A 57,671-nucleotide genomic window follows, 5' to 3' on the forward strand; every position below is an offset into this window, starting at 1 on the left:
CAAAAAACCCAGCACATTGTGCTGGGCTTTTAATAATTAACACTATCAACTAGTGCACAACAACCGCTTAATTAAGCGTTAAGAATTGCTTTAAGCGTTGCACTTGGTGACATGGTTGCGAAAAGCTTGTCTTCGTCTGGGTAGTAGTAACCGCCAATTTCTTGTGCGCTGCCCTGCGTTGCATCAATCTCTTTTAAGATGTCATCAATTTTCGCAGATAACTCTTCGTAAACAGGCTTAAATTGCGCAGCTAGATCTGCGTCTTCGGTTTGGTTTGCTACTTCTTCAGCCCAGTATAGACCCAAGTAAACATGGCTACCTCGGTTATCTAACTGACCTGCTTTACGAAGCGGAGACTTACCGTTGTTTAGTAGTTTTTCCGTTGCTTTGTCAAGTGCTGTAGCAATAACTTTCGCTTTTGTATTGCTGTGCTTAATAGCAACATCTTCAAGCGATACGGCTAGAGCCAGGAATTCACCTAGTGAGTCCCAACGCAAGTGACCTTCTTCAACGAACTGTTGCACGTGCTTAGGAGCACTACCGCCTGCGCCCGTCTCATAAAGGCCGCCACCAGCCATTAGTGGAACAATTGATAGCATTTTGGCACTGGTGCCAAGCTCTAGGATTGGGAACAAGTCAGTAAGGTAGTCACGAAGTACGTTACCCGTTACTGAAATAGTGTCTAAGCCGCGAATTGCTCGCTCCATGCTGTAGCGAATAGCGCGCACAGGCGACATAATTTGAATGTCTAGACCGTTTGTATCGTGGTCTTGAAGGTACTTTTCAACTTTCTTGATTAGCTGCGCATCGTGAGCACGCTCATCGTCTAGCCAGAACACCGCAGGCATACCTGATTGACGTGAACGAGTAACCGCTAGCTTAACCCAATCTTGAATAGGTGCGTCTTTCACCTGACACATACGCCAGATATCACCTTCCTCAACATCATGAGAAATAAGAACGTTGCCGTCTTGGTCAACAATCGACACAGTACCGTCTGCTTCTAGTTCAAACGTTTTGTCGTGTGAACCGTACTCTTCTGCTTTTTGCGCCATTAGGCCAACATTTGGCACTGTGCCCATGGTTGTTGGGTCGAATGCACCGTGCGTTTTACAGAAGTTGATAACTTCTTGGTAAATAGTTGCATAGGTACTTTCAGGAATAACCGCTTTGGTGTCGTGTGCCTTTCCATCTGGTCCCCACATTTGACCAGAGTTACGGATCATAGCAGGCATAGAAGCATCCACAATTACGTCACTTGGTACGTGAAGGTTCGAGATGCCTTTGTCAGAGTTAACCATCGCAATTGGCGGACGGTCTGCATAACACGCGTTGATGTCTTTTTGAATTTCAGAACGCTGGCTCTCAGGTAGGCTTGCAATTTTGTCGTAAACGCTACCAAGACCATTGTTAGGATTAACGCCTAACTCTTCAAACAAATCGCCCCACTTGTCGAACAAATCTTTATAGAATACTTTTACACAGTGACCGAATACGATTGGGTGAGACACCTTCATCATGGTCGCTTTTACGTGTAAAGAGAAAAGCACGCCGGTGTTCTTCGCATCTTCAATTTGCTCTTCGAAGAATTCGCAAAGCGCCTTTTTGCTCATGAACATGCCGTCGATAACTTCTCCAGCAAGCAAGTCTACGCGAGGCTTAAGGGTTTTCTTGCTACCGTCTTTGCCAGTGAACTCGATGCTTACGTGACCGTCTTTTTCAACCGTTACTGATTTCTCACCAGAGTAGAAGTCGCCACCGCGCATGTGCGCTACGTGTGAACGAGATGCTTGAGACCACTCACCCATTGAATGCGGGTGTTTGCGTGCGTAGTTTTTAACTGCTGTTGGTGCACGACGGTCAGAGTTACCTTCACGTAAAACCGGGTTTACTGCACTACCTAATACTTTTCCGTAACGCTCACGAATTTCTTCATCTTCAGCAGTTTTTGGTGAATCAGGGAATGCAGGAACATTAAAGCCCTTATCATTTAATTCTTTGATGGTTGCACGAAGCTGTGGAATTGAGGCACTGATATTTGGAAGCTTGATGATGTTAGCGTTAGGGTCTTGTGTCATTTCCCCCAATTCAGCTAGGGCGTCAGGTACTCTTTGCTCTTCAGTTAAAAATTCAGGGAAGTTTGCAAGTACTCGAGCTGCAAGTGATATATCGCTTAATTCAATGTCGATATCAGCTGCAGAAGCAAACTTCTGAATAATAGGAAGGAAAGAATACGTCGCCAGCATTGGCGCTTCATCAGTCTTCGTGTAAATGATCTTAGACTTGGTCATTATATACCTCAATTTTGTCGACAGCGTGCTGCCGTTTTTTAGTCCATTGGGTCGCAACAACCCGCATTACTGGCGTAATGCGCCCAAAGTCATTGCGATACGAAATTTTTGCTTGTTACTAACGATAAGCGCATTATTTTTACGCTACATTATGTATCTTGCCATTATCGTCCTCGTGCTTTGCTGCGCTCCTTTCTATCGCCTTTTAGCCCTCTTAAAGGTTGGTACTACCTACTATTTAAGGGGCTTCCCTACCGATAACTGCACAATAAACGCACGAATGCGCAACCTATAATTGTTGGCTGCGTTGAATAGTATAGGGTCGAAAGTTTTAGTTACAAGTCATACCATTGTCTTAACATATAAGATCAACGATTTTGTCGACAAACTTCATATAGAAACTAACGGATAACCCTTGGCTCAACAGAGAATATGCAACGTGATACCATAATGATGTCCTCAATCTATTTAACACGGAAATACCATGTCCACTGAAACCAAAGTGGTTTTATTCAATAAACCGTTTCAAGTTCTCTCGCAGTTTACTGACGCCGACGGGCGTGAAACCTTGAAAGACTATATCGATATTCCAGAGGTTTATGCGGCAGGAAGACTCGATAGAGATTCAGAAGGCCTATTGGTATTAACCAATGATGGCAAGTTACAGCACAAACTTGCCAATCCAAAAGCTAAAACCAGTAAGACCTACTGGGTACAAGTAGAAGGCATACCCGACGATGCCGCTATCGATGCATTACGCAAAGGGGTTGATTTAAAAGATGGGTTAACGCAGCCCGCTAAAGTGAAGCGCATGGACCCACCACAAGTTTGGGAACGAACGCCCCCCGTTCGATTCAGACAGTCTATTCCCACCAGTTGGCTATCGATTACCATCTCTGAAGGAAAAAACCGCCAGGTTCGTCGCATGACAGCACACGTAGGCTACCCTACGTTGCGACTCATACGCTACCGAGTAGGGAACTGGACAATAGACGGGATTGAAAACGGCCAATACGTTGTATTTTAGTGGGTATATTTTATGCCAGATAACATGTGAATTAACACGTATTATCTGGTAAAATCCGCGACCTCAAAAAGCAGGCCTGTTTACGCTTAACTAATGCATCGATGAAGCAGCATCATTTTAGCTTTCGCAGCAGTACTAACACGTTCGATTGCATAGCAAAACTAGGCGCACAAACACTTAACGGCAACTTTTTAATTCGGGTTAAGTGTATTGCTTTTATAAGATTAAAAATAAGAGCTTGAGAATAGTTGCTTGAAAAACGTTTTTAGGCCCTTACTTTCTTCAATCCTTAAACATTAATTGAGTGTGCAATACGTAGTGAGTGATATTGAATCTAATGCAAGCAAAAAAGTGATCGTTGGTATGTCTGGCGGGGTTGACTCGTCCGTTTCAGCCTATCTGCTACAACAGCAGGGATATCAGGTTGAAGGTCTTTTCATGAAGAACTGGGAAGAAGATGACAACGACGAATACTGCGCCGCTGCAGAAGACTTGAAAGATGCTCAAGCTGTGGCTGATAAGCTCGGCATTGAACTCCACACCATTAATTTCGCCGCAGAATACTGGGACAACGTTTTTGAATATTTCCTAGAGGAATACAAAGCGGGCCGCACGCCAAACCCAGATATTATGTGCAACAAAGAAATTAAGTTTAAAGCGTTTCTTGAGTTTGCCGCTGAAGATTTAGGCGCCGACTACATCGCCACAGGCCATTATGTGCAGCGTCGTGAAGTAGACGGTAAGTGGCAAATGCTACGTGGTCTTGATAACAACAAAGACCAAAGCTATTTCCTGTATACCCTTGGTGAAGAGCACGTTGCAAAAACGCTTTTCCCAGTTGGAGATATTGAGAAACCTCTGGTTCGTAAGATTGCTGAAGAGCAAGGACTTATTACGCACGACAAAAAAGATTCAACCGGCATCTGCTTTATTGGCGAGCGTAAATTTAAAGATTTTCTGGCACGTTATTTACCTGCACAGCCTGGTGTTATTGAAACCGCTGAAGGCGAAGAAATTGGCCAGCACGAAGGGTTGATGTATCACACATTAGGCCAACGTAAAGGCTTACACATCGGTGGCCTTGCAAAGTATGGCGATGATCCATGGTATGTAGTTGACAAAGACGTAGCGCGAAACGTGCTTATTGTTGGTCAAGGCGCAGATCATCCAAGACTCTATTCTAAAGGGCTTATAGCTAAACAGCTGCACTGGGTAGACAGAGAAACTATCACAGAGCCTAAACGTGCTGTGGTTAAAACGCGTTATCGTCAAGCCGATATTCCTTGTACCATCACACCAATAGACACCGACACTATTGAAGTGGTTTTTGACGAGCCTCAAAAAGCCGTTACGCCTGGTCAATCTGCCGTATTTTATATAGATGAAGTATGCCTTGGCGGCGGTATTATTGAGAGTTATATTCGTTAATGTTAGACACAGATATTGAAAACAATCTCGCGTTAGCGGGTGTATGTCAGGCTGCTGCTTTAGTACAGCAGCTTGCGCGACGAGGCAACACAGACGAAGAGGCCCTAGAGGCTAGTTTGTCGAGCATTTTGGTAACAGACGCCGATACGCCACAGCAAGTTTTTGGTAAACTAAGTAACCTTAAACTTGGCTACACCACGCTTGCAACTCAGCTGTCAGACAAACAAGCAACAAAAGATACTGAACTTACCCGCTACGTAGCAAGCATACTTGGGCTTGAGAGAAAACTAGCTAAAAAACCCAAGGCCATGCAAGAGTTGGCAGAGCGCATTTCTCATGTCCAGCGACAACTCGCTCACATCGATTTTCAAAGCCCACAAATTGTGTCGTCTTTAGCTAGTATTTACAGCGACATCATCAGCCCGCTTGCACCTAGAATTCAAGTAGCCGGTAATCCCGACTATTTAAGCCAACCTGCAACCCAGCACAAAGTAAGGGCTATCCTGCTTGCTGGCGTTCGCGCTGCGGTAATGTGGCGTCAAATGGGTGGAAAAAGAAGAAATATTTTATTTAAACGCAAACACATTCTTAACAGTGCTGTTAAAGCACTACGATTAATAAACTAGTGAGGAGCTCAAGGTGGAACTGAGTCAGTTAACTGCAATTTCCCCTGTCGATGGTCGTTATGCCGGTAAAAGCGTAGAATTACGCAGCATTTTTAGCGAATACGGCTTACTAAAATACCGTGTAGAAGTAGAAGTACGTTGGTTACAGATGCTGTCTACAAACCCACAAATTGAAGAAGTTCCTGCCTTCTCAGACTCCTCAAACGCATTGTTAGATAAAATTGTAGCTGAGTTCAGTGTTGACGATGCAATGCGTATCAAAGAAATTGAGCGCACCACAAACCACGATGTAAAAGCGGTTGAATACTTCCTTAAAGAGAAAGTTGCTGATAACAGCGAACTTTCAGCGGTTAACGAGTTTATTCACTTCGCTTGTACATCAGAAGATATCAACAACCTTTCTCACGGCCTAATGCTTAACGAAGCACGTGAAACGGTTATTCTTCCTTATTGCGACAAGCTTGTTGATGCACTAGTTGAGCTTGCAAAACGCTATCAAAACGTTCCTATGATGGCACGTACTCACGGCCAGCCGGCATCACCGACTACAATGGGCAAAGAAATGGCAAACGTTGCCATTCGCTTAAAGCGTCAGCGTAGCCAAATTGCCAACGTGGAACTACTAGGTAAAATTAACGGTGCTGTGGGCAATTACAATGCTCACCTTTCAGCATATAAAGATATTGATTGGCACGCAGTTTCAGAAAGCTTTGTTACATCACTAGGCTTGACGTGGAACCCATTCACTACGCAAATAGAGCCTCATGACTATATTGCGGAAATGTTTGACGCAATCGCTCGATTTAACACCATCCTTATCGACTTCGACCGCGATGTTTGGGGTTATATTGCACTTGGTCATTTCAAGCAAAAAACCGTTGCAGGCGAAATTGGCTCTTCAACCATGCCACATAAAGTGAACCCTATCGACTTCGAAAACTCAGAAGGTAATTTAGGATTAGCGAATGCCATTTTTGACCACCTAGCAGCAAAGCTTCCTATTTCACGCTGGCAGCGTGATCTAACCGACTCGACCGTGCTTCGTAACTTAGGCGTAGGTGTAGGCTATGCAGTTATCGCTTATCAAGCAACGCTTAAAGGCATTAGCAAGTTAGAAGTAAACGAGAAAAGCCTAGCTGATGAGTTAGACAACAACTGGGAACTTCTTGCCGAGCCAATTCAAACGGTAATGCGCCGTTACGGAATTGAAAAACCATATGAAAAGCTAAAAGAGCTGACGCGAGGCAAAAAAGTAAATGCACAGGTTATTGCAGAATTTATCGATAACCTAGACATGCCTGAAAGCGCGAAAACAGAGCTTAAAGCACTTACACCAGCCACTTATATTGGTGATGCAATCAGGCTTGTTGACCAGTTATAATACACGTCAAAAGGTCATATACTGAAAAGCGCGGTCAATTAGACCGCGTTTTTTTGTGCTCAAGGAACGAGGTCATGACTTTTCGCTTGTTAAGCAATAGATTCACACTTCAAACGTGTCCGAGGTTAATAAAAATACGCGACGTTGTGGTTATCTTTATCGACATAACCAACTCGCAGGCGTTAATAAAAGCCTTAGGCGAGTATGCTGCTTATGCCAATACATTTAACCTATTCAAACGGTTACAGGCTTCTGCGGTCTACTTCGGTTTATACACTCTTAAAACGAACGGCGATCAAATCGTTTTTGTAAGCCACAATTACGATACCGCTACTTCCCCTTTTCGCGACAATTATGGAAAAGCAACGTCGGCCTTCAGCTTCGCCCATCGTGCGCATATTGTTGCTAATGAAATAGCGAAACAGAGTACTTCAGACATTAGACTACGCATTGGAATTGCACAGGGAAATGTATTCTTAAGCAACGCAGCTCCCCATTTAAAACACGGTGATATTTGGGGCAAGACGATAAACAAAGCGGCCATGCTAGAACAATACACATTACCAGGTAGTACTGCCCTGTGTACGACTACGTTTAATAATTTGCCGAAAGCTTGCAAGGATGAGTGTAGCAACCATACTTTTAATACAAAAAGTGGAGACTTAGTTGCCAAGGTGGTGGTTAATGCAGCATCAACGCTTACTGATACAAAGCTAAGGGCATTCAACAAAAAATTAAGCCCTCCTTTTTCGTCTCTTGCATCAATTGCACGTGTACAAGGTGGAAAACCACGCCCCTTTCACTGATAATGCCGCGTAATTGAGGACTTATCACAAACTGATGACATTTATGAATAACCTGTATCTAGAACACTTTGATAGAGACACCTTCCTATCTGAGTATTGGCAACAGAAGCCCGTTGTTATAAAGCGCTTTTTTCCAAACTTCGTTGATCCCGTTGATGAAAATGACCTTGCTGGTCTTGCGCAAGAAGCGGAAGTTGATTCACGTATTGTGAGCAATACAAATGGACAATGGGATGTAGCACAAGGGCCAATTGAAGACTTCGACCAAGCTTGCAAGGGCCAATGGACACTACTAGTACAAGGTGTTGATAAGTATATACACGATGTTACGCCCATTATGACACCATTTAATTTTATACCGCACTGGCGACTTGATGATTTGATGGTAAGTTATGCAACCCAAGGGGCTGGCGTTGGCCCACACATCGATCAATACGATGTGTTCCTAGTTCAAGGCAAAGGAAAACGTCGTTGGCGTGTGGGTAAGCCCGATAATTACGCTGAAATACTGCCCCACCCTAAACTTCGTCAAATTGAAGGTTTCGAACCAATAATAGATGTTGTGGTAGAGCCTGGAGATGTGGTGTATGTGCCGCCAGGTTGGCCCCATGATGGAGAAACGATAGCAGATAGCCTTACCTACTCTGTTGGCTATCGTGCACCTGATAACTTACAGCTTGCCGAAAGTTTGGCGATGATGTTAGACAGAGGTGAGGCGCAGCACCGCTATTCTGATCCTAAGCGAGCCCCCCAACGCGCGCCATATCTTGTATCTCAAAACGATGTAACTGCGCTTAAATTACAGCTTATAAACGCAATTAACAGTGATGGTTTTACCCATGCCCTTTTAGAGGCAATGAGTGAGCAGGGTATCCCTGAATATCCACTCGACACTGAAGTAACGCTACAACAAGTTTCTAACGAGTTTGCTGCAGGCATAAGCTTTGCGCCTGCACCCGGCGTCCGTGCCTTAATCACTGAAGGAAAACACGGACTCCCTAGAGCAATGTTTGTAAACGGAACACAATTTAACTTTGCAAAAACTGACAGTGAATGGTTTGAAGCATTAGCCTCTGGCAATGTTTTAAACGCAACATGTTGTCAAGATGCCCCTTCTTTTACATTTTTAGAAACCTTAACTACACTTTTAAACAATGGTTATTGGGAATGGTATGAGGGGTAGCAAGGCGTCATGGCGTTTAAGATTGAAAACGTCGAATGGGAGAAGGATAAACATCGACTAAAAGCATTGAGGGAACACGTATTTGTGTTGGAGTGGCGAGTGCCTGAGACGAGTGAGTTTGATAGCGAAGACTCATCGGCAAGTCACGTACTTATTGTCTCAGATAATGATGAGCCCATTGCTACCGGACGTTTAACACAACAAGGCGAGCTTGGCCGTATTGCGGTCAAGCGTTGTCACAGAACGCTCGATGTTTATCGCGCTTTATTTGCCGCTTTAATCGACGCGGCAAAGGAAAAACACGTACCTATGGTTAAGGTTGTGTGTAATCTAGAAAGCGTTTCTTATCACCAATCTATTGGTTTTAAACCCGACGGGCAGGTATTTATGGACGCAGGCGTACCACGACAACGTTTAGCTTGTCCTGCAGAACGCTTTCCATTGCCCGACGTAACTCAACTTCACTAATTATCATTACTGGCACCATTAAGTATGCCTAAAACACTTAATGGTGCGAGAATTTAACTCCAAAGCTGCGCTGCGTTTTGCATTGTGAATAGGCTTTCTGCACGGTTTTCCAGTAACTCAGCAAACTCAATTTGCTTCTCGTCTGCGCCTTCAGCGTTTTTCAAGTTTTCGGCTTTAAGCTGCCATGTCATCGCAAAGTGTCTTAACACTGTTTTTGCGTCTGACGCATTCTCCACTGATGTAAAATCTGTTGGCAAGTCGCCACTAATCACCCAAAACAGTTTTCCGTCCATTGCACGCACTTTCCATACCGCAAGATAAGGCAACAGATAACGGCTTTCTTCGGTGATAACGGTATCGAAAAGAACCCCGTTTTCGGCTAAATGTTTGTTTGCTTTTTGGAACTGTGCTCGCACCCACTCCGCGCGCTGCTCTTCTGTTATTGGTTGCTGTTGGTCTGCCATTTTTTCTCTCTTCTACTTATTCAGGCTTGAATGGTCGCAGTGACTTTTTATACATGCGATTCCAAAACACATCTTCATGTTGTACTGTATTTCGAGCGCGCTTTCCATATCAAACCGCTATATCCCTCGTTTACTCTTATTGAACGCTGATATTTTGTTCAAATTAGATAGGTAACGCCGAATTTACCCGCAAAATAGACAAACATTTACATTTTAGTCATTGGCAATCTGGCAAGTTTGCATCATTATTAGTGAAGTAAAGGCCTGCCGTGTTTGTTAGGGCGAAGCTAAGAGAGAATGAAAAATGAAAATTTTAAGACTGACATTAGGTGCGCTACTTTTCATTAGCGGCATTGTTCTTACCTTACTGCCCGGCTCTATCTTGTTGGTGATAGGCGGATTGGTAATGCTTAGCTACGATTGGCCTAGAGCGCGCGGTTGGCTTAAGCACAGTCAACGTTCGATGACCTTAGGTGCGCGTAAACTAGACAGATTTTTGCTCCAAAGAAAGCTAAGATAAGCAGGCTATCTTCGTCTGCTTAAACCAAAGCGCCTTTTTACACCTTATTTTTACACCCAATCAATAAAGTCGCTTTTCACTCACCTTTTCTGCTTACACCTTCGGTCGATTTTTACTTAACTCTACTGTTTGCTGTTTCTCCCATACGCCTGTTTGCTTGTTTACTCTCTTTCTCTCTTTCTTTTTATTCAATGTGTTTTCTCACTAAAATCTGGGCCATTTTGTCGCATCAGCCAAACGCTTAATCTAAAGTCTATACCTTAGTTGCACCAGCGTGTTACCGTAGAAAAAGTATGGCTAACAATAAAATCAATATAGCCCTTCCGAAAAAAGTACTATCAATCAGGCAATGTAATCGCTTCGCTATGTTCTTCGTTGTTTAACGTAGGCTTGGGTAGAGCATAGGTGCGTTTTACATATGGAGACAAGACCATGATTACGTTTACCGTTAACGGCAAGAAACATGAATTTGAAGGCGATCCGTCAACGCCAGTACTGTGGTATCTGCGCGACGAACTTAATTTAACAGGGCCAAAGTTTGGGTGCGGCATGGCACAATGCGGCGCCTGCACAGTGCACATTGACGGCATGGCTCAGCGTTCATGTGTTCTACCTCTTTCCGCTGTGGAAAATCGAAAAATCACAACTATTGAAGGGCTTAGTGAAGACGGCAGCCACCCAGTTCAGCAGGCGTGGGTAGAACATAAAGTGCCTCAATGCGGATTCTGTCAATGTGGGCAAATTATGCAAGCAGCGAGTTTGCTGGCAACCAACCCAACGCCAACTGATGATGAAATTGTACAGAACATGTCGGGCAATATTTGTCGTTGTGGTACCTACCCCCGAATACACAAAGCCATTAAAAGTGCATCGAAATCCATTGCCGCATCAGCAGGCGTGAATATCTTCAACCCTAAAACGATGGGAGAAGAAGCATGAGCAAGAATACTTATTTCGACATGAACCGCCGAAGCTTTTTAAAGTCTACAGCTGCGGCTGGCGCACTTGTTCTAGGCACTTACTTCGTTGGCGGTGCACCGCGGGCAATGGCGGGTGTACTTACAAAACCTGCAGAAGACGCCAAACGTGCGAACTTATTTATTGCATTACGTCCTGATGGCATGGTTGAAATTACGTGTCATCGCTCAGAAATGGGACAGCAAATTCGTACTGCCATAGCGCAAATAGTTGCAGACGAAATGGAAGCCAAGTGGGATAACATTATCGTTATCCAAGGCAAAGGCGACCCTAAATACGGCGACCAAAATACCGATGGGTCGCGCAGTATTCGATTTAACATGCAACGCCTACGCGAAATGGGTGCCAGCGTGCGCTATATGATGCAACACGCAGCCGCGAACCGCTGGGGTGTTGAGCCCAATACCTGTAAGGCAGAGCAGCATCAAGTTACCCATACGTCAGGCAAAGTTATTGCCTATAAAGATTTAATTGATGATGCATTAAACATAACGCCACCTGAACCAGAAAAACTAACACTTAAAAGCCGTAAAGAATGGCGATATATAAACACCGGTATGGCGCACATCGACCTGAACGACATCGTTACGGGTAAAGCCACCTTTGCGGCCGACGTTAGAGAGCCTAGCGCGCTTGTCGCAATAATTGAGCGGCCTCCAGTGGTGGGCGGCAAGGTGAAATCGTTTGATGCAGATACCGTAAAAGCGATGCCCGGTGTAGTGGACGTTATCGAAATTCCGGCTCCTAAAGGTGCACCGCAGTTCCAACCCAAAGGTGGTGTAGCGGTAATTGCAAAAAACACATGGTCAGCATGGCAAGGCCGTACAGCACTTAACGCGCAATGGAACGACGGTGCGAATGCTGATTACAACTCAGATGCATTCAAAGCGTCATTGCTAAACACCGTAAACGGCCCTCAAGCCCATGTGCGTGAAAAAGGTGATGCCATGAGCGTATTGGCATCTGCCAGCGATAAGTTAATTGCAGACTACTATATGCCGCACCTTGCTCAAGCGCCTATGGAGCCACCGTGTGCCACCGCGATGTATTATAAAGACCATGTAGATGTATGGGCAGCAACGCAAAACCCACAAGCCGATATGGAAACGGTAGGTGCAATGGTTGGCATGGAAAAAGAGAAGATTAACGTGCATGTAACTATGCTCGGCGGCGCGTTCGGTCGTAAATCAAAGCCAGACTTCTCTGCCGAAGCTGCTTATTTGTCGATGAAAACAGGAAAAGCCATACGCGTTCAGTGGACACGAGAAGACGACATTCAGCATGGCTTCTACCACGCTGTTTCAGCACAACATGTTGAGGCCGCACTGGACGATGACGGAAAAATTGATGCCTATCTCCATAGAACAGCGTTTTCGCCCATTGCATCAACCTTTCAGGAAGGCGCCAATGCACCCTTTAGCTTCGAATTAGACTTAGGCTTTACAGACAACCCTATTTTAACGCCTAATATGAAACTAGAGCGAGGCGAAGCGCCGGCAAAAGCTCGTATAGGCTGGATGCGTTCGGTTTCAAATATCTTTCACGCATTTGCCGTGCAGTCTTTTATTAATGAAGCCGCTCATAAGGCAGGAAAAGACAGTAAAGATTACCTGCTAGAAGCCATTGGTCCTGACCGAATAATTGACGTTACCAAGCAAGATGCTGAGTACATGAACTACTGGGGCGACAAAGCGGTTTACCCTCTTGACACCAGTCGTTTACGCCATGTTATTGAAAAAGCAGCTGATATGGCGGGCTGGGGACGCAAAGTTCCAAAAGGCCGTGGATTGGGCATTGCAGCACACAGGAGCTTCTTAACCTATGTAGCTACGGTAGTAGAAGTTGAAGTGTCGGATGCTGGCGATCTGAAAGTTATAAAGTCTTGGGTTGCCATTGACGCAGGTACGGTAGTAAATACTGATACAGTGAAAAACCAAACTCAAGGCGGCTCTGTGTATGGCATCACCACAGCCATCAGCGAAGGGATCACCTTTGATAAAGGAAGAGTTCAGCAAAGTAACTTCCACAACTATCGTGTTCCACGCATGAGTGACTCACCGCTAGATATTGAAGTTGAAGTGGTACAGAGCGATGCACCTCCCGCAGGTGTTGGTGAGCCTGCAACCCCGGTTTATGCGCCAGCTTTGTGTAACGCAATATTCGCAGCGTGTGGAAAACGCATAAGACAACTGCCTATTGGCTCTCAGCTGAAGGCATAACGAAAAAGGGCTAGCACGTGCTAGCCCTTTTCAATTATACCGCTTTCAAGCGCTGTTATTCGTAGGCGCGCTCTAACCATAACAACTGCATTTTTAGCTCATCAATTTCTTTCTGTGCATCAGCTAGCTGCTCGGCTACTGTGCGCTGTTGAACTTGATATTCATCAGTTGGGTTTACTAAACCATTGCTTTCTGTATGTGCCATATCTTTAACCACGCTGCTAGTTTGTTATGGATGGTATTAAATTCTTCTCTTTTCACGGTTACAAAGTGGAAAAAACCAAAACTGTAACCACACCTGTAATGTTACATTTTTGACAACGAAAAGTCATCTAATAATTAGCATAAAGAGTGTTTATTTTTTAAGCCAGAGCCCTTGCAACCCAATAAAAATATAGCGCCAAAGAAATAAAAACAGAAAAGAAGCGGACTAAGACCACAAGGAGAGAAATGTAATTTTATTTCAAATAAAATGAAAAAGGGACCTTAGAAGGTCCCTTTTATAAGTAGTTTGATTGGTAAAACGTGTTAGCCGTGCTTCTCAGCAAGGTATAACCAAGTTTCAACCACTGTATCTGGGTTAAGTGAAACTGAGTCAATACCTTCGGCTACCAACCATGCTGCAAAATCTTCATGGTCAGATGGACCTTGCCCACAAATACCTACGTATTTGCCACGCTTCTTCGCAGCTTGGATAGCCAAAGAAAGTAACGCTTTTACTGCTTCATCACGTTCGTCAAACAAATGCGCGATTAAGCCACTGTCTCTGTCTAAACCTAATGTAAGCTGTGTAAGGTCGTTTGAACCAATTGAGAATCCATCAAAAATGTCTAAGAACTGATCAGCAAGAAGCGCATTTGAAGGTAACTCACACATCATGATAATGCGAAGTCCATTCTCGCCTTTCTTAAGTCCCTGCTCTTCCAGCAGTTCAATGACCTTGCGGCCTTCTTCAAGTGTGCGTACAAATGGGATCATGATTTCAACGTTGGTTAAGCCCATCTTGTTACGAACACGCTTAATAGCTTCACACTCAAGTGCGAAACAATCGCGGAAGTCTTCAGAAATATAACGGCTTGCACCACGGAAACCCAACATTGGGTTTTCTTCATCTGGCTCGTACTGGTAGCCACCAACAAGGTTGAAGTATTCGTTCGACTTAAAGTCAGACATACGAACAATTACCTTCTCTGGTGAGAATGCAGCGCCAATAGTAGAAATACCTTCTACTAATTTTTCAATGTAGTACTCGGTAGGCGATGCGTAACCTGCAATCATATCGCTAATTTCTTCTTTCAACTCTTCAGGTTGACTATCGAAATTAAGCAACGCTTTAGGGTGCACACCAATCATGCGGTTGATAATGAATTCTAGACGAGCTAGGCCAACACCTGCGTTTGGCAAACGCGCAAAGTCGAACGCGCGATCTGGGTTACCCACGTTCATCATCACTTTTAGCGGTAAATCAGGCATTGAATCGATGCGAGATGTTACAACGTCGAACTCAAGTTCGTCACCGTAAATGTAACCGGTGTCGCCTTCAGCACATGAAACCGTTATTTTGTCGCCAGTGTTAATAGTATCCGTTGCGTTACCACAACCTACTACCGCAGGAATACCGAGTTCACGAGCAATTATAGCCGCGTGACATGTACGGCCACCACGATTGGTTACAATCGCAGATGCCTTTTTCATAATAGGTTCCCAGTCTGGGTCAGTCATGTCGGTAACTAGCACATCGCCAGCTTGGATTTTGTCCATCTCTTCAATAGACTCAAGCACTTTTGCTACACCAGCGCCAATTTTGTGCCCAATTGCACGGCCTTCAACAATAATGTTGCTCTGACCTTTTAATTGGAAACGTTCGATACTTTGAGAGTCCTCACGGCTGCGTACCGTTTCAGGGCGCGCTTGCACAATATACAGCTTGCCGTCTGCACCGTCTTTTGCCCACTCAATGTCCATTGGACGCTTGTAGTGGTTTTCAATAATTTGAGCCTGCTTTGCTAATTCTTGCACTTCATCGTCTGAAAGCGAGAACGTTTTGCTGTCTTGCGCGTCAATATCAACAATCGACACTTGCTTGCCGTGTGATTCATCGTCAGAGTAAATCATCTTAGTAAGCTTGCTGCCTAGGTTACGGCGAACGATAGCCGGAAGGCCTTTATCTAGTGTTGGCTTATGAACGTAAAACTCGTCGGGGTTTACCGCACCTTGTACTACCATTTCACCGAGACCGTAAGAACTTGTGATAAACACAACGTCTTCAAAACCAGATTCGGTATCGATGGTAAACATTACACCTGAAGATGCAATGTCGCTTCGCACCATGCGCTGAATACCAGCAGAAAGTGCTACACCTTTGTGGTCGTAACCTTGGTGTACGCGATAAGAAATAGCGCGGTCGTTAAACAATGACGCGAAAACATGTTTAATAGCAACAAGCACCGCGTCGTAGCCTTTCACGTTAAGAAACGTTTCTTGTTGTCCTGCAAATGAGGCATCAGGCATATCTTCTGCTGTCGCCGATGAGCGAACTGCAAACGACGCTTCTTCGCCAGCGTCACCTTGTAGTTTCACGAATGCATCTTTAATAGCATCTTCTAATTGAGGCTGGAATGGCGTATCGATGATCCACTGGCGTATGTTTTTGCCTGCTTCAGTTAACGCGTTTACGTCATCTACGTCTAAAGAATCTAATACTTCGTGGATTCGCGCTTCTAGGCCACTTTGCTCTAAAAACTCGTTAAACGCTTCGGCGGTAGTTGCAAAGCCGCCTGGCACCTGTACGCCGGCATTTGCCAGGTTTGAAATCATCTCGCCTAATGATGCATTTTTGCCGCCTACGCGACCCACATCATGCATGCCCAGTTCTTGATACCACAGTACGTATTCTTGCACAGCCCAAGCCTCCAGCTTTTTTCTTGTGTAGGGTATGAGGTTAGTTTCAAATTGCGTTTTTGTATTCTGAAACTACTAAAAAATTGTGTCGTTAAAGGCAAAATTACCTTTCAGCGTTGTCCATTACGTTTGACAGCTAAGCATAGCTAATTGCTGACAATCACAAGAACCGTATAGCTTTTCGACAAAATCATCTTAGAATGGGGGAAATCAGAATGTAAACTCTTAATTACTTTTGTAATTAAATTACAACAATGTTAAGGATATGTTGTGCGCACAGCTTTTTATATTTCAGATGGTACAGCCATTACAGCAGAGGTGTTTGGCCACGCCCTACTTTCACTTTTCCCCGTTTCTTTCAATCACAACACCATTCCTTTTGTTGAAACTGAGGAACAAGCTCACAGAGTTTTAGAGCAAATTTCTGAAAGTTTTCAAGACACCGGAGAAAGACCGCTCGTTTTTTATACAATTGTGAATGTAGATATTCGCAAAATCATCTCAAAATCAGTGGGTATAAATTACAATTTCCTCGATCAATTTGTTGCACCGTTAGAAAAAGTGCTTGGTGTGCCCTCTAAACCTGAAAAACATCGCACGCACAGCATTCATGAAACAACTTATGATATTCGAATTGAGGCAGTGAATTACGCGCTTGCAAATGACGATGGCTCAAACCTTAAAGACTATGACGAGGCCGATATTATACTTACCGGTGTTTCTCGCTCTGGTAAAACGCCAACAAGCCTATACCTAGCATTACAATACGGTATTAAAGCGGCTAATTATCCTTTTACCGAGGAAGATATGGGCGACATGTTGAAGCTGCCTCCTGCGCTGCGCCGATTCAAACACAAACTTTTCGGTCTCACTATCGCGGCAGACCGTCTTCATCAAATTCGCTCAGAAAGACGAGCAAACAGTAAGTATGCTTCGCTTCCGCAGTGTCGTATGGAGCTTCGCGAAGTTGAGAATTTGTACCGCAAAGAAAAGATACCTTTTTTAAACAGTACCAAGTATTCAATTGAAGAAATATCGGCAAAGATACTAGCCGAGACCGGGCTGAAAAGAAGAAAGTATTAGTTTTGCGGACAATATTTTTAGCGTAGTTTGATTGGCCTGTCTCTCAGATAGGCCACTCCTTTAATGGTGATTGCTTAGTTTATTTATCGTTTACAGTACTAACTCGTCAGCTAGCTGCCTGTAATATCGAATTTGCACTGCAGGTAATTCACTAAGTACTACTTTATTGAACCATTGCTTAGACTTAGCAGTGTTATTTTGAAGCTTAGCCACTTCAGCAATTCTTAAACGAATAGTATTCACCTGCGCAACATCTTTCGCTTGCTCTGCACACACTAAACCGTCTAAAAACGCCGATTCAGCCATGATGAATTTCTGGCTTTCACGTAGCGCGACGCCATAGTTATTGTGGGCTATTGCTTGTTGTTGCATATCGGGCACCTTTTTAGCCCACAGAAGAGACTTTAGGCGATATTCAATGTGAAGTGCTAACGCATTGCGGCGATGCGCAACATGTCCAAGTTCGGCAAACATTTCACGATAAAATATTGGAGCATCGAAATTCTGTAGCTCAAGTTCATTTGCAAAGGCCGAAGCTTCGTCAAATTTATCTAAAACCACCAATAGATTTAAGACACGAATGCCACTTTGTTGAGAAGGCATTGCAGCGTACTGTTGTTGAAAGCCCGACAAGGCCTTATTCAATACCACTTTCGACTCGTCGGCTCTTTCGCTGGCTCTGAGCCATTTTCCTAGGAACAACTGTATCACAGGCTCGTATTCGGCAGGGACAGAGGCATTTCCGACCCATGGCCTTACTGCTGCATAAAGCTCATCATTTTTTTGCAGTTCAAATAATGACTCTAATCGCAGTTCTTCTAGCGCCCACCACTCAAGAGAACCCGCTTGTTGTGATTGCTGCCGATGCACTGTCTCAGATAAACAAGTTAGAGGGTCAAGGTTACAAACATCTTTAATATCATCAGCCAAAGCGGCTGATGCAAAGCAAATAAACACCAAGCGTAACCATTGCTTTTTAACCGTGTACACGAACATCCTTCTTTATTTGGCAATTCGAACAACAGTTAAGTATACGCTTATATTTAGCTTTCAGGCTATGCATCATTTACGCGTATTTCTTTTTAAATACTAAACCGATTATTAATTATGTCCAAGTGCAGTTTTTAGCGCATCTAAATTTTCTTCGAATGGTTTCCACTGTTGCATACCCGTCTTATAAATGGGCTGTCTTACTTGCTCTGAGCTGGGTGTTTTAATTACCCGCTTTGTTTTATGGAATTGTAAACACGCTTCTTCAAACTCAAGTTTGCAGAAAGCAAGAATGCGTTTCACTTGACCTTCCAAGTCATTAAGCACATCTTCGTGCTGCACGGTTAAAACTTGACCGGGCAATACGCTGTGCCAATGAGCCATTAGTTTTTCGTAAGCTTTGTAATAACGGCCAATATCATCTAGCCCATAGCTAAACTCTTGCCCCTCACCAAAAAGCTGTTTGTAGCCACTAAAGCAACAATCCATGGGATGTCGTCTTGCATCAATAATTTTTGCATTGGGTAATATTTTTTTAATTAGACCAACATGAATAAAATTATTTGGCATTTTATCTATGAAAAATGGCGCACCTTTTCTGTAAGCCTTTGTTTGCTCTATATAACGTTGGCCCAGGGTTGATAAGGCATCATCCGCTAACGCATTTACGTTGAACGGATATGGTGTGTTCTGGTGACTTAACGATGAAGCAATTCCCAGGATATCGTGAAGCTCCATGGTGCCGTCTACCTTCGAGTGAGACGCTAAGATTTGCTCTAACAGCGTTGAGCCTGCCCGAGGTAGTCCAACAATAAAGATAGGATCTGGCGATGAATAGCCTGTCTCAGGATTAAAATCACTTTCAGAGAACGCTTTTTGTTGTGCTTCAAGCGCTGCCTCTGTCCGCGCTATATCAAATTGAAGTGTGCGCTTTTTTAGCGTATTACCTTGTTCATAGTGAGAAAACGCGTACTCATATTCGCCGCTATCTTCAAACCCTTTGCCTAACGCAAAATGTAGATGTATTTTATCTTCTAGCTTTGTTTCCGGTTTAGTTACTTCCTCTTGCATGCGTGATAACCACACACTGTCGAATTTGTATGTTTTGGTATTTGCCAAACTCCAATAAGCATCACCAAAGTCTGCTGCGAACTGGGTTGCACGCTCATAGCTTGCAACAGCTTCAGCGGTATCGCCTTTAGCTTTTAGTGCGTGCCCTAGTGCAACCCAAACCGCTGGCCTGTCTTTATTGTCTTCAAGCAGTTCCCGATAAATATCAACCGCTTTATCAATATCTCCCACACCAACTAATGCATGAGCAAGACCTACTTTCACGGTGAAACTGTCGGGCGATTGAGCTAACCGGTGCTCTGCCACTGCCGCTGCATCAGGGAATTTGCCTAGCTTAGACAATAAGCTTTGGTAGGCAGCACTTGCTCTGTCATTGTCAGGGTAAAGCTCACAACAACTTTCTAGTAAGAACTCAGCGTCGCTGTATACTTTTAGCTGAACACCAATTTCAGCTAACAGCATCATAGCTTCTGCGTGATGTTTATTCTCGATTAGAAAACGCCTACATATCTGTTCAGCTTTGTGCAGTTGCCCTTCGTGCATTAGGTCTGTTGCGCCTAAAAGCGGCTTAGGTAAACTTTGCAGGAAGGCAATTTGTTGTTGGCAAAGTGCCAACGCTTGGTGCTGCTTATCAGTTTTATACACTTTTTCTAGCTGCAGCCATGCGGACAATAGCGCCGGATTGAACCGCGTAGCCTGATAGAAGCTGTGTGCTGCTTTTTGCTTATTTGTATTTAAGTAACAATATCCCAACTCTTGATAAGCTCGAGCATAATCAGGGAAAAGCTGCAAAAGGTGGTTCAACACTTCAATGGCAGCGGTAAAATTTTGTAAAAGTCGACATGCTACCGCCTTTAGATACAACAACTCTTTTTGTACATCAGCAGACAACGTGCTGTTACCTTGGCCTGCTTTTTCAAGTAATTGCGTAGTTTCCACTATGACTGCTTGATGCTGAGACTGCATAAGCAACTTTTTAATGGATTGAAGCTGTTCTTGTTGATTCAAATTCATTTAGCGTTGTTCTAGGTTATTGTAATAGATAGTCAAAGTACGAAAAAAAACGGCAAACTCGATGAGTTCGCCGTTTTAATTTATTACTTCATTGTTTTACTTTCACACCTTACTTAGGCTATGCCTGCGTTAAATTCGCTAGCGCTAAGCATTAAGCAATTTAGTAGTAATCGTACGAGAAGCGCAAGCCAATAGTACGTGGTCTGTTAGTTACCACTTTTGGTGTAAATTGCTGCGTATCAATGTTTAATGTAGCGCGCTCGTCGAATACATTATCAATATATAGCTCAGCTTTCCACACATCGTTGGTTACACCAACAGCAAGGTTTGCAAGTACATAAGACTCTTGTACGTATCTACCACCTCTAAACACTTCACCGTTTGAATCGGTATACGTCACGCCTTCGTAAACTGATGCTTCTTCTTCAATTTTAAGACCCGAGGTACGCCCGTAAACTAATGCAGTAGCATCTTCCATTACGTAAGCATCCATGATCATGCCTGCAAAGCGGTCACCGGTATAGGCAACAGATCCGTTAACATAACCACGTTTATCACCCTCTAATTCGAAGAAGTATCGCGCATTAATATTGCCCGAGAACTTTGCGCTGTAAGGTAGTTCAGAACCAACCCCTGCCGCAATGCCTTCAAGCTCTTCATTAATACGTGTTAGCTCAGTGTCTAATATACTAAATGCAGCGTTAATGACTAAGTCATCGGTTGCAAGCCACGTCATATCAGCGTCGATACCTTTAATCTCGGCATCACCCACGTTGTCGGTAAATACCAAAAATGAGATATTGGTAGGGTCGAAGCGCGACGTTTGTAGCTCTTCAATCTCTGAATAGTAAGCCGTTGCATTAACGCGGAACTGCCCGTCAAAGAAATCACCTTTAAGGCCCAATTCGTAGTTATCCAATGTATCGGTAGTTGAATAAACTGGAATTCGGAAGTTTTCAAATTTGCCAGACTGGTTTGTTGCCAAGCCACCGCCTACGCGGTTTGTTACAGGTGGACGGAAACCTTCTGAGTAGTTCGCAAATAACAACACATCGTCATTTACTTTCCAGTCAATGGAGTATTTGAAGATGGTGTCGTCTACCGTTAGTACGCCATTATCATCAAGTAGGTCGACTTCTAGCTGACCACTGTCGATTGCGGCGTTCACGGCAACAGGGTCTAAGCCAACGGCTGCAAGTTCGTCAGGTTCTAACGTGCCAAACGCTCTGATACGGCGGGTTACATCAACCGTTGACGTTGAACCCACATAAATATCGTCAATTTCGTACCAACGAGCACCAATGCTTGCAGTGATAGTGTCAGTTATGTCGTACTCTAACTGACCGAACACAGCGATTTGCTCTATAGTGTGCGTAATATCATTAATGAAGCTCACTTCTGATGGGAAAGGGCCGCCATCGCTGTTAATGCCTTCATTACCCACAAGCGTACGTTGAAGGTTATCAAAACCGAACGTGGTCATTTCAGTGTTAGCAATTTTAAACTGACCCACGGTAGCCACTTCCTGCTCGTCATAGAAAAGGCCAGCAGTAATGCGCCATGGTGTATCCATGGTAGTGTTAAAGCGTAATTCGTGAGTTGTACGCGTAGAAGATGTGTCTTCTTTGTAGAATTTAGTTGGGTCTAAACAACGCTCATCTGCGGCGTTGTCCGGCGTATCATAGTGGTTACACACATAATACGCAGAAAACAAACCGCCGTTTGTGTAGCCGGTATAATCGGCCAAGGTATCAATTTCACGGTCTAGATAGCCACCAGTGTAAACTACGTCTAGCTTTTCTAAACGACCTTCAAGCGTCCAAGTTGTTAACCCAAACTCATCTTTGTTCTCGTCAGGCTGGAAACGCAACGCCGATGTTTCGCCATCGATGGTTGGGTCGTAAGCAAATACACCTTCAGTATCGAGGGCTTGCTGCGTATGTTGAACAAGTAAATCCCAATCTTCATTGATGATGTAAGACAATCCGAAACGCGCACCTGTGTAGGTTGCATCATTAAAGTCTTCTTCCACAAGTGCATCATTTTGTGGCGAAATCACGGCCGCCTCAGAGTTCGAACTAATGTTTGGATTAGTAATGCGATTCGCATCCATTCCAACTGGATCAGCTAGCGGGCCGCCAGAGATACGGTCGATAACTACCGCGCTACCAATGTAGCCACCCTCACCCGGCACATTTCTAACGTTGTCTATCCAGCCACCTTGTTTATCGTTATAAGCCGCCACGCGAACCGCTAAGTTATCGCTTAGCGGCATGTTGAAATACGCTTCTACTGCGTTACTCATTTCACCGTCTTTGGTAAACGCGATATTGGTATCAAAACCGGCTGAGAATACACCATGCTGCGGTTTGTTCGTAATCAAGCGAATTGTACCTGCCTGAGAGCTTGCTCCAAATAGGGTGCCTTGAGGTCCGGGCAACACTTCTACACGCTGAACGTCAGTAGCGTAAACGTCAAGGTTACGACCTGCCATAGACACCGGCATTTCATCTAAATAGAACGCCACTGATGGCTGCAATGCCTGAACGGAAGACAGCATGATATTTGACTGCGTAGTAGCAGCACCGCGGATGTAGATTTCGTTTTGACCTGGGCCTGTACCTTGGAATACGACGTTAGGAAGAAATTCTACGTAATCTTGGAAGTTATCGATACCTAGGTTTTCTAACGCTTTACCGTTTAGTGCTGAAACAGCAACTGGCACGTCTTGTATAGATTCTGTGCGTTTAGTTGCGGTTACTTCTATGGTTTCGAGTTTAGCTGGCGCTTCTGATTCCTGCGCAGCCAGTGAAGTAGATGCCAATGCAGCGACAATGGCACAACTAAGCTGTGTTTTTCGCATGGTTGAGTGTTTCCTTGATAAGGTTTTTATTCTTCGGATTATGTTTACTTCAAACATATATCAAAAAGATCATACACAACGATACACCATCACATAATAATTTCTACTCAAACGGTTAATAATTATACTTTTGTCTTGTTTTAGGCCAATAAATTAATGAATTAACAAAACAAAAGAGAATTTAAAGCACAATAAACAACCAACCATCAAGCCATCTTTAAATACTAATCTAATCATTTCATCTGATATTTATAATTTATGCGCCTTGCTGTATATTTGTGCGTATAAATTACTATTCTAAAGATGGCTTAAGGATTACTACTGCGTGATTGAGAAACAAAATTCATCGCCACTTAACGCACCTGTGTTTTATACATCGTCTGCATTAATACTGCTTTTACTGACTTTTGCAGTAAGCGCGCCGCAGCTCGCCGACAGCTTGTTTAAACAGCTTCAAAGCACAATTGTGACAAACGGCAGCTGGTTTTACGTGCTCACGGTGGCCGTTATTGTTTTGTTTGTCATTTTTTTGGGCGTGTCGCGTTATGGAGAGATAAAGCTAGGCCCGGATCACGCAGCGCCTGAATTTTCGTTTACTACGTGGCTGAGTATGCTGTTCGCAGCGGGTATGGGCATTGGGCTAATGTTTTTTGGTGTTGCCGAACCCTTAATGCACTACCTTGCGCCGCCCACGGCCGAAGCAGGCAGCATAGATGCCGTACGAGAAGCAATGAAAACGACGTTTTTTCATTGGGGCGTCCACGCATGGGGTATATATGCCATAGTGGCACTCATACTTGCGTACTTCTCATATAGGCATAATCTTCCCCTCACTTTGCGCTCTGCACTCTATCCGTTAATAGGCGATAGAATATATGGTTGGTTAGGTCATGTTGTTGATATTTTCGCTGTTACCAGCACTGTTTTTGGTGTCTCAACATCGTTGGGGCTAGGCGCTGCACAGGTCAACGCCGGGTTTAATTACCTTTTTGATTTACCCTCAAACACTACCGTTCAAATTATTATCATGGCCTGTGTTGTAGGCCTTGCGGTGGTGTCTGTTACAACAGGACTTGAAAAGGGAATACGCCGGTTATCGGAAACCAATATGGTTTTAGCGGTATTGTTACTATTAATTGTGCTAGTGCTGGGCCCTACTGTTTTTCTTCTGCAAGCGTTTATGCAGAACACAGGCGCTTATTTGTCTGATATTGTACGCAATACCTTCAACCTTTTTGCTTACGAAAAAACAGATTGGATTGGTGGCTGGACCATTTTCTATTGGGGCTGGTGGTTAGCATGGGCGCCGTTCGTTGGTATCTTTATCGCGCGAATTTCTTACGGTCGAACCATTCGTGAATTCTTACTTGGGGTATTGCTAATACCCAGTGCTTTCACTTTGTTTTGGATGACGGTGTTTGGTAACAGCGCTATTAATCAGGTTGTTACCCAAGGACAACAAGCGTTAGCGACCATGGTAAACGAAGACACAGCAGTTGCCCTGTTTATATTCTTAGAGCAATTCCCCTTTTCTTCTGTTCTGAGTTTTATTGCCGTACTTATGGTAGTTGTGTTCTTTGTCACTTCTTGCGACTCGGGTGCGATGGTTGTAGATATGCTTTGCTCACATGGCAAGAACGATACTCCGCTGTGGCAACGTGTTTATTGGGCCGTAGGGGTAGGCGTTGTAAGCTCTGTGCTGCTTTATGCTGGTGGACTTGGTGCGTTACAAACCATGACCATAGCAGCAGCCTTACCCTTTGCCATCGTGCTTTTAATCGCTCTTTCAGGGTTACTTAAAGCGTTGCGTGTTGAAGCATTTAAGCGAGAAAGTCTTCAAGTTCTTGCCGGTACGCCTCAGCACACCGATGCTGACAAAAACTGGAAAGAACGATTAGAGAATATCGTTACCTTCCCTGATGAAAAAGCAGTAAAGCGATATATAACGAAGGTCGTTGCGCCTTCGCTAAAAGAAGTAGGTAAAGAATTCGAGTTACAACAATTCTCTGTTTCAGTAGATGACAGTAACGACGCGTTGGTGCTGACAGTAAGTATGGGCAATGACCCTGACTTTATTTACGCGGTGTATGCTGTGCCAACTGAACAGCCTGAATTTGGCCCATGTGAAACACAAACTCTAGACGAGAACGAAAAGGCAACGTACTATCGCGCCGAAGTGCACCTCAGTGAAGGTGGTCAGAATTATGATATTATGGGTTGGTCTAAAATATCGGTGATAAACGACGTGATAGACCACTATCACAAACACCAACATTTTATTCATTTGCTAAAGTAGCATTACCGCTACACATTTGTTGGAAGTAACATGCGAAAAGAAGAAGAATTATTAGTAGCACTACGACGTGTGATACGCGCGGTAGACCTACGCAGCAAACAGTTAAGTAAACACGTGGGCCTTACGGGTCCGCAGCTTTTAGTAATGCAAAACATCGAAGAACGCCCAGGTATTATGGTGCGCGAAATTGCTGAGAATATTAACCTTAGTCCAGCCACTATTACCAACATTCTCGATCGTTTAGAATCAAGGGACTTGGCAACACGTATTCGAAGCACGCAAGACAAACGTAAAGTGGGCGTGTTCCTTACTGAAAAAGGCAAAGAAGCCGTTGTTGACGCCCCTCGCCCATTACAAGAACATTTTGTAGAGCGCTTCTCTCAACTTAAAGAGTGGGAACAAAGCCAGATGGTGGCCACGGTTCAACGTATCGCTAGTATGATGGATGCCGAAGATATTGATGCATCACCATTTCTGGAGCTTGGTAGCATATCCGACAAGTCGGTTTAATACAGATGTAAGCATGTTTCAAAGACAGTGACGCAAAACGTCATTACTGAACTACAGAATTGAAAAAGGCCACGTCAACGTGGCCTTTTTTATGACTTCGCTTTAAGCGGATTAGGCTTTCCGCCTGTTACTTTGTCAGCACGCCCCTCTTCCTTTGCTTTTTCAGCACGGCGTTTGCGAATTTCTTTTGGATCGGCAATAAGCGGGCGATAAATTTCTATTCTATCACCATCAATTAACGTGTCGTTTAGTTTTACCACACGACTCCACACACCCACTTTCGTAGCTTTTAAATCGATATCTGGAAACTGTTCAAGAATATTAGACGCTTCAATGGCCTGCTGTACTGTTGTACCTTCTTTCAACGCCACGTCTACAATGGTTTGCTTTGTGGGCAACGCATAGGCAACTTCAATATTAATAAGCTTGCTATTCATGCGTATACGCTCCTTGCGCGGTCGGTAAACGCTGCCACCATACTACTTGCTAAACTATTAAAGACCTTACCAAAAGCCATTTCAGCGAGCTTATTCGTAAATTCAAATTCCAAATTTAGCTCTATTTTGCATGCATCCTCTGACAAGGCTGAGAATGTCCAACCTCCAGATAATGAGCGAAACGGACCATCAACCAATTGCATATCAATGCGCTGGCCAGTAACAAGCTTGTTGTGGGTAGTAAACCACTGCTTAATGCCTGCCTTTGAGACTAGTAACGACGCCTTCATACTTTCGGCCGATTCATCTAGTATTTTGCTGTCGGTGCAGCCGGGCAAAAATTCTGGGTATGAAGCAACATCATTCACTAAGTTAAACATGGCTTCTGCACTGTGAGCCACAAGTGCACTTCTATGAATACTAGGCATTTATTACGCTATAATTCCAGTGTGAAAAATACTATGGTATGCATTGTAACACAGAAAATTTACTGATCTGGTATTCGGTTTTACTCTTAATAACCCCACGTTATGAATACACAACGCGTTATGTTAGCTAAAAGCACTCTAGTGATTTTTGTGCCACACGCATAAAGACATTTCCTCACACAATCAGTATAATAGCGGCCATGAAAAAGAATAAAGCCAACAAAAACACCTCGGGAAATATCGCGCAGAACAAAAAAGCGCGTCATGATTATTTTTTAGAAGATAAATTCGAAGCAGGTTTAGAGCTTCAGGGGTGGGAAATTAAAAGTATTCGTGCCGGTAAAGTGAACATTACCGATGCGTACATTATTATCCAAAATGCAGAAGCCTATTTGGTTGGGTGCAGAATAAGCCCGCTAAACCAAGCGTCTACCCATGTTGTGGCAGCGCCAGAGCGTGCCAGAAAGCTACTGCTCAAAAAACGCGAAATCGACCGTTTGATGGGTGCGCGTGACCGCCAAGGTTACTCTATTGTCGCCACGTCCATGTATTGGAAAAAGTGCTGGGTGAAATTGGAAATTCACCTTGCTAAAGGTAAACATGCACACGACAAGCGCGATACGCTTAAAGATAAAGACTGGCAGCGCCAGAAGGAAAGAATGATGAAACACAGCGTTTAACGCTGTGTTTTTTTATGTGCACCTGGTGTTTATTGACCAACATCACGCTTAGTCATTTTTCTGCGATGCAGCGTATCTAATACAAGGCTCCATAACGGCGATGGGTCGCGAAGCGTTGTTAAATTATTGCCAAGGCGGCGCAATTGCCTTCGAACCATCGACATATTCGCCAAACTGGCTAACGACTTATCACGCCAACGGCAATGTGGAATAGAGCCTGAATACGACCACTGCTGTTGCCATTTCTTTACTAAGTCTGGAGTGATTGCCAGCGCACTGGCTAACCCTACAAGCGCACATCCCTGTTGAATTACTCGCTCGGCTATTTCAGCACGCTTGATACCGCCTGTTGTCATAAGCGGTATGTCTGTTTTGCTCTCTAGTATTTTAGCGAATTCTAGAAAATACGCTTCGCTAGCAAGCGTGGTATTGTCTTTCGTTTGGCCTTGCATAGCCGGCGCTTCGTAACTACCACCGGATAACTCGATAACATCAACGCCAAGCGCCTCAAGCCTGTTCACCACTTCACACGTATCTTCAAAAGAAAATCCGTTTTTCTGAAAGTCAGCCGAATTTAGCTTTACCATTACAATAAAATTATTGGCGCAAACCGCACGAATTTGACTAACGATGTTTATGAGAAGGCGTGCGCGATTAATTATCGACCCACCCCACTCGTCTTGGCGCTGGTTGGTTAGAGGCGATAAAAATTGAGTAAGTAAATATCCATGCGCGGCATGAATTTCTATGCCGTCGAAACCTGCATTTTCAGCTTGTTTTGCAGTTTCAACAAAACGCTTACAAACATGATGAATATCTTGGCAGGTCATTTCACGCGGCTGTGCGAACAATTTAGAGTGTTTGCCCATATCAATAGGCACCGCAGAAGGCGCAATGGCCTTGCTTTGCATGGCTTTGAACACTTGTCGCCCGGGGTGATTAATTTGCATAATGGCAAGCGCACCGTTCGACTTCATAATCTTTGCCCATTTAACAAAGGGCGCAAGGTCTGTGTTTTTATCTAACGCCACACCACCTGGTCCGGTCATGGCTTCTTTGTCTACCATCACGTTACCGGTGATAATCATCCCCAAATTGCCATGTGCCCAATACCTGTACAACGAGAATAACGACTCACCAGGCACATTGCCCAAACTAGACATATTCTCTTCCATGGCTGCTTTTACCAGGCGGTTACGCACAGTTACGCCACATGGCAAGGTATACGGGGAATACAAAATAGAATCTGAAGACATTTACACTACAAGCCTTTTGTTAACGCCTGCGTACTTTAATGGTTATTGTCCATAAATGCATCTTTTGAAAGCAAATTATAAAAGAAACGTTTAACGTGCTCGCAGTTATGTTATAATTCGTCTTCAATCTCGGGGCTGATTAGGATTCGACAGGATCTAGGAAGCCGGAGGTGCATGCAGAGGAGCGGTTGGCCTCTTAAAAAAGCCGCATTTAAATAGTCGCAAACGACGAAACATACGCACTAGCCGCTTAATAACCGGCATAGGCCCTTCCACCCTAGTCTCTTCCTGCTAGCGGGGATTCGGAAGGTCATCCAAGTAGGATAGCGAGGGAACCTTGTCTAAGGGTGAACCGCGAAACAGTATTAGGCCAGCTGCAAGGAAATCCTGTTTGTCGGAGTTCCAAGCAGTTAAATAAATGACAAACTAAGCATGTAGTACCAAAGGTAGACATTTTCTGGACGCGGGTTCAAATCCCGCCAGCTCCACCAAACACGAAGACCACGCATTTGCGTGGTTTTTTTGTTTGTGGTGATTAATGGTGAATGAGACCGCTTCGGGTTCACATAACGTCTGGAACGTTTTGTCCCGCCGCAGGCGCCCGCAGGGTCAAGGCCATGGTTGGCCTTGAGGACAATTCCGCCAGCCCACCAAATTAAAAAGGCTTGCCATTTGGCAAGCCTTTTTTGTTTTTATCCGCAAAAAGCGGTCTATCTTACATACCTTTTTCCACAAACATTAAGATGTTTGCAAAGTTTGAATTGGCTCGATATCCGTTTTATTTTCCATAATGAAGGCTTCGATATCTTCAATTCTTTCTTTACTAAATCCCAGTTGTGCTTCAAGTGCTGTCGTACCGTCCGCATTCTCAACAACAGCAAATTGGTTTACCCCTAAAGCCCGCGAAAAAGCAGTGTGAACTTTGTTGTTGTTTATATCAACAATTTTGACTTTCGTAGAAGTGCGGTAGATAGCAAGAGGGCCAGACTGAGTTTGCACCCAGTTTATTGACCAGTAGTAATGACTGTAGTTTGGTAGACCTATCTTTGTATAAAGTGCTTCTTTGAATTCAACATTATCGCATTCATTGACCAAGGTGCTCTTTTTTCTGCAACCAGAATGCTCCGCAACGTCTTTTCCACCTAAGCTAACGTCCATTGGAACTATAGAGTCACCTTTCAGACTTACTAATACATAATCGTCAACTTTATTTAAACCGAAGGTGTTGCCAAGCTCTTTGAATGAATCAAAAAGGCCGCCTACCTTATCGTTTTTATTTCTGGCATTCTTCTCTAATAATATGAAGCCAGTAGATGCTGCATCGCCATTTTGATATTTAGCAATGTGATAATTATCGAGCAAAGAAATCGATTTAACATGATCACTTCCGATAGTGTACCTAAACGCAGAGCCAGGTCGCCCTACAATGAACCCGTCAGACGTGGGAATAACGGTATCACCAGGAATAGTTTTTCCTGTTACCGTTTTCACTTCGAATTTACCGTTTCTTTTTAGCACTTTAGCAATCTTAATTGGTGCTCCTTCAGAACCAGCTCTGTAATATTTTAAAGTAAATGAGCCATCGAAGTTCTGTACTGCGTAGGTAAATTCCCCTGAAAAACGGTTTCCACCGAAGTTAGCTACCTGCCCCTCGAAGTCGTTAAACATCTGCCCATTAATCATAATACCGTCTTTTTCACGGTAAAAAATTGCAGAGCCGCCTGTAGCATCAACATTTTGCTTTTGCGCCATCAACTCATTTTCTGTAATAAAGCTCTCAGGAACAGCCGGTGTTTGCGGCTGCTGTTGCGCTTGTGCTGCAGGTAAAGTCATACCTTGCATTTTTGAAAGTAGAGCTTGACGCATTTGATTTGCGAACGCCTGTTCTTCAGGCGTTGGTGGAGGGGTGCTACCACACGCGCTGAGCATTGAAACAGCTAAAAGTGATGGGAGAATACGTTTTGCTCTCATTGTTCTTTTCTCTTTTTTATCTGAATTTTTGTGTTTTTTGAGCAAAGGAGGGAGGCTTAAAACGTAGACGTACTCCATTAGAACGTAACATTGAAACGGCAACCATCCTTGGCCACGACAATATTAAAAGAAATTACTAATAATATACAAGCACTTATATCAAATAGATAATAGATAACTAATATTCAGCACACGGAATGAAAACTAAAAAATAGTGTATAGAACTTTAAGTTGGAGCTTACTTAGCACAACCATCATGCCACGACTTGAAACCGCGGAGATATTTGATTTCTTCCCCGCGCTTTCGCGTTGTAAAGCTCGGTATCAGCGGTATTAAAAAGTGAATGCCAGGTATCTTCTAAAGAGTTTGAGAAAATCATGCCAATGCTTATGGTTACCGACACTTCGTCCTTACCGTCTTTTATCGACAGTGTTTCTACTTTTCGTCGTAGTGTATCAGCTAGCTGAAAGGTTTGTAGTTTCGACTCGCCAGACACAAATATAGCGAATTCTTCTCCACCTAGCCTTCCAATAATATGACTATCACTAAGTGCTTCATTCAGCTCTGACGCGATGGTGTTTAACACACGATCGCCTGTTGAATGTCCGTATTTATCATTGATGGTTTTAAAATGATCTATATCTATAACCATTAGCGAGCAATTGTCCCTACCTTGCTCAGACAGCAACTCGTTTACCTTTCCAATGAAAGCCCGTCTTCCGTAGACTCCGGTTAATTCATCCACATTCGCTAGTGTCTGCCATTTTTGTTTTTGCTGGTACACCAATATAAAAGGCAACAATACTGAAGTAATAATACAAAGTGCAATGTGGGCTGCAATGCTTACTGCTGCCCAAGTCTGCACTGCAGAGTTAAGCCCAGCCCATTCACTGTAGCCCAGCATAATTGACTGGCAAATCATTACCGATGCATGGGTAATTAAAACAGCGCGAAAGAAGCTACGAACACCGTTAAGAGAACCTTGTTTGTGCACGCTAAAGGCAAGAAAACAAAGCCCAAAGACAACAGCGATAGCACCGCTTGCTATTGCCTGATAATAAGGAGTAAAAAACGCAGAAACGGCGATAGCCGCTACTCCAGCGGTACACCAAGCAACCTTATGGTTTAGCACACGCGGAACATTCGTACTTGGCTTTTTGTCCTCCAAGCGGTAGAAACCCGCCAGTAATAAGCAGCTAGCAAGGAAATAGCAAATCTGTGGTAAACCTGGTAATGCGCCTGCAACGTTTACCACTAAACCTAAGCAGTAAGTAAAACAAGAAAACGCCCACAAGATAAATACTGGCGTTGATATATCGCGCTTTGCAAGCACGAGAAAATAAATACCCACTGCGATGTTTACACCAAGCGATGCAAACACCAATAACATCATAATTGTAGTCACAGGTGATCCGTCACAAAAAAATGAAGCGGCAGTATGTCACACATCGATGACTAATGCGTGAAGATACAAAAAATAAAGGTATGCAAGATAGACATTCAGTGTGTTCACATATACTCCCTGAATAACGAAAAGCGTGATCCTTTACCATTACATGTGCAGCGTTAACGCGCTATTTCACAGGCATTACATCCAACATATAGGCGCAAGCTAGTCCAATGGCTAGCGTAATGGCAACGCTGGTAAATGTTCCCAGCAATACATACTCGGTTAATTTTCTATCTTGGTGTTTAGTTAGATCGCCAAAACGAAATATCGACTTTGCTGCGATTAAAAAGCCAATGGCTGAAAATTGATTAAGTAGAACAAACGTAAGCATTAACGTGCGTTCAAGGTAGCCAATGCGCTGGCCTGCCAAGGCTAAAGTTTGTTGTGCTTCTAAATTAAGCGATAGCGTATCTTTTATATTATGCCGTTTAGCAGACTTAGACATAACTTCATCAGTCCAGGGAGACAGCAGTTGCTTAATAATAATCGAGCTTGGTTTAAGCACTGCTAAGTACGCTAACAAAACTGCTAATTGGCTACTGTTAAGTGCTTTCAACAATGCCACTGATTCTCCCCACTGCTTAGTAACCGAAAGGAAGGCAATATATATAACCAGTACATGTGCCAACTGATCAATTAAAAATGAGGTAGTGCTGGGTTTACTGTAAGACTTAATTAAATCGATAATAAAATGCGTGAGTGTAATGGAAACGCTGATGTAAAAAGTGTTAACTACGCTAATTTTATCGCCTAACAATAGGGTTACAACTGCCGCTAACAGCCCGTGCAGCAGTGAATGTATATAAAGGTAAGGTGATACCGCATGTTTTGTATTTCTACTTTCTACCCACGAAAAAGGCTGAAGATAAAAATCGGCTATCAGATGTACAAGTAATAAACCTATAAGAAGTACCGTATTATCAAATACTATTTCCTGCATGCCCTTCCCTAAACAATGTTAACTACAACTTACATTTCTCGCACCGAGGCGTTTATCTCTTGCTCCATAAAATGCAGATAGTCGGCAATCAGTTTATAGCGACTTGCATTTAAGATACGCGTTACGTTGCTTCGATTTTTTCCCAATAATGCAGCCACATTATCATGGTTTTTTTCTTCAGACATTAAATAGGCAAGTACGGTTTCAGATTGTGTTTGTGTAAGCCCGGTTAAGTGGTTGTCTGCAAATTGTGTAAGAAGACTAGTACTGCGCATAAGCGACGGACTAGAGCATGTAAAAGCGATGTGCTGTGACTTTAACTCATCTAAGGCGCGACCAGATAATACAAATGCTTGCCCCGTACCCGTTTTAACTTCTGTATTTCTATACGATACCCCCCCTACTGCAGCACTTACTCGAATATCTACACTAGGCGAATGTGCTTTAAGCGCTAAGCGAAGGCCAACTAAAATATTCATAATAAAGTGGGCGTGGTTTGTGACAAACTGAAATGCATCGCCGCGGAAGATGTCGAAATAGCCATCGTATTTAGAGGCGTATTGCACAAGTTCTGTCTTAAGTAACTGTATAACGCTACTAAACTCGCTGTCAGACAAACCTTGCGAATTAACGATATCGCCAGTCAATACCGCAGCAAACTGTTTATTGTATGTATTCAAAGCTGTTTTGGTCATTGGCGCTCGCAGTCATCTGCGTTAATTTTCCAATTCATATTACAAGAATATACACACAAATCGAAATAACACCAAACTTAATCACAATTTAAAATGTGATTGAATTTAATCACATTTAGACGCTTGAGATGAAATGCTAAGGCAGTTTTTAATGAAACTAAAAATGAGCGCAATTTTTTCCGGCACTTTTTGCTCTATACAACGCCTCGTCTGCGCGCTGTACTAATTGCGTTGGGCTATCTTTGCCATCTGACGAGCAGGCCATTCCGATACTTACGGTAAGCACACTTTGATGTGCTGAATATTCATGAAAAATGCCAAGGCGACGGATGTTTCGTAAAATTCGAGTCGCTATTTTATGTACCTCGTCTTTCGATACGCCAGGAAGAATAACCGCAAACTCTTCACCGCCGTAGCGTGCTGCAAGATCATCTTTACCAATGCAGCTATTTGATAAACTTTTAGCTATTTGTTTTAAAGCGTCATCCCCTGCTACATGGCCGTAATTGTCGTTGTACAATTTGAAGGCGTCAGCATCGACAAGCAATAATGCCAAAGGTGTAGATTTCGCTCTACTAAGCTTAATTTGCTCTGAAAGCGTTGTATCAAAAACGCGCCGGTTAGGAATTTCCGTTAAGCCGTCGATATTAGCCAAATGTTCCAGACGTTTGTTTGCATCAAGCAAGGCGTCTTGCATGCTGGCAATGGCCTTTCTATTGACTAAATTCTGTAAGGTATTACCCAGTATTTCGCCAATTCTCTCTAAATACTCAACGTCATAAGACTGCCATTTGTATGGACTTCCTATTATATCGCACCCCACGAAGCCATATAGAGTGCCACCCACCATTATTCGCACGCACAGTATCGAGCAAATGTGTTCTCTCATAAATTCTTCGCGCTCAGCCGCAGCGCAATCAGGTATTTTACTTACATCATCTACTTTAAACATGCCCTCTTGAATATGGTCCATAAAGTAAGGCATATTACTTGTGGGCATATTTTGTAGTTCGTTTATATACGGCGTTACACCAGCTGCAACCCATTCATGAGTATTTGTCATAAAAGTACGATCGTTTGAAAACTCAAACAAATAACACCGATCGATATTACCGAATTCGCCAAAAGCCGCTAGGGTTTGGTCGATAATAGTCTTAACTTCGCATTCACTGGCATTAATTAACTTAGAAGAGCAATTAGTCAGTAACTGGTGAAAAGACAAATGCTTTCCTACCGACGATAGATTAGAACCACCAGATAGTTCGTCCGCATTATTGCGCACATACAGCACTATCCAGTTACCGTCTTCTAGATTTACAACTTTGCTTTCAACTAAACAGTTAAAGGTAAACAAGTTGGTTTTTAGTCTCACCCATAAACACAGTGCACCACCTGTCTCTCCCAAAACAAAGGGGTTGGCGTCGGCTTCTAACGGGGCTTTGGAAATAGGGTCGTAAAACGCAATACTGCTATCATCAAACAGTGACGACGCATTGGCACCAAAAAGCTGCTGAAAGCCATCGCTGGAATAGATGCGATCCTCACCACATTTTTTAAACAGTAAACTGACGGGTAATTGCCTTAATACCGAAGGTACGTCTAACGTTTCCAAAACAGCTCCTTTACTATGCGCTATTTCTAAGCGTAGCAACGTTAATGCTACTGACAAATTTAACTGCGCAGCACATCCCGCCCCCTAATTTACTTATTGGCCTTCAGGTTTGTGGTTAAAAGGCTGTTTAAGCAGAGCCAAAACACTGGCATTCTCTTTTACAGCAGGAATGTCTTTTTGCCCAACCTCAAAGGTTGCATCATCGACACGCGACTGAGATGTAAAACTGTTAAAGAGTTTATCCCACCACGTTACGCTAAAACCGTAATTCGTATTCGAGTATTGTTTCGCCTGACTGTGATGAATACGGTGCAGTCGCTGTGTGACCAAGATAGTGCTTACGCGTTTGTCCCACGTCTCCGGTAATCGAATGTTGGCGTGGTTAAATAAAGAAAACGCATTAAGTGCAACTTCGAAAACAACAATAGCTAACGCCGGTACACCAAAAAGCACTATTACAGCAGCTTTTATGCACAGACTAAGCGCAATTTCTATTGGATGAAACCGAAGCCCTGTGGTGGTATCAACATGGCTGTCAGCGTGATGCATTTTGTGAATGCGCCACAGTACAGGAACGGTATGAAACAATCTGTGTTGCCAATAAATCACTACGTCCTGAATTAAAACACAAAGAATAACCACTACCGCAAATGGTAGTGCGCCTTCAATGCTGTTGAATAGGCCTAAGCCTTCGCTCTCCGCCCAACTTGATACACCCAGAAGTGTTGTTGGAAGGAGTAAACGAGCCACCACGGCACCAAGCATTACCATTGACAAATTGCCCACCCACCGCTGTTTTCGGTTTAACACAGCTTTTCGCGCAGGCTTATAAGCCTCAAGCAACGCCATAAAAGCGAATACGCTCAAAAATATTGTTAGTCGAAGGGCTGAAGCGTTGTCCATTGTGTTACTCATCACCTTTGGTTTTATGCAAACTCTCAACGTGCTTAAGTGTATTGAAGCCACCCACAACACGGGTTGCTATTGTAATGGTACAAGCAGCCGCAAACACGTACGCAATAACAGGGAAATACGTTGGCCAAATACAAAACGCGAGAAACACTAAAATGGTTTCACTACCTTCTGTAAGCCCCTGCATATAGTAAAAACTTTTGTTGGCAAATTGTGGTCGGTCTATTTGATAGCGCTCAGCTGAAATAGCAAACGCTAGAAAACTACTGCCTGTTCCAATAAATGTGGCCAATAACACCAATGCGGGTGCCCCCCATTCATGAGGATTTGCGATTCCAAATGCCAATGGAATAGACGCATAGAACAAAAAATCTAGGCAGATATCTAAAAAACCACCTGCACTGCTGCTGTTTTGTTGAAATCGCGCCAACTCTCCGTCTATTCCATCACAAATTCTGTTGGTAATAATGCAACCTAGCGCGGCGCTCCACCAATTAAGAATAATAAAGGGGACTGCCGTTATCCCTATCAAAAAACCAAATACCGTTACCTGATTTGGCGTTATTCCTGCCCTACTCAACACTTTTATAAAAGGTAGCAGTAATGGCTTTATTAATGGGGTTACTTTGGCGTCTAGCATGGCATCAACTCTATTATTTCACCACCGGCAGCGTTGGCGTCTTCAATATCATGCGTCACCAGCACCGCGGGTATATTTCTTTGTTTTATTTGCTCAAACGTCCACGTACGAATTTGCGATCGAAGCGACGCATCCAATTTGCTGAACGGCTCATCAAGCAACACCACATCAGGCTCTGCGGCCAACGTACGAAGCAGTGACACTCTTGCCTGCTGCCCACCAGACAACGCATCAATTCCTCTCTCACCAAAGCCCTCAAGCGACACTTCCTGCAACATGGTGTCGATAGCCTGTGATTGCGCTTGCTTTGTACTGTGTAACTTTGGCGGCATCGCAAAGGCAATATTTTCCTTTACCGACATATGTTCAAACAACAATGCATCTTGGAACATAATGCCAATATTTCGCTTGTAAGGTTCAAGTGCAGTAACAGAGCGCCCGTTAATACTGATATCACCTGTAAACGTAAAAGGCGCAGCTAACTGACCAAATATAGCGTTAAGCAACGTTGTCTTACCACACCCGCTTGGGCCCATAATGGTTAATACACTTTGCCCTTGCACTTGTGTATTTAGCGTTACTAAAGGCTTACCCTCTTTTTCTACTTGCAGGTGCTGTAAGCTCAGGATTCGTTGGTCTTTCGCACCAGTATCAACGGCCATGATTTACTACCTTTTTTCCTAAGCGTTCTTTTCTACTCATATGACTGCTTATTCGCTTACTTCTATGATTATGTGTTCGCCTACGCTCTCGGTGAAGTGTGATTAACTTGGGTAATGTCCAAGCAATTACAAACCCCAACAAAGGCATTAATGCTTGAATAACCGCATAAACTGCTGTTAGCCGAACACTAGAGCCCGAAACAGAGGCCACTGCCTCTGTTGTAACCGTTGGAATTGCCCCACCAGACGCCAACATGGTTGGTAAGTATTGGCTAAAGCTAATTGCTAATCCGAGCGCCCAGGCCACCAATACAGAATTTTGTAGCGCAGGCAGTTTTACATACCAAAACACCTGAAACGGCGATTTTCCTAGGCTTTGTGCCACCATTACATAGCGATTATCGAAACGCTGATAAGACACCGCAAGCGACAGGTATACGTAGGGCAACACATACACCATGTGTGCAATGTAGGTGTGAAACCCCAACGAGTGCACTGATAAGAGTTGCTGAAACCATACCAACCCATACAAGAAAGCAACACCTGGTACCAACAGCGGTAAGAACAGTGAAAATGAAAATAACGCAGCCGCTTTTCGCGTTGCTGGCACGAGCACTTCACTTTCAAGCGTTAGTAAAACCAGCACCACTGATGAAACGCTTGTTGCTAATCCAAGTAATAAAGTGTTAAGCAAAGGCTGGCCAATTGCACTAAATGCGGTTTTCCAGTGCAGCAGCGTTAGCGCTTCTGGAAACAAGCGAGGAAACACCCAATGCTCAGCAAATGAATAAGAAACTACCGTATACACAACGCCTGCAATTAAAAACGCATATATGCCAACCGTACACGTTCCTAACAACGCAACAGTGCGGTTGAAGAAATTACGACGACCTGTTGAAAGCTGTCTGCGCCCCCACCACGAAATCATTCTCTCTACGGTAAAGAAAACCACGATAGCAAGCACGCACACTACACCTTGTAAAATGGATGCCGCAGAGCCAAGTAAACGCATTGAGAGATCGACATGATTAAACCAATGCAAAATGGCCACAGAAAGCGTGCTTGGATTGTTAAGACCTATAAGTAAAGGAATTTCGACATTAGACGTGGCGAACACCAACACGGCTAAAATGGGTAACTTTATTTGGCGATATATTGATGGCAGCATAAGTTTGAAGAAGGTTCCAGAAGTGCTGTAGCCAAGCGCTGCGCCCGCACGTTGATAGCCTTCTAGTTTTTGTTTGTTGTTTGGCTGTGCCATAACACTCAGCGCCATAAGAAGAATAAAGGGGACTTCTTTAATCACTAACACTAAAAGTACACTAAGCCCCCATTCATCATAGGGAAACAGTCCTACCGTTGTTGAGGGCATTGCGCTATCGGTAATAGTTCCAATAAAGCGTGCAACTAAGCCCGACGGGCTTAGCACAAAAAGAAGCGCAATGGCGGCTGCCGCGTGAGGCAACACTAACAGAGGGCTCAGAAGCGCCTGTACTTTATTAAGTAATGATGATTGATAACAATGTGCTAGTAGCAAAAATGTGATAAACGACGCCAGTATTGTTGATCCAACACCGCTGAACAGCGAGAGCCAAATCATCTTTCCAATGTGTTGAACATTAAAAAGCTCAACAAAAACGCGAAACGAAAAGGAGTGTTCCCCCAACGCGGGAAAATACCCCAAAGCAGGAAATACCACACCAATAACGCCTACGGTTACCGGTACCAAAAGCAACAATAACAGCGCGTATCTTGCGTAAACCGTAACATGCGAGAACATCAGTAGCGCGCTCCGTACCGGCTATACCATGCATCACGCAATGCATCTGTCCAACTTGCATGCGGCTCTCCAAGCAGTGGCACAGCAACCGACTTATCTAGCGCAGAGGGATGCGACAATGGCTCATCGAACATACGTTTTTGCGCCTCGCTTAATCTGCGCATATCAAGTACGGTATCGTCTCCCCACACCGTTAATTTCTGCTTTTCAGCCTGAGCTTGTGGAGACAACATAAAATTCACTACATCCTTGGCAGCCTGCTTATTAGGTGAATTAAAAGTAAGCCCAATAAAATGCACATTCGCCAAACTACCATCTTTCATAGCATAGGTTCGAATGTCGGTAGGTAAGTCAAACCGCTCTACCGCGCTTGGAATTTCGGCAGCCGTGAAGGAAAACGCCATTGATAGCTCACCGCTGCCCATTAACCGCTGCAACTCAGATGCCTGTCTAACCATCATTTTACCCTGACGCCACATATTCGGATGCAATGCATCTAAAAAAGCCCATAAAGACGGTAGCGTTTTAGATAGCGCTTGCTCAGTGACAGGTTGATAAAACAAATCGCGATGCTGCGGGTTAAGTTGTAGAAGCGCATATTTTAGAAAGGAGATACCTAAATAATCGTTTGGCGTGGGGTAAGTAAATCGGCCTGGTGATTGCTGCGTAAATGCTAAAATTTCTTCAAGGTTTGTTGGGGGCGCTAATGCGGCTTGCTGAAAGTGAGATTGGCGAATGTAAAACACCATTGAGGCTTTTCCCCAAGGGGCTTCCATACCCAAGGTAGATTCGCCAAAATCGGTTGTCATTGCGGGGTTTTCATTTGGGCTGGTTAATGCAAACGAAGGTAACTCGTCTACCCAATTGGGCGCTAAAAGCCCATGCTTTTTCATTGTGGCAAAGTTTTCACCGTTTATCCAAATAAGATCGACAGACCCTTCGCTGCTGTTTCCCGCCGCTTTTTCAGCTAATACTCTTGCTACGGCATCGCTCGTATCGGCAAGCTTCACATGCTGCAATGCTATATTGTGTTTCTGTGCCAGCTCTTTTGCCAGCCATCGAATATAACCATTGACCTGAGCGCTTCCGCCCCACGCATGAAAGCGCACTGTGGGCGAAACCGTTGTATCTACGTTTGAAACGTTATTTTGTGACGGCAAAGGCGTAGACAACACCTCTGTATTCACAGTTAAGCAAATAAACGCCCAACTACACCAGGTTAAAAGGCCGCGTCGCAACACTACCCTCTGCGCCATGTGTGGAATTTTTCGACATATTCTAGCAGCTTCTCTGGTGCATTCGCGCGCTTCCAGTTTCCTGCTGCGTACTTAGCACCCTCAGCCCACGTTGGATAAGCGTGAATAGTGCCTAAGATTTTGTTTAAGCCTAAGCCGTGCTTCATAGCAATGACAAACTCGGCTAGCAAATCGCCCGCATGTTCCGACACCACAGTAACACCTAGAATGGTGTCTTTACCTGGTGGCGTAAGCACTTTAATAAACCCCTTGCGTGCACTCTCTGCTACTGCGCGATCAAGCTCAGCAAAATCATAACGGGTAACTTCAACGTCGATATTTTGTTCTTTAGCCTCACGCTCGTTTAAACCCACACGTGCTACTTCAGGGTCGATAAACGTAGTCCACGGAATTACGCGATAGTCCACTTTGAACTTCTTAAACGAGCCAAATAAGGCGTTAACCGCCGCATACCACGCTTGGTGTGCAGCAACATGAGTAAATTGGTACGGCCCTGCTACGTCACCCGCGGCGTAGATGTTTGGCATAAGCGTTTGTAAGTACTCATCGGTTTCAATAGTGCGGTCGAACTGAATGCCAAGCTCTTCAAGACCAAACCCGTTTAAACGTGCCTTTCTTCCTACCGCTACAATTACTTCATCGTATGCAATGGCGTGTTCTTGCCCTTCTTTTTCAACAATAAGCACACGGCCTTCTTGTGTTTGTTCAAAACGAAGCGCTTTGTGCGATGTCATCACATTTACACCGCTGTCTCGCAACACAGATTCAGCGTATTCAGCCACATCGGCGTCTTCCCGCCCCATTAAACGCGGCGCTAATTCAACTTGAGTTACGCTGCTACCTAATCGCGAAAACGCCTGCGCCAACTCACAGCCAATTGGACCGCCGCCAAGCACTATCAGCTTTTTCGGCGCATCTTCAAACGTGGCAAACTTTTCCCACAGTGTATCTGACGTCACATAACTGCTGTCTTCTATGCCAGGTAACTCAGGAACGAACGGAGCAGCACCAGTAGCAACCACAATGTTCTTGGTAGTCAGTGTTTGTACATCGCCCGACTCTGTCTTAATTTCTACTGTCCAAGGGTCAACAATTTTGGCGTACCCTTTTACAACGTCCACTCCCAAACTGGTATAACGCTCTACGCTGTCGTTAGGCGCAATAGCGGCAATCACTTCGTGCACACGAGCCATCACTGTCTTAAACGACATAGTAGGTTCAACCGCATGTAAACCATAGTTTTCTGCGTTTCGCATTTGGTTTGCAACTTTAGCGGTTTTAATAATTGCTTTGCTGGGTACACAACCATAATTCAAGCAATCGCCACCCATCTCGCCCGCTTCAACCAAAGTCACCTTTGCTTTTACTGCCGCGGCTATGTAGCTTGTTACCAATCCACCGGCACCTGCACCAATTACCACTAAATTTCTATCGAAACGCTTAGGTTTGTTGTATCCCTTATACACGCGACGTCTGTTTATTAAGGCCACTATGCCTTTAGCAATCCAAGGGAATATACCTAACAGCACAAATGAAAGAATTAGGCTAGGTGAAACAATACCCGATAAGCTGTCGATTTGGGCCAGCTGGGTACCAGCATTTACATACACAGCGGTACCCGCCAACATGCCCAACTGACTAACCCAATAGAACGTCCAGGTTCTTAATGCGGTAAGCCCCATCAACAGGTTAATTAAAAAGAACGGAAATACCGGCACTAGGCGCAGGGTAAATAGGTAAAACGCACCTTGCTTTTCAACGCCTTCGTCAATCTTCTTAAGCTTTTCTTTAAACTTATTGCGCACAGTATCGCGCAGAATAAAGCGCGACACCAAAAAGGCTAGCGTTGCCCCAATGCTTGAGGCAAACGACACAATAATTAAACCTTGAACTAGTCCAAATAGCGCTCCGGCTGCCAACGTTAAAATGGCTGCCCCAGGCAGTGACAGTGCCGTTACCGCAACATAAATGGCAAAGAACACACCTATGCTAACAAACGGATTTGACTCTATTTCACTTTGAAACGTATTTAACGAGCTTTTCATTCCTTCAAGGGTAAGATAGCTGTTTAACCCAAAGTGAAAAAAGCCAAATATGGCGGCGCCAATTACTGCCAGAAGCGCTATTTTTTTGAACATGTTGTTATCTCCTAGCCTTTAAAACGCGTATTGCATGGTTACTTGTGCATGTCTTGGTAAATTAGGCATTACCAAGGTTGCACCGAAGAAACCACCTTCGAAAAGCGGCTGCCAGTTGTCTTGGTCAGTAACATTAATGATATCTAAACGTAAGCGCAGGTCTTCATTCACATAGTAATCCGCGTTTAAATCAATTGTGTACTGGTCTCGTATCATTACCGTTTGAAGAAAATCAAGCGGGAATGACTTGGTGTAGAGTGCACTTGCGCCCACTTGAACATCGTCAGTTACTTGCCATCCTGCATTGATCGATACAATTTGTGGTGGAATACCTTGTACACGCGAATCAGACGGTGCAAATGCGGTAAAAGACGGCGAGCCAACGCCTGTGCCTTCAATAATATCAGGGCGACTATTATCAAACGCGTCGGTCACTTGAGAGGTACCTTGGAACGCGGCTGAATCATCAAAGCGTGCATCAAGATAACTATACGCCCCATTTACCCACACATTGTCGTTTTGATAAAACAGCTGTAATTCGGCACCTTGTGTTTTAACACCACTGTTGCTGCCATCGCGGTTTCGTAAGCTACGTGTTTGGTCAAATACCGATGCTTCGGCATACCAATTGCTGCTTGGCGCATATTTTACACCAACCTCATACAAGGTATTTTCAGTGGCAAAGTTCAGTGGGTTAATTTCATTACCGCCACCTAACACAGTGCCTCCGCCCATGCTGTTAGATGTAGCATCGTTTTCAGCATACGCAGCATACAGATTGAACTCAGACGTTAATTTATACACTGCACTAAGCTGGTAGCTGCTTAGTGTATCGCTGTAGGTGTCTGACGCTGCCTGTACACCTTCTGGCGCAAGCGGGTCGCGCGCTTCCACATCGTAATAATCTATACGTACACCCGCTATGGTTGAAAATTTATCAGTCCAGTTCGAGCGTTGCTGAAGAGCCAACCCTGTTTGCCATGTGGTTGAGTCTGTGGTGTCAGATAAATTAAAGTCACCTGCGCCATCACCATCAATATCGTATTGCGCACCTGGTGATACAAATACCCCAGGACGAAGCTCTATTAAACGCGCCTTTTGCGCGTCGGTTAATGGAATGACGCGATTTGAAATAGGACCTGTTAAATCAATAGGGTTATCAGCTTCAGTAGTAAATTGGCTGTAGCCTAATACGTCGTTATAGCGCAACGCTAGGCCAACGGTAGTTAGCTGCTTGTCGCTCCACTTGTAATCAAGCTCTGTGCGGTTTTCAAACGTATCGGCACCGTCAATAATTTCAACGAAACTATTTTGTGCAATTTCTTCGCGCTCTAGGTATTGATAATAAGTGACGTTTCGAAGCGTAATATTTTCAGCGTATTTATATTCAACATTACTACGCAAAACCGTAGTTTGTGCGCCGTTTATGTCGTCAGGATTGGTAAAAACGCGATTTCGAGGAATAACAACTTCCCCAGTAGGAGAAATTATAGCGCCAGCGCCAGGAACAGCGCTCCCGTTTGGCTGCACGCCTTGTCCGGTAATATAAACACCGTTGTCTATCAAATCCTGGGTTGGACGGTTGATACCTGCGTTATCTGGGTAATCTGTGTCGTAGTACTCGGCGCTTATGTCCCAAGTTAGTGCTGTCGACGGTGCATAGCGGTAAGCAATAAACAAGTTTGTGCTGTCACGCTCTGCAAAATCATAAAAACTTCCATGATCTAAGTATTCCGCACTAAATCGAATACCGCTTTTGCCTTCCTCAATTACGGTACCATAGTCAACTTGTGCTGAGTATTGGTCCCAACGACCGGCGCGTAATGTTGCGCGACCGCTACTGTCTGTGGTAGGCGCTACTTTTGTTTGTAGGTTTACAAAACCCCCATTGCGCTGGGTACTGCCAAATAATACGGGCGAAGGCCCTTTCACGACATCAACTTGTTCAACACTGTTGAACGATAGCGGTAATCCGAATCCGTTGTTACCCGCTTGTCGACGAACACCGTCTTGGAATAATTCACCTAACTGCCCGCGAATGCTCGGCAAACTTGGCGTGCCAAAGCCGCTTGAAGCATAGGCATTAGGCGCTGCTTTCACGATATCATGTAGGTCATCAATATTAAGGGCTTGCATGGCTTCGGCCGACAATGACGTTACCGCGCGCGGCGTTTCTGCAGCGCTTAAACCTTCGCCGAATATGCCTTTTAGCGTGTTATCGCCTGGGTTTAGCGTATCAAGAGATTGCTTATTGCCTGTCACCTCTACCACTTCTATCTCTGAAAGCTGCTGTGCGGCAATTCCTTGACTGACTGCAAGGGCGAGTGTGCTAATGGCTAGGCTAATTACTTTTTTCATTAAAAGATCCGTATTTTTATTTCTTGTTCGACAAGACCGATACGCATACCAAAAAATTTCAGAACATAATTATTTTAAAAATAAAAACTTTTTTGAAATTTTTCTTTGGAACGACCGTTCTATTGGGTTCACATGTATCAACATCGGAGCACACATGCAAAACTCAACTTCTGACATTAACAACCGACTTAGCTGGGCGCTGCTTGCGCTTCGCATTACCGTTTTTATCGTAATGTTCGCTTGGACCTTGGATAAATTCGTAAACCCTGCCCACGGTATGAAGATTTTTGAACACTTCTACGGTATTGGCGGGCTTGCCGAAAACGCGGTTTATATTATGGGCGCATTCCAATTGGCCTTAGTACTTGCTTTTGTCGCTGGTGTAGCCAAGCGTTACACTTATGGCCTTATTTTCTTACTTCACGGCGGTTCTACATTATCGTCGTTCCCACAATACATTGACGCATTTAATAACTTACTGTTCTTTGCAGCATGGCCAATGTGGGGCGCGTGTTTCGCACTTTATCTACTTCGCGATGCAGATACGCGTTTTACGCTTTCTAAATCGTAACCACATCGAATAAATGGTCATTTAGCAGCGGCGTAGAGCTGCTGCCACTCCTGCTCGGTAACTGGCATTACACTTAACCTTCCACCTTTTTTCACTAGCGGCAGTTCAGTTATTCCCTGCATCTGCTTTATGTCAGAAAGGGAAAGTACTTTTTCAAACTTTTCCACAAACTTTACGTCTACTCTAAACCAGCGAGGTGTAGCTGGGTCAGACTTTGGGTCAAAGTACTTCGACTCTGGAGTAAACTGAGTGGTATCGGGGTAACCCGCTTTTACTACTTCAGCAACACCTGCAATACCCACGTTCTTGCAGCTTGAGTGATAGATGTACACCAAGTCTCCAAGCGCAATGTCATCGCGTAAAAAGTTACGTGCTTGATAATTTCTAACGCCATCCCAAGGCTCGGTTTGATTTGGCCTAGACGCTAAATCATCAATAGAGAAAGCATCAGGTTCTGTTTTAAATAGCCAATACGCCATCATAAAGCCCTTTTTAGTCAATTACATAAGCAAACACTAATTCTTAAGTATACAAAGCCATTGAATTTAATGACAGTGCTATACCGTCATGTTCCCAACACTGCTATAATCACGCACCAAATCTGAAAAAGTGAACGCACTTCTTTCAGGTAAATTCTGTTATTTCAAGATGTGATTATTATGCAAGCCACTATCAAGGCCGACCGCGGTCTGTTCTCTTATCCTAAATATTGGCCTCACTGCTTAGGTACAGCGCCATTTTTACCCATGTCGAAAGAAGAGATGGACGCACTAGGTTGGGACAGCTGTGATGTTATTTTGGTAACTGGCGATGCATATGTCGATCATCCTAGCTTCGGTATGGCGGTAATTGGCCGAGTATTGGAAGCACATGGGTTTCGCGTAGGTATTATTTCTCAGCCCGACTGGACCAGCAAAGACGACTTTATGAAGCTTGGTAAGCCCAACCTGTATTTTGGGGTTACTGCCGGCAACATGGACTCTATGATCAACCGTTATACATCGGACAAAAAGCTTCGTCACGACGATGCCTACACAGCTGGAAATGTGGGTGGCAAACGTCCAGACCGTGCCGTTACCGTATATTCTCAACGCTGTCGCGAAGCATTTAAAGGTGTACCGGTTATTGCTGGCGGTATTGAAGCCAGTTTACGCCGTATTGCGCATTATGATTATTGGAGTGAAAAAGTACGCCGTTCGGTATTGTTCGACTCGAAAGCCGACATGCTATTTTTCGGTAACGCCGAGCGTCCACTTGTTGAAGTAACACACCGACTCGCTGCGGGCGAAAACATAGCAGATATGCGTGATGTTCGCGGTACTGCTATTATCGTGAAAGAAGCGCTGCCAGAATGGCAGGGTGTAGATTCAACGTCATTAGATAAACCTGGAAAGATTGACCCTATTCCAAGTCCTTATCAAATGGAGCCAGAGTGCGATTCACAGGATAAAGATAAGAAAAGCAGTGAAGCCCCAGAGGCCTCACCTATTGTTATTCAGCCGGCCGAGAAAGATAAAGAAAAGCGTAAACCATGGGAAAAGGTTTACGTTAAATTACCGGCATACGAAACGGTAAAAGACAACAAGATGCTGTACGCACACACCTCGCGTATTTTGCATCAGGAAACCAACCCAGGGTGTGCTCGTGCGTTAATGCAGCGCCACGGCGACAGACACATTTGGATTAATCCACCCGCTATGCCTCTTGAAACAGAAGAGATGGATGCGGTGTTCGACCTGCCTTATCAACGTGTTCCACACCCAGTATATGGCGATGCAAAAATACCTGCGTACGACATGATACGTTTTAGTATTAACATTATGCGTGGGTGTTATGGCGGCTGTACATTCTGTTCAATTACCGAACACGAAGGGCGTATTATTCAAAGCCGTTCTGAAGACTCTATCATTAGAGAAATTGAGCAAATACGCGATACAGTGCCAGGCTTTACAGGTGTAATCTCTGACCTTGGTGGCCCTACAGCAAACATGTATCGCCTTCGCTGTAAAAGTCCGAAAGCCGAAGCCACGTGTCGTCGTCCGTCGTGCGTCTACCCAAGTATCTGTGCACACATGGACACAGACCACAAACCCACTATCGATTTGTATCGACGCGCAAGAAACTTACCGGGTATTAAAAAGATCCTTATTGCATCGGGCGTACGTTACGACCTTGCCGTAGAAGATCCAGAATATGTTAAAGAGCTTGCCCTTCACCACGTTGGAGGCTACCTAAAAATAGCGCCTGAGCACACAGAAGAAGGCCCATTATCGAAAATGATGAAGCCGGGTATGGGGAGCTACTATCGCTTTAAGGAGCTTTTTGACAAATATTCGCAAGAGGCCGGTAAAAAGCAGTATCTTATTCCGTACTTTATCGCGTCGCACCCAGGTACAACCGACGAAGACATGCTTAGCCTTGCTATTTGGCTTAAAGAAAACAAATTTAAGCTAGACCAGGTACAGAACTTCTACCCGTCACCTATGGCGACGGCCACAACGATGTACCACACTGAAGTGAATTCACTGCGTAAAGTCTCCAAGGACAGCGAGGAAGTACCTTCTGCGAAAGGTGAAATTCACCGCCGACTTCACAAGGCAATGCTTCGCTATCACGATCCTAAGAACTTTGCGCAAATTCGCGAAGCACTTAAAAAGATGGGACGTGAAGATTTAATTGGCCGTGGGCCTCAGCACCTTGTTCCGCCTGAAACGGCTGATGAAAAGCGTCAGAAGGCACAACGCGGTCGCCGTGGTGAGCGTGCATTAACAAAGCATACTGGTCTTCCACCAACGTTCCAGCGCCAGTCAAAGGGGTCTAAAAGTAAAAGTGGCGCTAGAAACAGCGGTAACGCAACCGGTCATAATCGCGGTAGCCAGGCTGATAATAGCGCTAACAAAGGTGGTGGCAAGCCGAAAGGTCAGCGCTCACAGCGTCAACACGCGTCTAAAGGCTAAATTATTGTAAGTAAACGCGGGGCGAACCTGGAATAATATGCGCCGCTTTCGTTTGATTGGTGTAGCCTTTGTTTAACAAGTGCAGCTGACTCTAATAAGTGCAGCTAGCGCTTGTTAGCGCACTTGTTACGCCCGTTTGATTATTTCGAAGCAAACACGTTTCACCTTGCTTTAGTAATGTGAATGACAGCGCCTGGTTGTTGTGACGCCCTTCTATTGGCAGCCCTCTATCATCTACGTGGGTTTTACGTTCGATACGTACCGTTGACGAATCTACAAACGCATTGTTTGCAATGGTTACTTTAACACCACCATACCAATCGCTTATTACGCTTTCTATTTGCTGCTTATCTTGCAGTGAAAGTTGTTCAAGCGTAGCTTCGTACATAGTGTTGTCGTTACTGTTACCATTGTAGGCGCTTTGACTTGCGCTACAGCCTGTAACAAGAAAGCCAGTTACAAGAAAGCCAGCAACACACGCAAGAAAAAAAGCATTAACCCTACACATTATCTTTCTTCTCGCAATACAGGCTCGTTTATTCGATTGTGCAAAATCAACGACTCCCACTGCTCATTAGGTGTTTTTATTGCTAAGCCTTCGTTATTTGTTGATTGCAAGTCAGATTCTGCATTTCGGATACCATCAATATCCACATTACTTGCCAATGAAGACGATTGCGCACCGCTTGCTGCTGGGCAGCTTCCTGTTTCAGAGTATTCCAACGCAGCGGCCAACAATGCTTCGTCAGTAGACCCCAAGTCTGCGCTAAAGTCGTCTTCAACAACACAACCTGGCAACTCGAAATCAAAGTTTGGATTCGCCGTAGGCATAAAGCCATCTGCGTAATCGCCAAAGCCTTTGTTATTCACTCCCTGAAACTGGATAGTAAAATACGTTTCGCCACAATTATCCGTCGGGTAAAAGCCGTAAGGCTTGCCGCACGTGGTAGCACCTATTTGCACTACTTCCACATCAATTCCGCGAAGTGCATTCATAACAGACTCACTGGCAGAGCACGTATTTTCTGTCGTGAGTACGTAAATTCGGGTTAGCGATAAACTCGGTAAAGGAGTATCAGTTAAGCGGTTAGCATCGTAATCAATTTGGGTACTGTAGAACGGCGTGGGCTGCAAACTTCCGCCTGTTACAGGGTTCGTGGTTGGGTTTTTATCGTTAAATTGTAGCCTCTCAAAAAACGCGTTATTGGTTTGATTAGGCCCTGCAACCATGAACGACACTTGAGACGCCAAAGCAAGTAAACCTCCGCCGTTGTAACGAAGATCAATAACCAATTCCGTCACGTTTTCATCGACAAACTGATTAAACGCATCTATAAGTCCCGGCTGTGCAGCGCGTATAAATCGATTGAACTGAAAATAGCCTACTCGCCCAGCGGTAGTATTTATCACCCGTACATTATTCACAGGCGATAAAGCGACACTGGCCGAGGTGATATCAACAGACATTGAGCTTCCGTCGTTCAACATAAACTCAAAGCTGTTGGTCTGCCCATCATCATCGGGAAACAGCGCTTCGTTAATGGCATTAACGCCAGCTTCGGTTGAATCGTTAACAAAGTCGATGCCATTCACCTGCATTAACCTAGCACCTCGAGGCACATTGGCATTTGCTGCCGGCGAGCCTGGCTCGGTGTAGCGAACAATTAACTCACGGGGTGCGGTATTTCTCACAAACTCGAACGAAAAGCCGTAACCTGACGATACGCCAGACTGAGTAAGTTCATTATATTCGTCGGTAGGCTGAGAAAAGTGAAAATTATCTTTAGCCGTACCGCTTGGAGTAAGCTCAGTGGTTTTTAGCTGATCAAAATAACCAAGAACCGTAAAGTTTTCTGGGTCGTTATCAGGTACTTCGTCGTACCAAAGATAGGTGTCGTTAGTCCACGAACGTAACCATAGCTTTTCTTCTAACGCGCTACCTTGCGTATCGGGATAAGCATTACCAGTGAAAGGGTCGATGCCAGTACGCGGCGATTCACATTTTGCAATAAATTCAGACTGTGGTTCAAACACCCCTGCCTCCCATGTTGGGCTACCGCCTGTTGGTGGCGTCGTGGGCGCAGTGGGTGTAGAGCCCTCTCGTTCAACCGCTGAACCACCACTGCCGCCACCGCACCCAGCTGCGAGCGAAGCACAAACCGCAATTGCTATCATAGAAACTTTATTCGTCATACTCATTATGTAAGTACCTTTCACATGTATAACTGCAATATACAAAGCAATTATGAAGAATTTAAGTCGCCCAACGAGCAACATTAACGCTTATTGATCGCCCAAGAATATTAAAAAACTTACGACCGTTAGGTTCAATTAGACGCAATTAGTTCATTACATTGCGTTAACAAACACCACAAAACAGGTAACGGGCCTTACCGACTATATTTTAATAAACCCCACCTTTTCAGCGGTTAAGCTGCTTATATAAAGTCCCTCATCCATCTCTAATGCGCCGGTTATAAATGGATATAAACCAGCTGGATCTTGATAGCTGTTTAACACCATCCCTTTTTCGTTAATGCGTATCAAATGCCCATAGTTTTTTGCTGATGGGCGCATAAAAGACGGCAATCTTTGCACCATGCTTCTTATAAATGGGTAAGCAGATAGTGCATCTACTGCGCCAGAACGCGGTGAAGCAAGACCAATTAAGTACCCATTATGCGCTGCCACAATGTTGTCAGGAAACCCTGGCAGATTGTTTATCACGGTTGTTACTTTTGCCGCGATTTCAGGGTTTAAATCGTAGCGCAAAACCCGATATTTTCCGGTTTCGTTAACAAGTAGAGCGCTGTTGTCGTGGCTTAGCGTAATACCGTTGGCAAACACAAGGTTATCCATTAACACTTGGGCTTTGCCTGAGTCAGGGTAATAGGCTATTACCTTTCCGTTACCCATATGCTCAAATATTTCGAGCATACTCGCGTTAAGTGTGCCGTTGTATTGTTCGGGCGCGAATTTTGCGGTGGCATCAGTAAAATAAATGGTACCGTCATTGGCAATGTCTACGTCATCAGCGTACACCACAGCTTGGCCAGCTACGTGCGTTACAAGTGTTTCAATATCGCCAGTAGGCAATATCTTTAATAGTCCTTTTTCAGCATCAGCCACAATTAAGTTATCAGCGTGGTCGTACTCAATACCCAGTGGTCGCCCTTGCGTGCTAACCCAACGAGTAAAGCCTTGCTGCCCACGCTTTTTGACCAAAATAAAGCCGGAGTGACTAGAAGTAGCAATATCGCCATTACTGTTAACAGCGAAGTCTTCTGGCCCGTAGTCATTCTCCATATCAATAAGCGTTAACGAAGATAATTGTGTATTGGGAGCAAAACTGCCAGTGAAGCCTTTGCTTAGTGGTGCATCCCACGCTTTCGGCGATATGGCAACAGGCCACAGAAGAAGGTATGCCACTGCGAGAGCTATACTTATTAGCGGCACCTTAACGACAGTTTTCATCAATGATACGGTTCTCGTTTATTAGCTAACTTCTGTTTATTGTTACCGTAAAACGGCATAAAACAAAAGCATTCAACTGACGATGTTAAGAAATTGTCTTTAGTATACTAATGTGATGCAGAACACTATGGCAAAGGACTAAATTACAATTGCTTTAAAAAGCATCCAGCGTAAGACACGCGAGAGTATTAAGTGAATATTGTAAATAAAAGGGCTTTTCAGCTGTGCCTATGTCTTATTCAGAAACCATTACTCACAAGATACCAGCGTTGTTAAATAGCGAGCTACGTGCAAGTCATGCGGGTGAAACTGGCGCAGTGTGGATATATCGCGGTGCGCTAACAGCAGAATTTATAAAAACCCTCTTCAAGCGCAAGAATAACAAAACCACAGCAGACAAAGGAATTAACGCTTTTGCCCTGCATCACCTTGAAACAGAAAAGCAGCATTTGCATATTTTCGAGAACGATATGCCATCCTTTAGAGGAAGTTTCATACTACTTCTATGGATAGCAGCGGGTTTTCTCACTGGCTTTATTCCAAGGCTTATTGGTAAAGATTGGTTTTACTATACTATTTACTGCGTTGAACATTTTGTTGATGAACACTATGAACACCAAATCAGCGCCATTCAGCAACATGGTGGTGCGCCCAAAAAGGTGCTTACGCTAATGCGTTCTATGCAAGGCGATGAACAAGATCACAGAGACGAAGCACGTGCAAACATGCAGCATCCACCTTCATTTTTAATGAAGTGTTGGGGTGAAATGATAGGTAAAGGATCGGCAGCAGCCGTATCTATAGCTAAACGAATTTAATATGGGAAAAAAGGCGCGAACGCGCGCGGCAAAACCCTGCGATAAGTGTGATGCAGAAGCAAGCACACAATATCGCATAAACATTGGTGAGGGCTGGCAAATTGTATGTAAAGCATGTCAATCTGAAGCCAAGCACCACAGTAATTATCTCTACGGTGGTACCTGGAAGCAAAAAAAGCGCAACTGATTTATTCGTTAATCGCTATTTGTTGACGGCTGCATTAGAGAATGTAGCAGCGCTTTTCTCCGAAAGGTCGTTAGACTCACGCGACAACAACACGGCGCCTCGCCATAGACTCCACACAACATAAACCAGCATAGGCACATTCAATTGAAGCGATGAAATGGTAAAACTCGATGCGCCGTTAACCCCAATATAAGCAATTAGTAACAGTAAAACACTTAATCCAGAAAGCATTAGCCACAATGCCTTTGATAAACGATGTAGGAACACAGTAACAACGGTGTTAAATACCATCAGGCTCCAAAAAATTACCACCAACGAACCCGCGTAAAACATGTCTACCACGGCGGTCAGTGCCAGCGCGCTTACACTGCCCCACACCACGCTGTACCAAAGCCTTGTGGCAAGTGGCGGGTGTGCTTTTTTAGAAAGCCAAATTTCCATACCAGATACGCAAAGCATGGTAAGCATGACGCCAAGAATAAAGTAAAACCATTTACTGGCTAAACCTGCAAAGTCACCAAAGTGTAATCGGTACATAGACCACGCCAGCTGCTTGCCCCATTCACCATACTCATAGCCTGCTACACCAATAAATTCACCCGATGTATCAAAACGGTAACCCTCTGCGTAAATCATCCGATTTGGTGCTTTCGCGTAGATTTCAATAAATTGCTCGGGTTTACCGACTTCGTGCACCGTTAGAAAGATAGGTGACTTCTCAGGCGCTAGCGTTGCTAATTGAGCAAATGCTTTACCAATTTCAGGCTTACCACTTTGAGGTTCTAGCACCGGATCTGGCGTGAAAATCTGATTTATCACCGCTTCTCTATCGCCATCGTAATTTAGGGTTGCCACAACAACCAAAATAACGCTGGCTAATCCAAAGTAAGCGCCTGTTACCCCAATAATAAGATGAAATGGTGCAGCCCATAGTCCAAACCTGTTGTGTAAATCTATCTGCGCCTGCTGCCCATTGCCGCCACGTCTTAGTTTGAAAGCGTCTTTCGTTATACGCTTATGTGCCACAATGCCCGTAACAACTAACGTACAGATTATTGCGCCTAATGCACTAACTAAAATCATGCCCCAGCTATGCGGCAGGTTTAAGTAAAGATGTAAATCCACCAGCATTTCAGTAAATGAAACACTTTCCTTTTCAATCAGGTTTCCCTGCTTATCGGCGAAAAAAGCGGAATGATCGTTCTCAACAACAAGTCGCGGAATATCCGATGTAGGAAACACAACATAAAGGTGGTTAGTCTCTTCTGTGTTTTGTGCGAGAAAAGTATTCATCGCCTTTTCAATAGCTAGCGGCGTTACATTTTCCATCTCTTCTATATGAGGCTGCTCCCAGCGCTCAAACTCTAAATGGAAAACGGCAATCGTGCCCGAGAGGCAAACTAAAAAAAGGAGTACGCTTAAGAAAACACCTACCCACGTGTGCGCATTCAACGCATTTTGTTTCGTTTGTTTATTCATATAAATACCTACAAGGGAAACAGCACAAGAATAGGCAAGCACAGGCCAGCAATAACACTATAGGCAGCAAGTATTTTGATTTTTGATGACGTTGCTAAATAGTGATACACACAAAGCCCCCAAAGAACGGGTAACAAGATAATACCTATCCCCATTTTTCCGGCTGTGCTGAAGGGCGTTAGAGCGCTAATACCCAGAGTTATGAACAGCGCGATGATAAAAAAAGCGAAAAGCACAACAGTATAGGTTGCCCCATTTTGCAACACATTTGCTCTTGAAAAGTCAAGCGCCCTGGGTTCAGGACTATTTTTTGGCTTTGGCAAGACTATCTGATTTGCTAAAACGAATGGCCATACTAAAATTCCCGGCAAGCAAAGCGTGATAAGCACACCAAACTCCCAGCCCTGGGCAAAAGAGAAAACCACACCAGATATTAACCACAGCAACAGCCCAACAACGAATAAGGCCAACGTTCGAGAACGCCAGCTCTGATGGACGGTAGCTACAGCACTAAGTGACAATACACTTGCTATAACCGTAATCATAAATTTCCTTTAAAAGAATACGTCAAAGATATTAGTAACTCGACTTGCTCGATGGTGTATATCTCTGCACGAGTTGAGTTATAGCTTCCAAAAAGCTATTGAATTGAACCTCGGTAACGAGGAATGCGGAGCCCACTTGAAGATACCGATTCAACCCGAGTTGTAAAACCGTACGACTCTCCTATAACCCCAGTCATATACATTGCTGCTTGAGACAGGTTTAAGGCACCTTTTTGCTTTAAATCGAGCGCGGTTTCAGTCGAAATAATCCATGCAAGCTCCACAATAGGTGTGTTTTTTTAAGCGCACACCTCGAAAAACGCATACTCAAATAATAACTCTTATCATTTGCATTTACCACAAAATATTTAGGCATAAAAAAAGCCCCAAATTGGGGCTTTTTAAAATGTAAGTAAACGTATTGCTGTGCTATCTGGCGATTAACACGATTGACGAGGCATTATTAAGCTGCAGCCGATTCGCTTTCAGTGTCAACAACTTCATGGCTTAACAAATATTCAAACGCTGCTAACGATGCTTTGGCACCCTCGCCCATTGAAATAACAATTTGCTTGTAAGGCACAGTTGTAACGTCGCCCGCTGCAAAAATACCCGGCTCTGATGTATGGCATTTGTCGTCGATAACAATTTCGCCATACTGTGTCATTTCAACAGTCCCTTTCATAAATTGACTATTGGGTACCAATCCTATCTGTACGAACACACCAGCTAACGCTTGTGTGTGAACCTCGTTGGTTGCACGGTCTTGGTATTCGATAGCGTTTACTTTGCCATTTTCAGCCGTTATCTGTCGCGTTGCAGCATTCTTAATAATGGTAATATTGTCTCGCTTCATCGCTTGGTCGATAAGCACTTGGTCTGCTTTAAGCTCCGGCATAAATTCAAATACTGTCACCGACTTTACAATGCCAGCCAAATCTAGCGCTGCCTCAATACCTGAGTTGCCGCCACCGATCACCGCTACATCTTTCCCTTTAAAGAATGGGCCATCGCAGTGCGGGCAGTACGCAACGCCGTTACCAACGTTTTCTCTTTCGCCCGGCACGCCTAGCTCTCTCCAACGTGCACCAGTAGCTACAATAATGCTACGAGTGAGAATTTGCTCGCCCGACGAAAGCGTGATGGTTTTCACATTTCCTTGCTCAATACTTTCTACGCGAACGTGTTCTTTCAACGTTATGTCATAATCGCGCACGTGCTCCATCAAGTTGCCAACGAGTTCAGGCCCCGTGGTTTTGGGAACGGAAATTAGGTTTTCAATACCCATGGTGTCCTTTACTTGTCCGCCAAACGTTTCTGCTACAACGGCAACTTTCAACCCTTTGCGCGCACTGTAAATAGCAGATGCCACACCAGCAGGGCCGCCGCCTATCACCGTTACGTCCTGCAACGGCAGCGAGTCACCCTTATTTGCACTTTTTAAATCTGGATTACGTTCAAGTAGTTTGTTAATCAGAACTGATGCATCAACTTTGCCGTTAGCGAACAGTTCACCATTGAGATAAACGCTTGGCACCCCTTGAATGTCACGCTCTGTGATAAGATTTTGATACAAACCACCGTCAATCATTTCTGTTTTGATATTTGGGTTCAGTAACGCAAATTGATTAAGTGCCTGCACTACTTCTGGGCAGTTGTGACAGCTTAAGCTAATGAATACTTCAAAATTAAGCGGCTCTTCTACCGCTTTCACCATTGCCTTAACGCTATCGTCAAGTTTCAACTCTGTACCTGCGCTGTGAAGCATAGCAAGTATCAATGAATTAAATTCATGACCGCCTGGAATACCTGAAAAACGAATACCTGTATCGTCTCCATCAGCTTCTAACAAAAAGCTAATTGGGCTTCGAAGCTCGCCGTTGGTATCACGTTCTTCTACGTTGAGTTTGTTGCTTACACCTGCGATGTCGGACAGAAACGTAACAAGCTCTTCACGCTTGCTATGCTCACCGGTCTGTACGACAAAGGTAACGCTCTTTTGCATTGTGTCGGTATAACCCTTCAATGCCTGTAAAATTTCTTTAGTTAACACGGTAATTCTGCCTTTTTTCGACACGCCGATCCCCGCCAACCTATTTATAGGTCAACAACATAGCGGAAATTGGAAGTTAAAGATGAAGGAGCGGAGTTCCGCTCCTGCCGATTGCTAATGCCTTACTTTAAAAGTGCTACTCTCAAGCAAGGCACAGGACACATCAATTTAGATTTTGCCTACTAGGTCTAAAGAAGGAGCTAGCGTTGCTTCGCCTTCTTTCCATTTAGCTGGGCAAACTTCGCCTGGGTT

Annotated in this window: 47 protein-coding genes and 1 other RNA gene (1 of these 48 running past the window's edge); 18 read left to right on the forward strand and 30 right to left on the reverse strand. The window is 44.2% G+C overall.

Annotation, left to right across the window (positions count from 1 at the left end; translation table 11 throughout):
* Positions 1 to 71: 71 nt before the first annotated feature.
* Positions 72 to 2,291 (reverse strand): NADP-dependent isocitrate dehydrogenase, encoded by a 2,220-nt coding sequence (locus ACGHAV_RS16185; protein ID WP_390383006.1) that lies wholly within the window; start codon positions 2,289 to 2,291, stop codon positions 72 to 74.
* Between the two features lie 484 nt (positions 2,292 to 2,775).
* Between ACGHAV_RS16185 and ACGHAV_RS16190 the strand changes: the two genes are divergently transcribed.
* The 7 genes from ACGHAV_RS16190 to ACGHAV_RS16220 all read left to right on the forward strand — a co-directional run bounded on the left by ACGHAV_RS16190 (position 2,776) and on the right by ACGHAV_RS16220 (position 9,210).
* Positions 2,776 to 3,318, forward strand: coding sequence for an rRNA large subunit pseudouridine synthase E (locus ACGHAV_RS16190; RefSeq protein ID WP_390383009.1), 543 nt, complete (start codon positions 2,776 to 2,778; stop codon positions 3,316 to 3,318).
* A gap of 318 nt (positions 3,319 to 3,636) precedes the next feature.
* Positions 3,637 to 4,746: a tRNA 2-thiouridine(34) synthase MnmA gene (gene mnmA / locus ACGHAV_RS16195; protein ID WP_390383012.1), complete on the forward strand. Its 1,110-nt coding sequence runs from the start codon at positions 3,637 to 3,639 to the stop codon at positions 4,744 to 4,746.
* Positions 4,746 to 5,372 (forward strand): high frequency lysogenization protein HflD, encoded by a 627-nt coding sequence (gene hflD, locus ACGHAV_RS16200; RefSeq protein ID WP_390383015.1) that lies wholly within the window; start codon positions 4,746 to 4,748, stop codon positions 5,370 to 5,372. Before mnmA ends, hflD begins: the two co-directional genes overlap by 1 nt.
* 13 nt (positions 5,373 to 5,385) lie before the next feature.
* Positions 5,386 to 6,753, forward strand: a complete 1,368-nt coding sequence (purB, locus tag ACGHAV_RS16205; protein ID WP_390383018.1) for an adenylosuccinate lyase — start codon at positions 5,386 to 5,388, stop codon at positions 6,751 to 6,753.
* Positions 6,754 to 6,827: 74 nt separating this feature from the next.
* A complete protein-coding gene (locus ACGHAV_RS16210; RefSeq protein WP_390383020.1) occupies positions 6,828 to 7,559 on the forward strand; it encodes an adenylate/guanylate cyclase domain-containing protein in 732 nt (243 codons plus the stop codon).
* Positions 7,560 to 7,593: 34 nt separating this feature from the next.
* Positions 7,594 to 8,742 (forward strand): cupin domain-containing protein, encoded by a 1,149-nt coding sequence (locus tag ACGHAV_RS16215; RefSeq protein WP_390383023.1) that lies wholly within the window; start codon positions 7,594 to 7,596, stop codon positions 8,740 to 8,742.
* 9 nt (positions 8,743 to 8,751) lie between these two features.
* Positions 8,752 to 9,210 (forward strand): GNAT family N-acetyltransferase, encoded by a 459-nt coding sequence (locus tag ACGHAV_RS16220; RefSeq protein WP_390383026.1) that lies wholly within the window; start codon positions 8,752 to 8,754, stop codon positions 9,208 to 9,210.
* 53 nt (positions 9,211 to 9,263) lie between these two features.
* Here the strand turns inward: ACGHAV_RS16220 and ACGHAV_RS16225 are convergent, their stop codons facing one another.
* On the reverse strand, positions 9,264 to 9,674 hold the full coding sequence (locus tag ACGHAV_RS16225) for a DUF4826 family protein (protein WP_390383029.1): 411 nt from the start codon (positions 9,672 to 9,674) through the stop codon (positions 9,264 to 9,266).
* 304 nt (positions 9,675 to 9,978) lie between these two features.
* Between ACGHAV_RS16225 and ACGHAV_RS16230 the strand changes: the two genes are divergently transcribed.
* The 3 genes from ACGHAV_RS16230 (at position 9,979) to ACGHAV_RS16240 (ending at position 13,391) form a co-directional block, all read left to right on the forward strand.
* On the forward strand, positions 9,979 to 10,194 hold the full coding sequence (locus ACGHAV_RS16230; RefSeq protein ID WP_390383032.1) for a PGPGW domain-containing protein: 216 nt from the start codon (positions 9,979 to 9,981) through the stop codon (positions 10,192 to 10,194).
* 432 nt (positions 10,195 to 10,626) lie between these two features.
* Positions 10,627 to 11,133 (forward strand): (2Fe-2S)-binding protein, encoded by a 507-nt coding sequence (locus ACGHAV_RS16235; RefSeq protein WP_390383035.1) that lies wholly within the window; start codon positions 10,627 to 10,629, stop codon positions 11,131 to 11,133.
* Positions 11,130 to 13,391 carry a molybdopterin cofactor-binding domain-containing protein gene (locus ACGHAV_RS16240; RefSeq protein WP_390383038.1) on the forward strand — a complete coding sequence of 754 codons (2,262 nt, stop codon included), beginning with the start codon at positions 11,130 to 11,132 and terminating at the stop codon, positions 13,389 to 13,391. The genes ACGHAV_RS16235 and ACGHAV_RS16240 overlap by 4 nt, the downstream gene beginning before the upstream one ends.
* Positions 13,392 to 13,446: 55 nt before the next feature.
* Here the strand turns inward: ACGHAV_RS16240 and ACGHAV_RS16245 are convergent, their stop codons facing one another.
* Both ACGHAV_RS16245 and ppsA read right to left on the reverse strand, forming a co-directional pair.
* Entirely contained in the window at positions 13,447 to 13,596 is a 150-nt protein-coding gene (locus ACGHAV_RS16245) for a hypothetical protein (RefSeq protein WP_334014367.1), read from the reverse strand.
* 323 nt (positions 13,597 to 13,919) lie between these two features.
* Positions 13,920 to 16,292: a phosphoenolpyruvate synthase gene (gene ppsA, locus ACGHAV_RS16250; protein WP_390383041.1), complete on the reverse strand. Its 2,373-nt coding sequence runs from the start codon at positions 16,290 to 16,292 to the stop codon at positions 13,920 to 13,922.
* Between the two features lie 270 nt (positions 16,293 to 16,562).
* Here ppsA and ACGHAV_RS16255 point away from each other — a divergent pair, with 270 nt between their 5' ends.
* Positions 16,563 to 17,375: a pyruvate, water dikinase regulatory protein gene (locus ACGHAV_RS16255; RefSeq protein ID WP_334014369.1), complete on the forward strand. Its 813-nt coding sequence runs from the start codon at positions 16,563 to 16,565 to the stop codon at positions 17,373 to 17,375.
* A gap of 90 nt (positions 17,376 to 17,465) precedes the next feature.
* Here the strand turns inward: ACGHAV_RS16255 and ACGHAV_RS16260 are convergent, their stop codons facing one another.
* The 3 genes from ACGHAV_RS16260 to ACGHAV_RS16270 form a co-directional block, all read right to left on the reverse strand.
* Positions 17,466 to 18,365 (reverse strand): hypothetical protein, encoded by a 900-nt coding sequence (locus ACGHAV_RS16260; RefSeq protein WP_390383044.1) that lies wholly within the window; start codon positions 18,363 to 18,365, stop codon positions 17,466 to 17,468.
* A gap of 111 nt (positions 18,366 to 18,476) precedes the next feature.
* Entirely contained in the window at positions 18,477 to 20,450 is a 1,974-nt protein-coding gene (locus tag ACGHAV_RS16265) for a tetratricopeptide repeat-containing sulfotransferase family protein (protein WP_390383047.1), read from the reverse strand.
* Between the two features lie 160 nt (positions 20,451 to 20,610).
* Entirely contained in the window at positions 20,611 to 23,313 is a 2,703-nt protein-coding gene (locus tag ACGHAV_RS16270) for a TonB-dependent receptor (RefSeq protein ID WP_390383049.1), read from the reverse strand.
* 325 nt (positions 23,314 to 23,638) lie between these two features.
* Between ACGHAV_RS16270 and ACGHAV_RS16275 the strand changes: the two genes are divergently transcribed.
* Entirely contained in the window at positions 23,639 to 25,609 is a 1,971-nt protein-coding gene (locus tag ACGHAV_RS16275) for a BCCT family transporter (protein WP_390383052.1), read from the forward strand.
* Positions 25,610 to 25,639: 30 nt separating this feature from the next.
* Positions 25,640 to 26,119, forward strand: a complete 480-nt coding sequence (locus ACGHAV_RS16280; RefSeq protein WP_390383055.1) for a MarR family winged helix-turn-helix transcriptional regulator — start codon at positions 25,640 to 25,642, stop codon at positions 26,117 to 26,119.
* A gap of 89 nt (positions 26,120 to 26,208) precedes the next feature.
* Here the strand turns inward: ACGHAV_RS16280 and ACGHAV_RS16285 are convergent, their stop codons facing one another.
* Entirely contained in the window at positions 26,209 to 26,556 is a 348-nt protein-coding gene (locus ACGHAV_RS16285) for an RnfH family protein (RefSeq protein WP_390383058.1), read from the reverse strand.
* A complete protein-coding gene (locus tag ACGHAV_RS16290) occupies positions 26,553 to 26,984 on the reverse strand; it encodes a type II toxin-antitoxin system RatA family toxin (RefSeq protein WP_334014376.1) in 432 nt (143 codons plus the stop codon). Before ACGHAV_RS16290 ends, ACGHAV_RS16285 begins: the two co-directional genes overlap by 4 nt.
* A gap of 200 nt (positions 26,985 to 27,184) precedes the next feature.
* Between ACGHAV_RS16290 and smpB the strand changes: the two genes are divergently transcribed.
* On the forward strand, positions 27,185 to 27,664 hold the full coding sequence (gene smpB, locus ACGHAV_RS16295) for an SsrA-binding protein SmpB (protein ID WP_012518302.1): 480 nt from the start codon (positions 27,185 to 27,187) through the stop codon (positions 27,662 to 27,664).
* A 29-nt stretch (positions 27,665 to 27,693) separates the two neighbouring features.
* On the opposite strand, the gene ACGHAV_RS16300 is transcribed toward smpB, so the two are convergent.
* The gene (locus tag ACGHAV_RS16300; protein ID WP_390383063.1) at positions 27,694 to 28,920 is read right to left on the reverse strand and encodes an NADH:flavin oxidoreductase/NADH oxidase family protein; all 1,227 of its coding nucleotides are present in this window, start codon (positions 28,918 to 28,920) and stop codon (positions 27,694 to 27,696) included.
* 131 nt (positions 28,921 to 29,051) lie between these two features.
* Between ACGHAV_RS16300 and ssrA the strand changes: the two genes are divergently transcribed.
* Positions 29,052 to 29,411, forward strand: a transfer-messenger RNA (tmRNA) gene (ssrA, locus tag ACGHAV_RS16305).
* Between the two features lie 247 nt (positions 29,412 to 29,658).
* Here ssrA and ACGHAV_RS16310 read toward each other — a convergent pair.
* The 12 genes from ACGHAV_RS16310 to ACGHAV_RS16365 all read right to left on the reverse strand — a co-directional run bounded on the left by ACGHAV_RS16310 (position 29,659) and on the right by ACGHAV_RS16365 (position 45,335).
* Positions 29,659 to 30,936: a hypothetical protein gene (locus tag ACGHAV_RS16310; RefSeq protein WP_390383066.1), complete on the reverse strand. Its 1,278-nt coding sequence runs from the start codon at positions 30,934 to 30,936 to the stop codon at positions 29,659 to 29,661.
* A gap of 209 nt (positions 30,937 to 31,145) precedes the next feature.
* On the reverse strand, positions 31,146 to 32,297 hold the full coding sequence (locus ACGHAV_RS16315) for a GGDEF domain-containing protein (protein WP_390383069.1): 1,152 nt from the start codon (positions 32,295 to 32,297) through the stop codon (positions 31,146 to 31,148).
* A 169-nt stretch (positions 32,298 to 32,466) separates the two neighbouring features.
* A complete protein-coding gene (locus ACGHAV_RS16320; RefSeq protein WP_390383071.1) occupies positions 32,467 to 33,282 on the reverse strand; it encodes a DUF3307 domain-containing protein in 816 nt (271 codons plus the stop codon).
* 29 nt (positions 33,283 to 33,311) lie between these two features.
* Positions 33,312 to 33,977, reverse strand: a complete 666-nt coding sequence (locus tag ACGHAV_RS16325; RefSeq protein WP_390383074.1) for a hypothetical protein — start codon at positions 33,975 to 33,977, stop codon at positions 33,312 to 33,314.
* 157 nt (positions 33,978 to 34,134) lie between these two features.
* Positions 34,135 to 35,589 (reverse strand): diguanylate cyclase domain-containing protein, encoded by a 1,455-nt coding sequence (locus ACGHAV_RS16330; RefSeq protein WP_390383077.1) that lies wholly within the window; start codon positions 35,587 to 35,589, stop codon positions 34,135 to 34,137.
* 93 nt (positions 35,590 to 35,682) lie between these two features.
* Positions 35,683 to 36,492: a sterol desaturase family protein gene (locus tag ACGHAV_RS16335; RefSeq protein WP_390383080.1), complete on the reverse strand. Its 810-nt coding sequence runs from the start codon at positions 36,490 to 36,492 to the stop codon at positions 35,683 to 35,685.
* Between the two features lie 4 nt (positions 36,493 to 36,496).
* Entirely contained in the window at positions 36,497 to 37,141 is a 645-nt protein-coding gene (locus ACGHAV_RS16340) for a CDP-alcohol phosphatidyltransferase family protein (RefSeq protein ID WP_390383083.1), read from the reverse strand.
* Complete coding sequence (locus ACGHAV_RS16345) at positions 37,135 to 37,803, reverse strand: ATP-binding cassette domain-containing protein (protein ID WP_390383086.1); 669 nt, start codon at positions 37,801 to 37,803, stop codon at positions 37,135 to 37,137. Before ACGHAV_RS16345 ends, ACGHAV_RS16340 begins: the two co-directional genes overlap by 7 nt.
* Positions 37,793 to 39,583, reverse strand: coding sequence for an ABC transporter permease (locus tag ACGHAV_RS16350; RefSeq protein ID WP_390383089.1), 1,791 nt, complete (start codon positions 39,581 to 39,583; stop codon positions 37,793 to 37,795). The genes ACGHAV_RS16345 and ACGHAV_RS16350 overlap by 11 nt, the downstream gene beginning before the upstream one ends.
* Positions 39,583 to 40,839, reverse strand: coding sequence for an ABC transporter substrate-binding protein (locus tag ACGHAV_RS16355; protein ID WP_390383092.1), 1,257 nt, complete (start codon positions 40,837 to 40,839; stop codon positions 39,583 to 39,585). The genes ACGHAV_RS16350 and ACGHAV_RS16355 overlap by 1 nt, the downstream gene beginning before the upstream one ends.
* A complete protein-coding gene (locus ACGHAV_RS16360; RefSeq protein WP_390383094.1) occupies positions 40,824 to 42,977 on the reverse strand; it encodes an FAD-dependent oxidoreductase in 2,154 nt (717 codons plus the stop codon). The genes ACGHAV_RS16355 and ACGHAV_RS16360 overlap by 16 nt, the downstream gene beginning before the upstream one ends.
* Positions 42,978 to 42,995: 18 nt before the next feature.
* Entirely contained in the window at positions 42,996 to 45,335 is a 2,340-nt protein-coding gene (locus ACGHAV_RS16365; protein WP_390383097.1) for a TonB-dependent receptor, read from the reverse strand.
* 154 nt (positions 45,336 to 45,489) lie between these two features.
* Between ACGHAV_RS16365 and ACGHAV_RS16370 the strand changes: the two genes are divergently transcribed.
* Positions 45,490 to 45,906 (forward strand): hypothetical protein, encoded by a 417-nt coding sequence (locus ACGHAV_RS16370; protein ID WP_390383100.1) that lies wholly within the window; start codon positions 45,490 to 45,492, stop codon positions 45,904 to 45,906.
* A gap of 17 nt (positions 45,907 to 45,923) precedes the next feature.
* Here the strand turns inward: ACGHAV_RS16370 and ACGHAV_RS16375 are convergent, their stop codons facing one another.
* A complete protein-coding gene (locus tag ACGHAV_RS16375) occupies positions 45,924 to 46,385 on the reverse strand; it encodes an EVE domain-containing protein (RefSeq protein WP_390383182.1) in 462 nt (153 codons plus the stop codon).
* 180 nt (positions 46,386 to 46,565) lie between these two features.
* Here ACGHAV_RS16375 and ACGHAV_RS16380 point away from each other — a divergent pair, with 180 nt between their 5' ends.
* Positions 46,566 to 48,863: a YgiQ family radical SAM protein gene (locus tag ACGHAV_RS16380; RefSeq protein ID WP_390383103.1), complete on the forward strand. Its 2,298-nt coding sequence runs from the start codon at positions 46,566 to 46,568 to the stop codon at positions 48,861 to 48,863.
* A gap of 91 nt (positions 48,864 to 48,954) precedes the next feature.
* Here the strand turns inward: ACGHAV_RS16380 and ACGHAV_RS16385 are convergent, their stop codons facing one another.
* From ACGHAV_RS16385 to ACGHAV_RS16395, 3 genes are all read right to left on the reverse strand, one after another.
* Entirely contained in the window at positions 48,955 to 49,371 is a 417-nt protein-coding gene (locus tag ACGHAV_RS16385; RefSeq protein WP_390383106.1) for a hypothetical protein, read from the reverse strand.
* Complete coding sequence (locus tag ACGHAV_RS16390) at positions 49,371 to 51,056, reverse strand: S41 family peptidase (RefSeq protein WP_390383109.1); 1,686 nt, start codon at positions 51,054 to 51,056, stop codon at positions 49,371 to 49,373. Before ACGHAV_RS16390 ends, ACGHAV_RS16385 begins: the two co-directional genes overlap by 1 nt.
* 204 nt (positions 51,057 to 51,260) lie before the next feature.
* Positions 51,261 to 52,337 (reverse strand): SMP-30/gluconolactonase/LRE family protein, encoded by a 1,077-nt coding sequence (locus ACGHAV_RS16395; RefSeq protein ID WP_390383112.1) that lies wholly within the window; start codon positions 52,335 to 52,337, stop codon positions 51,261 to 51,263.
* Positions 52,338 to 52,567: 230 nt separating this feature from the next.
* Here ACGHAV_RS16395 and ACGHAV_RS16400 point away from each other — a divergent pair, with 230 nt between their 5' ends.
* Positions 52,568 to 53,155 carry a demethoxyubiquinone hydroxylase family protein gene (locus ACGHAV_RS16400; protein WP_390383115.1) on the forward strand — a complete coding sequence of 196 codons (588 nt, stop codon included), beginning with the start codon at positions 52,568 to 52,570 and terminating at the stop codon, positions 53,153 to 53,155.
* Between the two features lie 202 nt (positions 53,156 to 53,357).
* Here ACGHAV_RS16400 and ACGHAV_RS16405 read toward each other — a convergent pair whose 3' ends face one another.
* From ACGHAV_RS16405 to ahpC, 4 genes are all read right to left on the reverse strand, one after another.
* Positions 53,358 to 54,821, reverse strand: a complete 1,464-nt coding sequence (locus ACGHAV_RS16405; protein ID WP_390383118.1) for a PepSY-associated TM helix domain-containing protein — start codon at positions 54,819 to 54,821, stop codon at positions 53,358 to 53,360.
* Between the two features lie 8 nt (positions 54,822 to 54,829).
* Positions 54,830 to 55,291 (reverse strand): hypothetical protein, encoded by a 462-nt coding sequence (locus ACGHAV_RS16410; protein WP_390383121.1) that lies wholly within the window; start codon positions 55,289 to 55,291, stop codon positions 54,830 to 54,832.
* A 538-nt stretch (positions 55,292 to 55,829) separates the two neighbouring features.
* Positions 55,830 to 57,419: an alkyl hydroperoxide reductase subunit F gene (gene ahpF / locus ACGHAV_RS16415; protein ID WP_390383124.1), complete on the reverse strand. Its 1,590-nt coding sequence runs from the start codon at positions 57,417 to 57,419 to the stop codon at positions 55,830 to 55,832.
* Between the two features lie 168 nt (positions 57,420 to 57,587).
* Positions 57,588 to 57,671: the 3' portion of an alkyl hydroperoxide reductase subunit C gene (gene ahpC / locus ACGHAV_RS16420; RefSeq protein WP_334014401.1), read on the reverse strand. Its footprint extends 480 nt past the window's final position; 84 of the gene's 564 nt are visible here — the last part of the coding sequence; its start codon lies off the right edge, out of view — the gene reads right to left on this strand; its stop codon occupies positions 57,588 to 57,590.

This window comes from Alteromonas sp. MTD1, assembly GCF_042848195.1.
Taxonomy (GTDB): domain Bacteria; phylum Pseudomonadota; class Gammaproteobacteria; order Enterobacterales; family Alteromonadaceae; genus Alteromonas.

Coding starts and splice junctions, on each gene's coding strand:
- ACGHAV_RS16290 (WP_334014376.1), bottom strand. CDS start 26,984: ATGCCTAGTATTCATAGAAGTGCACTTGTGGCTCACAGTGCAGAAGCC.
- ACGHAV_RS16325 (WP_390383074.1), bottom strand. CDS start 33,977: ATGACCAAAACAGCTTTGAATACATACAATAAACAGTTTGCTGCGGTA.
- ACGHAV_RS16245 (WP_334014367.1), bottom strand. CDS start 13,596: ATGGCACATACAGAAAGCAATGGTTTAGTAAACCCAACTGATGAATAT.
- ACGHAV_RS16405 (WP_390383118.1), bottom strand. CDS start 54,821: ATGAATAAACAAACGAAACAAAATGCGTTGAATGCGCACACGTGGGTA.
- ACGHAV_RS16270 (WP_390383049.1), bottom strand. CDS start 23,313: ATGCGAAAAACACAGCTTAGTTGTGCCATTGTCGCTGCATTGGCATCT.
- ACGHAV_RS16225 (WP_390383029.1), bottom strand. CDS start 9,674: ATGGCAGACCAACAGCAACCAATAACAGAAGAGCAGCGCGCGGAGTGG.
- ACGHAV_RS16345 (WP_390383086.1), bottom strand. CDS start 37,803: ATGGCCGTTGATACTGGTGCGAAAGACCAACGAATCCTGAGCTTACAG.
- ACGHAV_RS16210 (WP_390383020.1), top strand. CDS start 6,828: ATGACTTTTCGCTTGTTAAGCAATAGATTCACACTTCAAACGTGTCCG.
- ACGHAV_RS16380 (WP_390383103.1), top strand. CDS start 46,566: ATGCAAGCCACTATCAAGGCCGACCGCGGTCTGTTCTCTTATCCTAAA.
- ACGHAV_RS16400 (WP_390383115.1), top strand. CDS start 52,568: ATGTCTTATTCAGAAACCATTACTCACAAGATACCAGCGTTGTTAAAT.
- ACGHAV_RS16300 (WP_390383063.1), bottom strand. CDS start 28,920: ATGTCTTCAGATTCTATTTTGTATTCCCCGTATACCTTGCCATGTGGC.
- ACGHAV_RS16395 (WP_390383112.1), bottom strand. CDS start 52,337: ATGAAAACTGTCGTTAAGGTGCCGCTAATAAGTATAGCTCTCGCAGTG.
- hflD (WP_390383015.1), top strand. CDS start 4,746: ATGTTAGACACAGATATTGAAAACAATCTCGCGTTAGCGGGTGTATGT.
- ACGHAV_RS16355 (WP_390383092.1), bottom strand. CDS start 40,839: ATGGCGCAGAGGGTAGTGTTGCGACGCGGCCTTTTAACCTGGTGTAGT.
- ACGHAV_RS16390 (WP_390383109.1), bottom strand. CDS start 51,056: ATGACGAATAAAGTTTCTATGATAGCAATTGCGGTTTGTGCTTCGCTC.
- ACGHAV_RS16235 (WP_390383035.1), top strand. CDS start 10,627: ATGATTACGTTTACCGTTAACGGCAAGAAACATGAATTTGAAGGCGAT.
- ACGHAV_RS16335 (WP_390383080.1), bottom strand. CDS start 36,492: ATGGACAACGCTTCAGCCCTTCGACTAACAATATTTTTGAGCGTATTC.
- ACGHAV_RS16215 (WP_390383023.1), top strand. CDS start 7,594: ATGACATTTATGAATAACCTGTATCTAGAACACTTTGATAGAGACACC.
- ACGHAV_RS16185 (WP_390383006.1), bottom strand. CDS start 2,291: ATGACCAAGTCTAAGATCATTTACACGAAGACTGATGAAGCGCCAATG.
- ACGHAV_RS16365 (WP_390383097.1), bottom strand. CDS start 45,335: ATGAAAAAAGTAATTAGCCTAGCCATTAGCACACTCGCCCTTGCAGTC.
- ACGHAV_RS16285 (WP_390383058.1), bottom strand. CDS start 26,556: ATGAATAGCAAGCTTATTAATATTGAAGTTGCCTATGCGTTGCCCACA.
- ACGHAV_RS16265 (WP_390383047.1), bottom strand. CDS start 20,450: ATGAATTTGAATCAACAAGAACAGCTTCAATCCATTAAAAAGTTGCTT.
- ACGHAV_RS16280 (WP_390383055.1), top strand. CDS start 25,640: ATGCGAAAAGAAGAAGAATTATTAGTAGCACTACGACGTGTGATACGC.
- ACGHAV_RS16375 (WP_390383182.1), bottom strand. CDS start 46,385: ATGGCGTATTGGCTATTTAAAACAGAACCTGATGCTTTCTCTATTGAT.
- ACGHAV_RS16340 (WP_390383083.1), bottom strand. CDS start 37,141: ATGCTAGACGCCAAAGTAACCCCATTAATAAAGCCATTACTGCTACCT.
- ACGHAV_RS16370 (WP_390383100.1), top strand. CDS start 45,490: ATGCAAAACTCAACTTCTGACATTAACAACCGACTTAGCTGGGCGCTG.
- ACGHAV_RS16190 (WP_390383009.1), top strand. CDS start 2,776: ATGTCCACTGAAACCAAAGTGGTTTTATTCAATAAACCGTTTCAAGTT.
- ACGHAV_RS16350 (WP_390383089.1), bottom strand. CDS start 39,583: ATGTTCTCGCATGTTACGGTTTACGCAAGATACGCGCTGTTATTGTTG.
- ACGHAV_RS16220 (WP_390383026.1), top strand. CDS start 8,752: ATGGCGTTTAAGATTGAAAACGTCGAATGGGAGAAGGATAAACATCGA.
- smpB (WP_012518302.1), top strand. CDS start 27,185: ATGAAAAAGAATAAAGCCAACAAAAACACCTCGGGAAATATCGCGCAG.
- ACGHAV_RS16320 (WP_390383071.1), bottom strand. CDS start 33,282: ATGCAGGAAATAGTATTTGATAATACGGTACTTCTTATAGGTTTATTA.
- ACGHAV_RS16240 (WP_390383038.1), top strand. CDS start 11,130: ATGAGCAAGAATACTTATTTCGACATGAACCGCCGAAGCTTTTTAAAG.
- ACGHAV_RS16230 (WP_390383032.1), top strand. CDS start 9,979: ATGAAAATTTTAAGACTGACATTAGGTGCGCTACTTTTCATTAGCGGC.
- ACGHAV_RS16385 (WP_390383106.1), bottom strand. CDS start 49,371: ATGTGTAGGGTTAATGCTTTTTTTCTTGCGTGTGTTGCTGGCTTTCTT.
- ACGHAV_RS16360 (WP_390383094.1), bottom strand. CDS start 42,977: ATGTTCAAAAAAATAGCGCTTCTGGCAGTAATTGGCGCCGCCATATTT.